At 37.7% G+C, this 57671-nt stretch carries 52 protein-coding genes and 2 tRNA genes (1 of these 54 running past the window's edge); 26 read left to right on the forward strand and 28 right to left on the reverse strand.

The genetic code is table 11. The features are described from left to right. Positions 1–597 precede the first annotated feature (597 nt). Positions 598–759 (reverse strand): bacteriocin-like protein, encoded by a 162-nt coding sequence (locus ACTJJF_RS17460; RefSeq protein ID WP_165602572.1) that lies wholly within the window; start codon positions 757–759, stop codon positions 598–600. Positions 760–985: 226 nt separating this feature from the next. Between ACTJJF_RS17460 and ACTJJF_RS17465 the strand changes: the two genes are divergently transcribed. After that, positions 986–1261 (forward strand): hypothetical protein, encoded by a 276-nt coding sequence (locus ACTJJF_RS17465; RefSeq protein WP_440700477.1) that lies wholly within the window; start codon positions 986–988, stop codon positions 1259–1261. Positions 1262–1311: 50 nt separating this feature from the next. Here the strand turns inward: ACTJJF_RS17465 and ACTJJF_RS17470 are convergent, their stop codons facing one another. Further along, positions 1312–2262 carry an isopenicillin N synthase family dioxygenase gene (locus ACTJJF_RS17470; RefSeq protein WP_312299325.1) on the reverse strand — a complete coding sequence of 317 codons (951 nt, stop codon included), beginning with the start codon at positions 2260–2262 and terminating at the stop codon, positions 1312–1314. A gap of 84 nt (positions 2263–2346) precedes the next feature. Here ACTJJF_RS17470 and menD point away from each other — a divergent pair, with 84 nt between their 5' ends. Next, positions 2347–4023, forward strand: coding sequence for a 2-succinyl-5-enolpyruvyl-6-hydroxy-3-cyclohexene-1-carboxylic-acid synthase (gene menD, locus ACTJJF_RS17475; protein WP_440700478.1), 1677 nt, complete (start codon positions 2347–2349; stop codon positions 4021–4023). Here menD and ACTJJF_RS17480 read toward each other — a convergent pair. Continuing rightward, positions 4020–4646 (reverse strand): aminotransferase class IV, encoded by a 627-nt coding sequence (locus ACTJJF_RS17480; protein ID WP_312299321.1) that lies wholly within the window; start codon positions 4644–4646, stop codon positions 4020–4022. The genes menD and ACTJJF_RS17480 overlap by 4 nt on opposite strands. Then, on the reverse strand, positions 4630–5607 hold the full coding sequence (locus tag ACTJJF_RS17485; protein WP_440700479.1) for an aminodeoxychorismate synthase component I: 978 nt from the start codon (positions 5605–5607) through the stop codon (positions 4630–4632). The genes ACTJJF_RS17480 and ACTJJF_RS17485 overlap by 17 nt, the downstream gene beginning before the upstream one ends. 47 nt (positions 5608–5654) lie before the next feature. Between ACTJJF_RS17485 and ACTJJF_RS17490 the strand changes: the two genes are divergently transcribed. The 4 genes from ACTJJF_RS17490 to ACTJJF_RS17505 all read left to right on the forward strand — a co-directional run bounded on the left by ACTJJF_RS17490 (position 5655) and on the right by ACTJJF_RS17505 (position 8524). After that, positions 5655–6377 carry a hypothetical protein gene (locus ACTJJF_RS17490; protein WP_440700480.1) on the forward strand — a complete coding sequence of 241 codons (723 nt, stop codon included), beginning with the start codon at positions 5655–5657 and terminating at the stop codon, positions 6375–6377. Between the two features lie 72 nt (positions 6378–6449). Further along, entirely contained in the window at positions 6450–7181 is a 732-nt protein-coding gene (locus tag ACTJJF_RS17495; protein ID WP_312299315.1) for a beta-carotene 15,15'-monooxygenase, read from the forward strand. A gap of 12 nt (positions 7182–7193) precedes the next feature. Beyond that, complete coding sequence (locus tag ACTJJF_RS17500; protein WP_440700481.1) at positions 7194–8273, forward strand: AI-2E family transporter; 1080 nt, start codon at positions 7194–7196, stop codon at positions 8271–8273. 20 nt (positions 8274–8293) lie between these two features. Further along, positions 8294–8524, forward strand: coding sequence for a DUF3820 family protein (locus ACTJJF_RS17505; RefSeq protein ID WP_312299335.1), 231 nt, complete (start codon positions 8294–8296; stop codon positions 8522–8524). 73 nt (positions 8525–8597) lie between these two features. On the opposite strand, the gene uvrB is transcribed toward ACTJJF_RS17505, so the two are convergent. From uvrB to ACTJJF_RS17520, 3 genes are all read right to left on the reverse strand, one after another. After that, the gene (gene uvrB, locus ACTJJF_RS17510; RefSeq protein WP_312299333.1) at positions 8598–10589 is read right to left on the reverse strand and encodes an excinuclease ABC subunit UvrB; all 1992 of its coding nucleotides are present in this window, start codon (positions 10587–10589) and stop codon (positions 8598–8600) included. Positions 10590–10814: 225 nt separating this feature from the next. Further along, positions 10815–12596 (reverse strand): M56 family metallopeptidase, encoded by a 1782-nt coding sequence (locus ACTJJF_RS17515; protein WP_440700482.1) that lies wholly within the window; start codon positions 12594–12596, stop codon positions 10815–10817. 2 nt (positions 12597–12598) lie between these two features. Continuing rightward, a complete protein-coding gene (locus ACTJJF_RS17520) occupies positions 12599–12970 on the reverse strand; it encodes a BlaI/MecI/CopY family transcriptional regulator (protein ID WP_312299310.1) in 372 nt (123 codons plus the stop codon). Between the two features lie 104 nt (positions 12971–13074). Here ACTJJF_RS17520 and ACTJJF_RS17525 point away from each other — a divergent pair, with 104 nt between their 5' ends. Further along, positions 13075–14292: a PQQ-dependent sugar dehydrogenase gene (locus ACTJJF_RS17525; RefSeq protein WP_440700618.1), complete on the forward strand. Its 1218-nt coding sequence runs from the start codon at positions 13075–13077 to the stop codon at positions 14290–14292. A gap of 150 nt (positions 14293–14442) precedes the next feature. Here ACTJJF_RS17525 and ACTJJF_RS17530 read toward each other — a convergent pair whose 3' ends face one another. The 8 genes from ACTJJF_RS17530 to ACTJJF_RS17565 form a co-directional block, all read right to left on the reverse strand. Then, positions 14443–16884 (reverse strand): TonB-dependent receptor plug domain-containing protein, encoded by a 2442-nt coding sequence (locus ACTJJF_RS17530; RefSeq protein WP_440700483.1) that lies wholly within the window; start codon positions 16882–16884, stop codon positions 14443–14445. Positions 16885–17046: 162 nt separating this feature from the next. After that, positions 17047–18204 carry a pyridoxal phosphate-dependent aminotransferase gene (locus tag ACTJJF_RS17535; RefSeq protein WP_440700484.1) on the reverse strand — a complete coding sequence of 386 codons (1158 nt, stop codon included), beginning with the start codon at positions 18202–18204 and terminating at the stop codon, positions 17047–17049. A gap of 4 nt (positions 18205–18208) precedes the next feature. Continuing rightward, on the reverse strand, positions 18209–19285 hold the full coding sequence (locus ACTJJF_RS17540) for an FAD-dependent monooxygenase (RefSeq protein WP_440700485.1): 1077 nt from the start codon (positions 19283–19285) through the stop codon (positions 18209–18211). A gap of 241 nt (positions 19286–19526) precedes the next feature. Continuing rightward, on the reverse strand, positions 19527–20903 hold the full coding sequence (locus tag ACTJJF_RS17545; RefSeq protein ID WP_440700486.1) for a tryptophanase: 1377 nt from the start codon (positions 20901–20903) through the stop codon (positions 19527–19529). An 87-nt stretch (positions 20904–20990) separates the two neighbouring features. After that, the gene (locus ACTJJF_RS17550) at positions 20991–21608 is read right to left on the reverse strand and encodes a DUF502 domain-containing protein (RefSeq protein WP_065400817.1); all 618 of its coding nucleotides are present in this window, start codon (positions 21606–21608) and stop codon (positions 20991–20993) included. A gap of 24 nt (positions 21609–21632) precedes the next feature. Further along, the gene (locus ACTJJF_RS17555) at positions 21633–22211 is read right to left on the reverse strand and encodes a tRNA-(ms[2]io[6]A)-hydroxylase (protein ID WP_312299296.1); all 579 of its coding nucleotides are present in this window, start codon (positions 22209–22211) and stop codon (positions 21633–21635) included. A 74-nt stretch (positions 22212–22285) separates the two neighbouring features. Beyond that, on the reverse strand, positions 22286–23374 hold the full coding sequence (locus ACTJJF_RS17560) for an acyltransferase family protein (protein ID WP_440700487.1): 1089 nt from the start codon (positions 23372–23374) through the stop codon (positions 22286–22288). Positions 23375–23493: 119 nt separating this feature from the next. Further along, the gene (locus ACTJJF_RS17565) at positions 23494–24381 is read right to left on the reverse strand and encodes a metalloprotease (RefSeq protein ID WP_440700488.1); all 888 of its coding nucleotides are present in this window, start codon (positions 24379–24381) and stop codon (positions 23494–23496) included. A 185-nt stretch (positions 24382–24566) separates the two neighbouring features. Here ACTJJF_RS17565 and rplU point away from each other — a divergent pair, with 185 nt between their 5' ends. From rplU to ACTJJF_RS17580, 3 genes are all read left to right on the forward strand, one after another. After that, positions 24567–25145, forward strand: a complete 579-nt coding sequence (gene rplU / locus ACTJJF_RS17570) for a 50S ribosomal protein L21 (RefSeq protein WP_076597840.1) — start codon at positions 24567–24569, stop codon at positions 25143–25145. A gap of 12 nt (positions 25146–25157) precedes the next feature. Further along, the gene (rpmA, locus tag ACTJJF_RS17575; protein ID WP_027372929.1) at positions 25158–25415 is read left to right on the forward strand and encodes a 50S ribosomal protein L27; all 258 of its coding nucleotides are present in this window, start codon (positions 25158–25160) and stop codon (positions 25413–25415) included. Between the two features lie 184 nt (positions 25416–25599). After that, positions 25600–25779, forward strand: a complete 180-nt coding sequence (locus ACTJJF_RS17580; RefSeq protein ID WP_312299285.1) for a bacteriocin-like protein — start codon at positions 25600–25602, stop codon at positions 25777–25779. Between the two features lie 65 nt (positions 25780–25844). On the opposite strand, the gene ACTJJF_RS17585 is transcribed toward ACTJJF_RS17580, so the two are convergent. Further along, positions 25845–28376 (reverse strand): DUF5686 family protein, encoded by a 2532-nt coding sequence (locus ACTJJF_RS17585; protein WP_440700489.1) that lies wholly within the window; start codon positions 28374–28376, stop codon positions 25845–25847. Between the two features lie 426 nt (positions 28377–28802). On the opposite strand from ACTJJF_RS17585, the gene ACTJJF_RS17590 reads away from it, so the two are divergent. Further along, positions 28803–29804, forward strand: a complete 1002-nt coding sequence (locus ACTJJF_RS17590) for a phosphotransferase (RefSeq protein ID WP_440700490.1) — start codon at positions 28803–28805, stop codon at positions 29802–29804. A gap of 83 nt (positions 29805–29887) precedes the next feature. On the opposite strand, the gene ACTJJF_RS17595 is transcribed toward ACTJJF_RS17590, so the two are convergent. From ACTJJF_RS17595 to ACTJJF_RS17615, 5 genes are all read right to left on the reverse strand, one after another. After that, positions 29888–29961: transfer RNA gene (locus ACTJJF_RS17595), tRNA-Asn, on the reverse strand. 222 nt (positions 29962–30183) lie between these two features. Then, positions 30184–33372, reverse strand: coding sequence for a S41 family peptidase (locus tag ACTJJF_RS17600; protein ID WP_440700491.1), 3189 nt, complete (start codon positions 33370–33372; stop codon positions 30184–30186). A gap of 253 nt (positions 33373–33625) precedes the next feature. Next, positions 33626–33699, reverse strand: a tRNA-Asn gene (locus tag ACTJJF_RS17605). A 79-nt stretch (positions 33700–33778) separates the two neighbouring features. Continuing rightward, a complete protein-coding gene (gene rseP / locus ACTJJF_RS17610) occupies positions 33779–35260 on the reverse strand; it encodes an RIP metalloprotease RseP (protein ID WP_440700492.1) in 1482 nt (493 codons plus the stop codon). Positions 35261–35366: 106 nt separating this feature from the next. Further along, complete coding sequence (locus ACTJJF_RS17615) at positions 35367–35807, reverse strand: DUF6646 family protein (protein ID WP_440700493.1); 441 nt, start codon at positions 35805–35807, stop codon at positions 35367–35369. Between the two features lie 201 nt (positions 35808–36008). Between ACTJJF_RS17615 and ACTJJF_RS17620 the strand changes: the two genes are divergently transcribed. Continuing rightward, positions 36009–36761: a nitrilase-related carbon-nitrogen hydrolase gene (locus ACTJJF_RS17620; RefSeq protein ID WP_440700494.1), complete on the forward strand. Its 753-nt coding sequence runs from the start codon at positions 36009–36011 to the stop codon at positions 36759–36761. Positions 36762–36807: 46 nt separating this feature from the next. On the opposite strand, the gene ACTJJF_RS17625 is transcribed toward ACTJJF_RS17620, so the two are convergent. From ACTJJF_RS17625 to ACTJJF_RS17635, 3 genes are read right to left on the reverse strand one after another with little or no spacing between them, the layout of a single operon-like run. Beyond that, the gene (locus tag ACTJJF_RS17625) at positions 36808–37107 is read right to left on the reverse strand and encodes a thioredoxin family protein (protein WP_065400826.1); all 300 of its coding nucleotides are present in this window, start codon (positions 37105–37107) and stop codon (positions 36808–36810) included. 13 nt (positions 37108–37120) lie between these two features. Continuing rightward, a complete protein-coding gene (locus tag ACTJJF_RS17630; protein WP_440700495.1) occupies positions 37121–37498 on the reverse strand; it encodes a rhodanese-like domain-containing protein in 378 nt (125 codons plus the stop codon). A gap of 4 nt (positions 37499–37502) precedes the next feature. After that, entirely contained in the window at positions 37503–38912 is a 1410-nt protein-coding gene (locus ACTJJF_RS17635; protein ID WP_312299109.1) for an MBL fold metallo-hydrolase, read from the reverse strand. 351 nt (positions 38913–39263) lie between these two features. Between ACTJJF_RS17635 and ACTJJF_RS17640 the strand changes: the two genes are divergently transcribed. The 13 genes from ACTJJF_RS17640 to ACTJJF_RS17700 all read left to right on the forward strand — a co-directional run bounded on the left by ACTJJF_RS17640 (position 39264) and on the right by ACTJJF_RS17700 (position 54945). Then, positions 39264–40790, forward strand: a complete 1527-nt coding sequence (locus tag ACTJJF_RS17640) for a helicase HerA-like domain-containing protein (protein ID WP_440700496.1) — start codon at positions 39264–39266, stop codon at positions 40788–40790. Between the two features lie 158 nt (positions 40791–40948). After that, a complete protein-coding gene (locus ACTJJF_RS17645) occupies positions 40949–42172 on the forward strand; it encodes a 3'-5' exonuclease (RefSeq protein ID WP_440700497.1) in 1224 nt (407 codons plus the stop codon). Positions 42173–42433: 261 nt separating this feature from the next. Beyond that, positions 42434–43636 (forward strand): diaminopimelate decarboxylase, encoded by a 1203-nt coding sequence (lysA, locus tag ACTJJF_RS17650; RefSeq protein ID WP_174715424.1) that lies wholly within the window; start codon positions 42434–42436, stop codon positions 43634–43636. Positions 43637–43888: 252 nt separating this feature from the next. Beyond that, positions 43889–45622 carry a thiamine pyrophosphate-dependent enzyme gene (locus tag ACTJJF_RS17655; protein WP_440700498.1) on the forward strand — a complete coding sequence of 578 codons (1734 nt, stop codon included), beginning with the start codon at positions 43889–43891 and terminating at the stop codon, positions 45620–45622. Between the two features lie 137 nt (positions 45623–45759). Beyond that, positions 45760–46239 carry a hypothetical protein gene (locus ACTJJF_RS17660; protein ID WP_212649882.1) on the forward strand — a complete coding sequence of 160 codons (480 nt, stop codon included), beginning with the start codon at positions 45760–45762 and terminating at the stop codon, positions 46237–46239. 15 nt (positions 46240–46254) lie between these two features. Next, positions 46255–46674 (forward strand): hypothetical protein, encoded by a 420-nt coding sequence (locus tag ACTJJF_RS17665; protein ID WP_440700499.1) that lies wholly within the window; start codon positions 46255–46257, stop codon positions 46672–46674. 190 nt (positions 46675–46864) lie between these two features. Beyond that, positions 46865–48301, forward strand: a complete 1437-nt coding sequence (gene miaB / locus ACTJJF_RS17670) for a tRNA (N6-isopentenyl adenosine(37)-C2)-methylthiotransferase MiaB (protein WP_440700500.1) — start codon at positions 46865–46867, stop codon at positions 48299–48301. A gap of 59 nt (positions 48302–48360) precedes the next feature. Beyond that, positions 48361–48828 carry a hypothetical protein gene (locus ACTJJF_RS17675; protein WP_440700501.1) on the forward strand — a complete coding sequence of 156 codons (468 nt, stop codon included), beginning with the start codon at positions 48361–48363 and terminating at the stop codon, positions 48826–48828. Continuing rightward, complete coding sequence (locus ACTJJF_RS17680; RefSeq protein WP_312299088.1) at positions 48800–49597, forward strand: tetratricopeptide repeat protein; 798 nt, start codon at positions 48800–48802, stop codon at positions 49595–49597. Before ACTJJF_RS17675 ends, ACTJJF_RS17680 begins: the two co-directional genes overlap by 29 nt. Before the next feature lie 36 nt (positions 49598–49633). Beyond that, complete coding sequence (locus ACTJJF_RS17685; protein WP_312299086.1) at positions 49634–50923, forward strand: sigma-54 interaction domain-containing protein; 1290 nt, start codon at positions 49634–49636, stop codon at positions 50921–50923. 55 nt (positions 50924–50978) lie between these two features. Beyond that, positions 50979–51530, forward strand: coding sequence for an LptE family protein (locus tag ACTJJF_RS17690; RefSeq protein WP_440700502.1), 552 nt, complete (start codon positions 50979–50981; stop codon positions 51528–51530). 1 nt (position 51531) lies between these two features. Then, a complete protein-coding gene (locus ACTJJF_RS17695; RefSeq protein ID WP_440700503.1) occupies positions 51532–53838 on the forward strand; it encodes a hypothetical protein in 2307 nt (768 codons plus the stop codon). Further along, complete coding sequence (locus tag ACTJJF_RS17700; protein ID WP_440700504.1) at positions 53839–54945, forward strand: tetratricopeptide repeat protein; 1107 nt, start codon at positions 53839–53841, stop codon at positions 54943–54945. Here the strand turns inward: ACTJJF_RS17700 and ACTJJF_RS17705 are convergent. From ACTJJF_RS17705 to ACTJJF_RS17720, 4 genes are all read right to left on the reverse strand, one after another. Then, positions 54942–55541, reverse strand: a complete 600-nt coding sequence (locus ACTJJF_RS17705; RefSeq protein ID WP_312299073.1) for a DUF4126 domain-containing protein — start codon at positions 55539–55541, stop codon at positions 54942–54944. The two genes, ACTJJF_RS17700 and ACTJJF_RS17705, sit on opposite strands and share 4 nt — an antisense overlap. Before the next feature lie 227 nt (positions 55542–55768). After that, positions 55769–56140: a ribonuclease P protein component gene (gene rnpA / locus ACTJJF_RS17710; protein ID WP_440700505.1), complete on the reverse strand. Its 372-nt coding sequence runs from the start codon at positions 56138–56140 to the stop codon at positions 55769–55771. Further along, positions 56140–56865 carry a tRNA threonylcarbamoyladenosine dehydratase gene (locus ACTJJF_RS17715; protein ID WP_440700506.1) on the reverse strand — a complete coding sequence of 242 codons (726 nt, stop codon included), beginning with the start codon at positions 56863–56865 and terminating at the stop codon, positions 56140–56142. Before ACTJJF_RS17715 ends, rnpA begins: the two co-directional genes overlap by 1 nt. Then, entirely contained in the window at positions 56858–57484 is a 627-nt protein-coding gene (locus ACTJJF_RS17720; protein WP_440700507.1) for a TatD family hydrolase, read from the reverse strand. Before ACTJJF_RS17720 ends, ACTJJF_RS17715 begins: the two co-directional genes overlap by 8 nt. A gap of 96 nt (positions 57485–57580) precedes the next feature. On the opposite strand from ACTJJF_RS17720, the gene ACTJJF_RS17725 reads away from it, so the two are divergent. Then, on the forward strand, positions 57581–57671 hold the beginning of the coding sequence (locus ACTJJF_RS17725) for a TetR/AcrR family transcriptional regulator (protein ID WP_312299060.1). Its footprint extends 539 nt past the window's final position; only the first 91 of its 630 coding nucleotides appear in the window; its start codon is at positions 57581–57583; its stop codon lies beyond the right edge, outside the window.

Consider the following 57671-nt stretch of genomic DNA (forward strand, 5'->3'; position numbering starts at 1 on the left):
TTTGGCTAAAGCCTATGGAATTTATTCTTTTGGATGAGAACGGGCTAAAGCCCGTCCCTATTGAATGAGGTGTGGTTTACTCATTTTCCAGAGTAATATGCTGTTTTTTATAATCTACCACAGATACCAAAGGTTTTTAACAGATAAAAATGCTTTCAATATTTATGCCCTATCATTAGGGATATAATTCCAGACTGCTAATTACTCATTGCTCATTACTAGTCACCCATCTCTAGCCCCGATAGTAACGGTTACCTCGCAGCATGGGTTGGAGAAGCAGCTGGTTTTAAGGATGGGAGCGCAATGGAGTGAGGAGTATGAGTGGATAGCGGGATAAAGCTCCTGAAAATATGAATAACACTTTGCGTGAGAGAACTTTCTTGGCTTTATTTAAGCTGTCAAAAATCCTTTTTCTTTTATTATGAAGGAGTATTGTTTGTAGAATTATAAAAAGTAATAGAAATAGGCTTACTTGGGCTTAAGAGAAATTCTTGCAGAATAGAATGAATACTTCTCATTTCAAGGTAATATCTGACAGCAAAAGAAAAACCGCTTCAAAAGAAACGGCTCACTTGTATGGCATTTTGATTTTCAATCTTACATATCACTGCTGGTTTCCGGACATTTGAAGTCATCACTACAGCCTGCACAGATGATTGTTCCATTGCAATAATACATGCAGAAGTCTCCTCCCGGAAGATCAGTTCCTCCCGAAATACTTTTTAATTGGTCTTTTTTTAGTTTTTTTAAATTTTTCATATCGTTTTAATTGAAATTTTGATAGTATAGTAAAATTAAATAAAATATTCTAAACAAAACACTATGTGGTACATAAAAATAAGATGATTACTTATAATATGATAAATAATTTCATTAAAAATTATTTTGTGTTTAAATATTTGATTAATAGATGAATAAATATTAACTTTAAGTAGGCGGTATCCGAAAAGCTTACAGAGTAGGAAATATCAAAAAACAAAAAACTATGAAAAATCTGAAAAAACTTTCAAGAGAAGAAAGGAAAGTAATTATTGCCGGAATAGATTTTCCATCCTATTGTATTGAAGGAGGAGGGCCTGGAGAAGGCGGCTGTTCACCAGGTAACATTTGTTCAGGAGGGAAATGTGTACCTTACGGCGGAGATCCCGGAGGTGGTGGCAACCTAGGTGGTGGAGGAGGAGATACCTATACCTGTATCTGTCCATGGGGAACTTTTACTCAACCTACTCCGTGTCCGGAGTTTTATTGTATAACAGGGTAAATTGTGAATAAAAAAATAGTCAGTAATTCAATTACTGACTATTATTATTATTATTTCTTAATCAAGCCTAATTCTATAAGTCTTTCATGTAAGAATTCCCCTGCGGTGGTATCCTCATATAATTTTGGATTATTTTCGTCCACACAATTGTCAAGAGCATTTAAAGACATTGCACTGACAGGGTGCATAAAGAACGGGATTGAATACCTTGAAGTACTCCACAGTTCTCTTGGCGGGTTTACCACTCTGTGGATGGTAGATTTCAATTTATTGTTGGTATGTCTTGAAAGCATATCTCCAACATTGATCATCAGCTCATCCGGTTCTGCAATCGCATCGATCCATTCTCCGTTGTGGTTCTGAACCTGAAGACCTTTCCCTTGGGCTCCCATAAGAAGAGTAATAAGGTTAATATCTCCGTGTGCTGCTGCTCTTACCGCATCATCCGGCTCTTCGGTGATCGGTGGGTAGTGAATAGGTCTTAAAATAGAGTTTCCTTCAGCGATTTTGTCGTCAAAATAAAACTCATCCAAACCAAGGTGAAGTGCTAAGGCTCTTAACACATACTGCCCTGTTTTTTCAAGCATCTGGAATGCTTCTTTACCTACTTCGTTGAATTTTGGAAGTTCATCAACGATGACGTTGTCAGGATACTCAGTTTTGTACTTTGAATCATCAGACAGATATTGTCCGAAGTGCCAAAATTCTTTTAAGTCTCCTTTTTTGAAACCTTTAGCAGTTTCTTTACCGAATCCTACATAACCTCTCTGGCCCCCAATTCCTGGAATCTCATACTTTTGTTTCGTTTCCACGGGTTGGTCAAAAAAGTTTTTTACCTCTCCATATAAATCCTCTACCAGGTTGTCATCAAGAAAGTGGCCTTTTAAGGCAACAAAACCAATTTCTTCATAAGCTTTTCCGATTTCATTTACAAATTTCTGTTTGCGTTCCGGGTTGTCCGAAAGGAAATCACGCAGGTCTACACTAGGTATTTTGTCCATTTTTAGAAATTTACGAATAGCAAAATTACATTTTTTTTGAATTAAATGATTTTAAAATCATTATTTATAAGTTAAATTTGCTGTATGAAAAAATATTCTTCCAAGAGAAGTATCCAAATACTTGCACATCTTCTTCAGCAGTACGGAATTGCAGACATCGTAATTTCTCCGGGATCAAGGAATGCTCCTTTGGCGATTCACTTTTCAGAAGTGGATAGTTTCAACTGTTACAGTATTGTAGACGAAAGAAGTGCTGCTTTCGTAGCAATGGGAATGGCCAAAAGTGAGAAAAAACCTGTGGCTGTTACCTGCACAAGCGGCTCTGCGGTAGTGAATTATTATCCTGCAATAACGGAAGCTTTTTACCAGAATATTCCTCTTCTCATATTGACGGCTGACAGACCAACGGATTTTGTAGATATTTTCGATGGGCAGACGATCAGGCAGAAGGATGTTTTTCATCAGCATTCCTATGGTGATTTCCAATTGCTGGAAGACAGCAAAGAGAATGCGGAAGATATTAATTTTGATATTATTAAAAAGGCAATAGAGCTGTGCTTTGAAAAGCAGGGGCCTGTGCATATTAATATTCCTTTGGAGGAACCTTTATATGAATTGGTTTCAGAACTTCCAACCTTCCCTACGGTTGAAAAGACCATTAAACATAAAGATTATGAAATTCCGGCTAATCTGATTGCAGACTGGCACACCTCTCAAAGGATCATGCTTTTGGTAGGAACCAGAGATTACAGTCCGGAACTGGAAAATCAACTGACGCAGCTTGTAAAAAACCATTCTGTAGTGGTTTTGAGCGAAGCAAATTCCAATTTATACCATGAGAAGTTCTTCAGACATATAGACCGGTATATTTTCAATTTTACAGAGGAAGATTATAAGACCTATGCTCCTGATCTTCTGATCACAGTAGGGCAGAATGTAGTTTCAAAGAAGGTGAAGCAGTTTCTGAGAAGTGCAAGGCCCAAGCAGCACTGGCATCTGGATGAAGTATGGCAGCCGGATACGTATTTCGCCCTTACAGAAAAAATTGAAGTGAAACCTGAAGTTTTCTTTTCAAAACTCTTAAAATATATCAATCTGGAACCAAGACCTTATTATAATCTTTGGGATGTCTTAAGGGATAAAAAGGATGCCAGACATGAGCAGTTTTTAAATACAGTTGAATTTTCCGATTTTTATTTCTTCAACAAAGCTTCACAAACAATTCCTGAAAATTATAATATCCATTTCAGCAATTCTTCGGGAATCAGATACGCACAGCTGTTTGATTTCGGCAAAAGAAAGATGTACTGTAACAGGGGAACGAGCGGAATTGACGGTTCAACATCCACAGCAATGGGGTTTGCTATCAAAAATGAAAACCCTACTTTACTGATAACTGGAGACCTGAGTTTCTTTTATGACATCAATGGTCTCTGGAACCAATATATCCCGCCATTTGTAAGGATTATGATCTTTAATAACGGGGAAGGAAACATCTTTAAAATCATTCCGGGACCTGGAAATGCCAATCCGAATACACTGGATGAATTCATTGCTACAAAACACCGTAAAAATGCAGAGCACCTGGCCAAGCATTTCGGGTTCTCTTATATCAAAGTAGAAGATGAGCTTACATTAGACAGGGTGCTGGAGAATTTCTTCAAACCTGATGCACAGCCAAAAATCCTGGAAGTAAATACTTACGGGAAGAACAGTGCAGATATACAGAAAGCTTACTTTAATTTTATGAAAGAAAACTAAAGGTCCAGATATTCTTCATTGCCTGGCAGATTGATAATTCTGTCGATAGGATAAATAAACATATCATCAAAGTCGTTTAAGGCATTAATGAGCTGGAAATGGGAAAACTGCTTTATATTCTGTAAAGTGATTTCCGTTTCTTTTATCTTTTTCTGCTTTAGAAGATGCTGTCTCTGTACACCATTGAGCAGATAAGTGGCAGGCGTATACCAATCTTTACCTTTTAAAAATAAAAGATTCGAAAATGAGGTATCGGTAATATGGTTATTCTTAACAATGATGATCTCTTCTGCCTTAGATTTCATCTTCATTTTATCCAGTTCTTTACGGTCTTCAAACTTGAAGGAATAATCGAAACTGTTATTTTCCATCAGCTTAAAATCCTGTATTTCAGGGATAGCGTAGGGAATCATCTGAGTCCGGACTCTTTTATCCAGATCATATGAAATTCTTAATTTGAAAAGTCCGTCTTCGTCATGCTGCAGATTTTTATAAATTTTGGCCAGATCAATAGAGTCTTCCTTCCCGAAGTGGGAAAAGGTTTGATTCACACGTTTCTGATGTAGATCCAATAGAAAAATCTCCTGATCTTCTACTTTAATGCTTTCAATGAATTGGGACATAGATTTTATTTTTCATTTCCTGATATTCGTCTTCTAATTTACTCATGTGCGTTATACCGCCTCCGCTTTTGAAATAGAGCTGATCGCCATCTTTTTCAATAAAGCGTATCATTACACAGCTGTCGACATTCTGCCCGTCGAACCAGCCACAAACTCCTGTATAATATCCTCTCTCATATCCTTCCGCTTCCAGGATAATTTCCAGTGTTTTGGGTTTGGGAGCTCCTAAAATAGAGCCTGCCGGAAGAAGCTTTTGCATAATACTTCCTATTTTACCCTCAAATTCAGGCTTTAGTTTCCCGGAAATTTCAGAACTCATTGCATACAGATCCTTTTGATGGGTTTTAATGAAATCAATGCGTTGGAACTGTTCTACCTTTACTTCATCTGCAACCATACTCAGATCATTCCGGAGCAGATCTACCACGGTGTAATGTTCTGCTTTTTCTTTCTTATCATTCTTCAGTAATTCAGCTGCATTTTCAAGAGTGGCATCAATCGTTCCTTTCATCGGATAGGTCAGAATTTTACCGTCAATGATCTTCACAAAAGTTTCAGGAGAAAAAAATACAAAAAAATCTTTATAAAAAACTTTGTATTTCGCATTTGAGTGATGAAAAATTTCTTCCAGTGTTAAATTCGTTTCTATTGGTGTCTTTCTGGTATAGTTTACCAGGTATGAATTTCCAATGCGAATATTTTTCTGAACTTTATCAAAACCTGATTGAAAGCTTTCCAGCGTTTCGGGAAATGATTTCCATTCTACTTTTTTATTTAAGGTGTGTTTCTTTTTATTCGTTGAAAATTGCTGAAAATCAATCATTAAACCTGATTTTTCAATTTCATTTTCCTTATAAACTTCTACATTCTCTGAAAGAAAGTCGATAACAAAAAAATAGGGAACCTTCTGGAGAGAAAGTTCGTCCATTTCCATAAATTTTTGATGATTCACTGAAAACATTCCGCAAAAATAATTATTGATGTTTACTTTTGCATAAAATTTTTATGATGCAGAGCAAATATCCTCAGAAACCGGGAATAGATTTTATATTGAAGCAGGCTTTTTTTTATTGGAATAAAACACTGGTTTATCAGTTGATGTTTTCAATGATCTTTTTTGGAATCTTCTTTACCTCGCTGTTTTTCTTCGGAGAGAAATATGGTATCTGGGAACAGAATCAGGTGTTGACCGAAGCCCTTAAAGAAGGTGCAAAAGCCTATATGGAAAAAATGGCAGAACTAAGTGCGACTGAAAGTTATCAGATGTTTACAATGGCAATCTGGGCAACAACTGCATTTCTGTATCCACTGAATATTGGGATGCTGCAGATCTTCAGAAAGCTTGATCTTAATGAAAAGCCTGAGTTAGGAGACTTGTTTGTGGGATATAGCGGACTTAACTTTTTTAAGTATCTGGGATATTTCCTTTTCTGGTTCTTTATTTACAGATTTACTGTTCCTACCGTAATATTGGCCATACTATGGGTGGCAATGACCATTTTTGTGGCTCCTTTAATGTTTTTTACCAATAAAAGGATTTTCGAAGCAATTTCTTTGAATTTTAAAGCTTTGAAGATGTATTTTGTAGAAATAATGGTCTGTGTGATTGTTGCCGTTTTGTTTAAGTATTTGGGATTCACCCTGTTTTTCATAGGAGGTCTTTTTACTTTTCCTTTCTGGAATGCTATGATCTATTCACTATACAAAACAGTTTTTTCTGAGAAAGGTTAAATTTCAACGATGTTTAATATGTTTTTTTGCTAAAAAAAGTTAATTTTGGTAAAATCATTAAATATTTAAACTATGTCTGAATTTAACGAATTTGATCAGCAGGGGTCTGTGCCCAACAGGGAGACCGGATCAATTATTTCTCATGCCTTCGAAATGTATAAGGGGGTTTTTGGTTACGGAGTGGTGGCCATGATCATTTATATGGTTGGAGGTTATCTTATCCAGTTGGTTACAGGTTTCAATTCTACTGCCATGATGGAGGATATGCAGTCTTCAGGAGGAGATTTCAACTACTGGAGTGCACCTGGAGTTCCTTTATATATGACATTTTCAGGTCTTTTCGGGCTGTTGCTGTCTCCGTTGTATGTTGGGTTGATCTATATGGTTAATAAATACAACACGAAGAGCCCGATTGAGTTTTCTGATCTTTTCATTGGGTACCGTCAGAATTTTGTCAATATTTTACTGTACAGCTTCCTTTCAGGGTTAATCTCTGCAGTGGCAGCGATGCTGTGTTTTTTCCCTCTAATTTTTGTGTATCCTTTACTTTTGATAGGGTATCCTATTCTTTTGTTTGAAAATGCTTCGGCTACAGATGCCATTTCAAAATCATTCAATATTGCAAAAGAAAATTATGGAACATTCCTTTTAACAGGTATTCTGGGAATGCTTATATCTGTAGCAGGGGTCGTACTTTGCGGAATAGGAGTTATTCTGACAGCACCTTTCATGATGATTGTGATGTATTCTACCTATTGTGCATTCTTAGGGAAACCGAGACAAATTATGTATAATAAACAATAAAATAAATAACGGATGATGAACAAAGATAAACAGATAAGCAGTGTTGCGATCAAGCAAATATCTTTACTGGTTATTATTCTGGTACTGGCAGGATTAATCTGCTTTAATCTAGCGCTGTTCATTCCATCGGTTTTAGGTGCCATTACCATTTATGTGGTCTGCAGGAAATACAATTTCTATCTGCAGGAAGAAAAGAAATGGAAACCATCACTGGCCGCATTTGCTTTAATGTTTGCGAGTCTTATTGTTTTAATATTACCGGTTTATTTTATTGCTGATCTTATTATTGATAAGCTTGGAAATGCACAGGCTTATATGGCCAAATTCAATATATTCCTGGATAAAATTCACAATTATATTCAGGACAGAACAGGGTTTGATATTCTGAGCCAGGATAATATGAATAAACTGAAAGATTCCGTAGGGAAAATTTCAACTTCAGCACTCAGCGGGACGTTCAATACGCTTACGGTGATCATGTCCATGTATTTCATTCTTTATTTTATGCTGGAAAAGCCAAGGTTATTTGAAAGAATCCTGACTTCTTCCGCTCCTTTAAAGAGATCCAACATATCTTTGATCGGAGATAAGATGAGAAAGCTGATCATGGCCAACGCTATTGGAATTCCCGTAGTTGCAGTAGGCCAGGGGATAGTAGCCCTTATCGGCTATCTGATATTCGGTGCTCCGGGAGCAATTTTGCTTTTTGCCCTTACAGCAGTAGCTTCTGTTATTCCTGTAGTGGGAACCGCAATTATCTATGTTCCGGTATGCATCTTTATGATTGCTGAAGGTAATACAGCCCAGGGGCTTGGTCTTGCGATTTACTGTGTGGTTGTGGTGGGGCTTACGGATAACCTTCTTCGCTTTACCCTTTTGAAAAAGCTGGAAAATATCCACCCGCTGAATACCGTATTCGGAATCATTATGGGAATGAACCTTTTTGGCTTTATGGGACTTATTTTCGGGCCGATTCTGATTTCGCTTACCCTTCTTCTGATCCAGGTCTACAGAAATGAGTTTTCTGATGAAAATACCCCTCCGGATCTGGAATTACCCGGTGAGAATGATTTAGATGAAAAATTAATTTAATTATATAAAAAGTGGAGGGACTGAATCCGGAAATATTAAAGGAGATATGTGTTGTTAAAATGCCTTTCGGTAAGTATGAAGGTATAATTCTGGCTGATCTGCCAGTAAGTTATCTGGAATGGTTTCGCCGTAATGGCGGAATGCCCAAAGGAAAACTTGGAATGCAGCTTTCAACGGTTTATGAAATTAAATTAAACGGACTGATGGATCTGCTTACTCCCATCAGAGCATCTGTAAGAAACGGAATGTAAAACATACCATAAATTTAAAAGTTTCGGCGGCATCGAAGATGCCGCCGAAACTTTTTATCCTAATAAAAAATAATTACGCCTTCAAAGCAGCAATTTCATCCCTCAGCTTGGCAGCCTTAATAAAATCAAGGTTTTTAGCGGCGGCTTCCATTTCTTTCTGCTTTTGTGCAATCATTTTCTCGATATCTTCGCTGGCGTAGCTGGCTTTTGTTTCAGCAACCTTCTGAAGGATTTCCTTTTGGGTGTATTTTTCATCCGGGAAATCTTTGCTTCTTCCTACGAGACTTTCAGAAATCTTTTTATTTAAAGCCATAGGTTTCAGTCCATGCTCTTCATTATACTGCATCTGTTTGGCACGGCGATATTCTGTTTCATCCAGCGTTGCCTGCATTGATTTTGTAATCTTGTCCGCATACATAATGGCTTTTCCGTTGATATTCCTTGCAGCACGGCCTACAGTCTGGATCATTGACCTTCTGCTTCTCAGCATTCCTTCTTTATCGGCATCCAGAATAGCAACAAGTGAAACTTCCGGTAAATCTAACCCTTCTCTTAATAAATTCACTCCGATCAGAACGTCAAAAAGTCCCAGACGCAAATCCTGCATAATCTGAATTCGTTCCAGAGTTTCAACATCAGAGTGGATATACCTTGTTCTGATCCCGAATTTTGTGAAATATTTGGTAAGTTCTTCAGCCATTTTCTTAGTCAGGGTCGTTACCAGAACTCTTTCGTCAGCATCAGATCTTTTCTGAATTTCCTCCATCAAATCATCAATCTGATTTAAAGTAGGTCTTACTTCTATGATCGGGTCAAGAAGCCCTGTGGGTCTTATGATCTGTTCAATATAAGCTCCACCTGTTTTTTCCAGTTCATAATCTGCAGGTGTTGCAGAAACATAGATCACCTGATTCTGCATAGCTTCAAATTCCTCAAACTTTAGAGGTCTGTTATCCATTGCTGCCGGAAGCCTGAATCCGTATTCTACCAAAGATTCTTTTCTGCTTCGGTCTCCGCCGTACATGGCATGAACCTGAGGAACCGTTACATGGCTTTCATCAATGACCATTAAAAAGTCCTTAGGAAAATAATCGATCAGACAGAAAGGTCTTGTTCCCGGAAGTCTTCCGTCCAGATATCTTGAATAGTTCTCAATTCCTGAGCAGTACCCCAACTCTTTGATCATTTCAAGGTCAAGCTCCGTTCTTTCCTGAAGCCTTTTTGCTTCAAGCGGTTTTCCGACAGAGCTGAAGAAATCAACTTGTTTTACCATATCATCCTGAATATCTTTGATGGCCCCATTTAAGGTTTCCTTCGAAGTCACGAAAAGATTGGCCGGATATATCTGGATCTGGTCAAAATTAGAATCTACATTTCCGGTTACAGGATCAAAGCTTTGAATCTTTTCAATTTCATCACCGAAAAACTGAATTCTGATGGCGTTGTCAGCATAAGCAGGAAAAACGTCAATCACATCTCCCTTTACCCTGAATGTACCTCTCTGAAACTCGTTTAATGTTCTGGCATATAAGGCACTAACTAAAGAATGAAGAAGAGCTGTTCTTGTCACCTTTTCACCAATAGCAATAGAAATTAACGACTTATGAAATTCCGTAGGATTTCCGATACCATAAATACAGGAAACGGAAGCTACAATAAGAACATCCCTTCTTCCGGAAAGAAGACTTGCCGTTGCAGAAAGGCGTAATTTTTCAACCTCTTCATTGATGCTCAGATCTTTTTCAATATATGTTCCGGTAGTGGCAATGTATGCTTCGGGCTGGTAATAATCATAGTAGCTGACAAAATATTCTACCGCATTATCCGGGAAAAATTCTTTAAACTCCATGAAAAGCTGTGCTGCTAGTGTTTTATTGTGTGCCAGAACCAGGGTTGGACGCTGAACATTTTGCACAACATTCGCAACCGTAAATGTTTTCCCCGAGCCTGTTACCCCAAGAAGAGTCTGGTATTTTTCCCCGATCTCTATTCCTGCAGTTAATTTATCAATAGCCTGAGGCTGGTCTCCGGTAGGTTTATATTCTGAGTGAAGCTTAAAATCCATAGAAAAGAATGTATACAACAAAAATACGAAAGAAATTTCAGGCTGGATAATCTTTTGAAGATGAATATTTTGGTTCATGACAAGGAATCAGCTGTCATACGCTTAGATCGAATTCCTGCTGAGGATTCCTCTTACTAATGATAATACCACGGATATGCGAATAAAGAAAGGTTCGCATGTCCGTGGCAAAATAGAACTAACTTAGTAAAAACTTTTGAAAAGCTTTTAAGGCCGGGCAAAGGTCATGGTTGCCGGAACCTTTAAGACAGATGCTATTGCTTTTCCGTCTTTTATTGCAGGTTTCCAAGTTGTCTCATTGCTGATGGCAGTCATCGTCTTAAGGAATTCCTTATTAAAGATTTCATTATCTCCTGAAGTGGTCACATGAGTTGCTTTTCCTGCTTCATCAATGTGTACATAAGCCATGGCAGTTATTGTTGACCCTTTAAAATCTCCAAATGAGCTTACATCCATATGTTTTCCTATCTGGGCTCTAAGACCTTTCAGCCCGTCAGGATACTGTGCTTCCGTATAATCTTTATTCTGTGCTGGGTTGATATTTGTGTTTTTACCCTCATTGCTTTCCGGGGTTGTCTTCCTTGGAGAAATGGTATCCGAAACAGTCTTTGGTAATTCTTTCTTAAATCCCATTACCGTAGATGCTTTTTCTTTTTTCACCTGATCAAAATAAGAATGTGTCATTAAGCTCACCTGGTAAGGTTGTGGATTTTTTTCTGTTCTGGCATTCTTTCCGACTTTACTTATATTCACATTTGAAAAATCTGAAGTGTTGTAGTTTTTCAAAACATTGTTGTCAACTTTTTTTGAATCAATCCACACTGCATAATTGTTCTTATTTAAAAATGACTGCATTTCATTTTCTGTAAGCGTTCTTCTTTTGAATTCGGGAGCAGCGAAGAAAATGATTTTCTGCTCATTTCTTTGGGCATCGGTAAGCTGTGGATAAAGTTCTTCAAGTCTTTTTTTATCGCTTTCAGAGACCTTCTTTGAAAATTCGGCATATTTTCCCTGGCTTAAAAGAGCTGAGTATTTAGATAAAATATCCTTAAACTCCTTATAAGAATCCTGTCCTGTAACTTCAGGAAAGTTTTTTGCCGGATTGTCATCGACCGTTTCACTGGCGGGACTTCCCGCATAGGTTCTTTCTGAAAATATTGTGGCAGCAGCAATAAGGACAGCTATTCCGGTTGTTTTTTTCAGAAAACTGAATTTTGATTTTTTTGCTTTCATCATAATAAATCTTTTTTTGGTGTTATTGAAATTAAATGAGTGGGTCAGGCTTGGGTTTTGGTGGCTCAGAATCTCACTAAGAATTAAATTCTGATATTCTTTAATATTAATGTTTTCTTTTAGTACAGATTCATCTGCCAGGAATTCATGATTGCTGATAATTGCCTTTTTATACAAGAAAACGATGGGGTTAAACCATGTGAATATCTTGAAAAGGTCTGTAATGATCAGATCGATGCTGTGTTTCTGATCAAGGTGGCTTTTCTCATGCAGGAAAATTCTCGGATCAATCGTGCCATTTTTTATATAGCTTTCTCCCAGATAGATGGTGTTCCAAAAACTGAAGGGTGATACTTCATTTTTTGTCAGTACCATATTATAGTTCTGGTAAATACGCTTTTCTCCTTTTGTTTTGTTGATTTTAAAAAGACTTAAAATACTTCTAATCAGTAGGAAAAGTGTAATCAGAATGTAGACAGCCCCTATCACATTCATCCAGTTGAAACTCTCCTGTGGAGGTTGAATGAGTGTGATCTGCTGGGCAGCTTCTTCAATAATCATTGGCGGATTGGGTTCTGCTTTTGATTCCGGTTCCTGTAGGGTAATGGTTATAAAGGGAATGACATAAGAAAGAACCAGCGAAGACAGTAAGTAAAACCGGTTGAATCTGTACGTTTTCTCTTTCTCCAGAAAAAGATAATATACCGCAATGAAGATTGAAGAGCATACAATTATTTTAAAAATAATGGTAGACATCGCTATTCCTTTATCTGTTCATCTATAATATCACGAAGTTCTTTCAGCTGTTTCTGGCTTAGTTTGGCATTAGAAGTAAAAAAAGAGGCAAACTGGGTCACAGAGCTGTTGAAAAAACGGTCAATCATGGAAGTCATTTCTTCCTTGAAATATTCCCCCTTCTCTACTTTCGGATAGTATTCACGGGAATTTCCATACAATGTATAGCCTACAAGGTCTTTATTCTGCATTCTCTTCAGCAGTGTCGCAATAGTTGTGGCTGCAGGTTTAGGATCCGGGTATGCTTCAAGGATATCTTTCATGAAAATCTTTTTTTTCTCCCAAAGAATATCCATCAGAATTTTTTCAGAATCAGTTAATTTAATATCTTTCATTCTACAATGTTGTAATTTGTTCTACAAATGTAGAATAAAAAATTAAATACGCAAACTTTATGGCATTATTTTTCCATTCATTTCATGTCACCAATCCTAATATTATGAAAATCAATCAATTTTATATTCCAATCCTTAGTGTTTTTCTTACATTATCGTCATGCAAAAAGAATCATGTAAATGCACAGCAGACCGGAAATGATGGCAGTGTAGAGACTGAAAAACCTAATTCGCAATATAAGCCAGCATTTAAAGGGCAGACCAGAATTAAAGCGGTAAAGACAACAACTCCATATACTGTAGAGATTCTGAATAAAGATCTGGGAAGACCCTGGGGAATTATCAATCTACCGGACGGAAGCTTCCTTATCACCGATAAAAGAGGACATATGAATGTTGTTTCGAAAGATGGCAAACAGGTTTCAAAAGTGGAAGGCTTTCCTGAAGTAGATTCAAAAGGACAGGGCGGTATGCTGGATGTGGCACTGGATCCTGATTTTAAAGCTAACAATATTATTTATTTCAGTTTTTCAGAACCTTTCGGAAAGGGAAATTTAACTTCTGTAGCAAAGGGAAAGCTGTCGGGAGATCTTAAAAGTATTTCTGAAGTTAAAGTAATCTTCCGTGCAGAACCTTCTTATGACGGAGATAAGCACTACGGAAGCCGGCTCGCATTTGATAAAGATGGAAATTTATTTGTAAGCACCGGAGAAAGATCAGATAAAGTGACCCGGGCTTACGCTCAGAAAACCGATAATTATTTAGGTAAAATCCTCAAAATTACAAAAGACGGAAAGCCTGCTCCCGGAAATCCATTTATAGGAAAACAGGGCTATAAACCGGAAATTTATGCCTATGGAGTCCGTAATCCGCAGGGGATGGCTATTGATCCAAACGGAAACCTCTGGGATGTGGAAATGGGACCGAGAGGAGGAGATGAGATCAATCTAATCCAGCCCGGCAAAAACTATGGATGGGGTGACGTAACTTACGGTATTGAATATTCAGGAGATAAGGTAGGGCAGGGAATTACCCAAAAACAAGGAACAGAGCAGCCTGTATATTATTGGGACCCTGTTATTTCACCGAGCGGTGTTACCTTTTATACCGGAAACATAGAAGAATGGAAAGGAAATCTGCTGATCGGCTGCCTGAGTGGCGAGCATATTGCCAGAATCGTCATGAAAGATAATAAAGTAGTAGGAGAAGAACGCCTTCTTGCAGATCAGAAAGAGCGCTTCCGGGATGTATTGAATGGTATGGATGGTAATTTATATGCTGTAACGGACAGTGGTAAGCTTTATAAAATATCAAAGAAATAAATAAAAGAGAGACTGCCGGGAAAAGCGTAAGTATTTTACTTTCTGACAGTCTCTTTTTTGTAGGAATTCTAAAGTTGTAGAGCTTAAAATAGATTGAATTTCATCAGATGTAAAGCAACCATAACTTTTAACTTTTCTCTTTAAACTCCATCAAAATTTAAAATTCAGCCTTGCAAAAATCTGTCTTCCGGCAAACCCCATCTGTACCGGATCAAAGATTCCTCCCGATTCCGTATTTCCGGTAGTAACCTGAGTGGTCTGCAATGTCGGATATCTGTTAAATAAGTTTTTACTGCCCAGCGTCAGGTTAATATTCTTTGAAAATTCATATCCAAACGAAACATCGGTGGTCACCTTTGGATTGTAAACCTGTTCCACATCATCATAACCGATCAGTGTTACCTTATCAAACCTTACCAATTGAAGGTTTGCGTTGAATTTATTGATCTTGTAGTTCAGATTTAAATTAACTTTTGTCTTAGGAGCAGAAGCCAGTATAAAGCCTCTTTCTCTTGGGCTCAGATAGATATCTTCTTTCCCATTCAGACGTTCTGAAGTATTCACATTCGTGATCTCCATATCGTTATAATTTCCGGCCAAGGTTGCAGTCAGTTTCCCTGAACCGATGTTTTCATTATAGCTTAATATGATATCTACTCCTTTTGTACGGGTATCTATAGCATTGGAGAAAAACTGAGCCTGATCAATATAGGGATAATCTGTCTGAACATCAGTTGGCAGGTCATCTCTTGAAAAGTTCCCGGTAAGAACAATCCTGTTTTTTACGCTGATATAATACCCGTCAACTGTTGCCGTAAATTTACCTGTATTAAAAGTAAATCCTGCACTTCCGTTTACTGAGGTTTCCTGTTTCAGTTGAGCAATACCGACTCTGTTGGCCAGATCACTATCATTGGAAGCCAGTTGAATCGTAACCAGTTTGCCACCCTGGAAATTGGTAAACTGCTGTCCGTAATATTTCTGTGCCAGGGAAGGGGCTCTGAATCCTGTAGAAACAGATCCCCGGAAAGCAAATTGAGGCGTGAAGGCATAGCGGGTAGCAAATTTACCGTTCAGGGTACTTCCGAAATCATTATAATTCTCGAATCTTCCGGCTATGCTGATCATCCAGTTTTTAGTGACATCCAGTTCTGTATCAATATAGGCTGCGAAGTTATTTCTGCTTTTTCCAACATCAGTAGAATACCCGGGAAATCCCTGTGAACCTCCTGGTCTTACCGCCCCGCTTATAGGATTGGTTACCAGTAAACTTTCCGGCGTATCACGGGTTACAATATTTCCATTGACGTCATACATGGCATAAGAAGCTTCTTCTCCCTTAATGATATTGAATTTCTCATAACGGAATTCCGATCCGAAGGCAATATTTAATCCTTCCAATACCTTAAACTGTTTTGTGGCATTAAATCCGGTTGTGTTCTGTAATAAAGAATGTCCTCCTGCATCGAATCTGGTGGGAGATTTCACTCCTAAAGTAGCATTGATGGTATTGGTGATATCATAAGTAAACCTATTGTTCCCGAAGGCATTATAAAAATCAACTTCCCAGTCAGCTACTTTAAATTTTAAGCCGTTATCAAATGTAAAATCTGTAATACTCGTATCCTCGATCGGGTTAAAGCCTGTAGGATAAACTTCCGGAATATTTCCATCCGCATCGGGGGTTCTGGTCCATGCGTAGGCTTTGGTATTTCTGTGGGAAAACCCTTGTCGGGAATAAAATTTCAGGCCATCTGTTAAAGGAAGCTCAATATTCCCGAAGAAATATACATTTTGAGCTTTAGCATCTCCGAAACGTTGTCTGGGAGCGGGTGAAGGATCATTATAAATAGCAGGATTAGCATTCCTGATGGCATAGTCTTTATTGATAAACTCAGCGGTAAAATTTCCGAAACCTCCTTTGTTTCCTATTTTAGTTCCAAGATTTCCGCTAAAATCGAAAGTCGTTCCGTCAATTTTATGATCAGATACGATATCATTATTCCCCGGGCTTTTAAAAAGATTCATCCCTGAGAATAAATTTCCTTCGAAACCATGATCACGGTCGTTGAGAATAACATTGATCACTCCGGCGATAGCATCTGAACCGTACTGTGCTGAAGCTCCGTCACGGAGAACTTCCACCCTTTTTATGGCCCCTATAGGGATGGTATTCATATCATAGCCTGTATTTCCCCTTCCCTTGGTTCCGAAAAGGTTGATCAGGGAAGATTGATGGTATCTTTTTCCATTCAGAAGAAGAAGCGTCTGATCCGGACCTAAACCTCTTAAAGTGGCCGGATCTACTGCATCGGCACCATCTGATCCCGACTGTTTATTGGAATTGAAAGAGGGAGCAGCAAACTGCAGCAACTGGTTGACTTCAACCTGCCCTGTAGCCTGGCTTACCTGCTTAATGTCTATAATGTCAATAGGAACAGGGGTATTGGTAACCGTTCTTTTTTTATTCCGGCTCCCGGTAATGGCAACCTCATCTATTTTGGATTCTTTCACAAGGGTATCCTTTACCTGCTGGGCATATGATAGAGTGGTGGCGCTAAGAAAGATGATGCTGATGTATTTTATCTTCATATTGATAATTTTGAGTAGTGATTCACTCAAAATTATCAATATTTATTTTTAAATCAATATTAAAATTAATTATTTGTTATGAATGTCTTAATTTATTATTTAATTTTATAAATTAATGTAAAATAATTGTTAATATTTTAAAATTAACGAAAAATTTTAAGTTTAAAAGCTGTTTATGATTCTGTTAATCCCTTCTTCCAGAATTTCCTTTGATGTGGAAAAACAAATCCTGATATGGCCCTCTGCTCCTTTTCCAAACCATCTTTCCGAGCCGGGAACTATAGCCACTTTGCCTTGTTGAAGAACATGCTGGGCGAATTCATCACTTGACATCCCGTTTTTTATTTTTGGAAATAAAACAAAGGTTGCTTCCGGTAGACCCGGTTCAAGAATTTCAGAATGTTTTAAAAGGTTAAATGCATGATCCCGGTTCTGCTGAAGATGAGTCAAAAATTCTTGAAACCATGGTCCGGCTTTTTCCAGAGCAACACTTCCCGCAATCTGTGACAATGTGGAAACACCTTCTATGGTAGAATTGAAATTAGATTTCTCTGTAAAATCTTCAAGGATATCCTGATCATTACACAAGACAGCCCCGATCCTCAAGCCGGCAATTCCAAACGATTTTGAAAATCCATATACTGTAAAACTCTTTTTCCTGGCCTCTTCAGATACAGAAGAATAAGTATGAAAGTTCTTATGATCATAAACAATATCACTCCAGATCTCATCACTCATTACCCAAAGGTTATGGGCAGAGGCAATTTCAGAAATCCGCTTTAGTGTTTCCTTTGAATATACTTTTCCCAGTGGATTGTGCGGATTGCAAATGCTGATAAGTCTGGTTTTAGAATTGATTAAGGAAAGCATATTTTCAAAATCAATTTCTCCGGTGATGGTATCCACAGGGCAAAGCATCACTTTTCCTCCAACAGTTTCAACAGATTTTTTAAACAGAAAATCTACCGGATCAAGGATAATTGCTTCATCACCCGGCTGCAATACATAAGATGCAATCAGAAACATTCCCTGGGCAGCGCTGTTAACGGCAAGTACATTTTCAGGAGTAAAGCTGCCGTTTTTCTGCCTGTTGAAATGCTCAGCAACACTTTTCTTAAATTCCGGAAGTCCCGAAAACGGGCCATAGCTCAGATAGCCATCCTTAATATATTCAATAATTCCCTGTTCTATTTCAGGAGCAGTCCTGAAGTCCGGATCGGCGGCAGTCAGGGGGATGATCCCGTCTTCAAGGGTGGCCCATCTTCCGTTGTAGGCTTTTCTTTTTAAAGCTTCAAAATTGATATCGTTATTGGTAAACATTTTTTTATTTATAAGATATGGGTAAAATATTTTCTGAGTATTGACTGACAGGGAGCAGAAACTGGTTCAGTAAAGCCCTTCCATTGTTGATATGTATTTCTATTTCAGGTTTTCTTTCTGATTCATATCTGCTGAATGCTTTTGCATAATTTTCTTCTTCAACTAAATATTTAGTCAAAAAGAATGAATCCTTTAGTGCCGAGGTGACGCCCTGGCTTGTAAAAGGAATTAACGGATGAGCTGCATCACCTATGAATACAATGTTGTCTTTATAAAAAGGATTCAGTTCTTCCAGCTCATAAACACACCATAAATGAACGTTTTTATAATCCGATTTCCTGATAATAGCGGGGACTAAAGGGTGCCAGTTATCAAAAATTTCAAGCATATAATTCTTTAAATTCTCAGCGCTACATTCATTAATTCTGTATTTTTGGTTGTCAAACTGGGAATACCAGAGGATCGTATCTTCGGAAAGCTTGAGGATCCCAAAGGTAAGACCTCCTTTCTCATGATGAAATTTTATAAAATCATTTTCAACAGAATCAGCAAGCTCTCTGTTTTTAATAATATTCACGACTTCGTTTTCCTGTACCTGCCTCATTTTTTCATCCTGAAAAAGACTTTTCCTGATGCGGCTTTTAGAACCGTCTGAAATAATGGCAATATCTGCATCTATGTAGTTTCCGTCAGAATGTTTCAGTTTTCCTTTTTCTGTATTACGGGGAGTAACGGTTTCTTCATAAGTAATTTTTTCATGGGGGATATTTTGAGTCAGAAGATTGATCAGCGAGTGCCTTGAGGTGGCAAAAACATTGTGAAGATCTTTTTCTGCAAGCTTATTTCCTGTATGGGAATACTGTATATATTTTTTCAGGAAACGGCCATGTTCAAAAAGTTGTGAACGGTCTATGATCTGTGTAAGATATTCTATTCCCTCTTCGGGAATGAGAAAGCCATGGCCAGCCAGATCTTCTTTCTTTCTTCTTTCATAAATATGATAATCAATCTTGTGTTTTTCTAAGTAATTCGCCATGCTTAAGCCGGAGATGCCGGCGCCCACGACAGCAATTTTGTTCATTTTCGGAATAACGGATTTTTTCAGGTTAGTGTTTAAATGTTTTTGAACTGGTTTGTTAGATCGTACAAAATTAAATTAAAAACATTCATTATCTTGAAAAATAAATTAATTTGATTCTGAATTTATGAAAGATAAAATGAAAAGGATAAAATTTATTACATTTTAATATGTTGGTTTTCTGAGGAATGGATAAATTAGATAAAAGTGTATAAAAAAACCGGAAATTTTTCCGGTTTTATGTTTATGCTTTTTCAAGCTGTACTGTAAAATGTCGTAAGATTTCCGGTTCCCAGGTGATCCTGTATCCTTTTGCCACTTCCTCACGTCTTTCATAGACATTCTTGATCGCAGCAGCAATATAATCCATGTGATTGTTGGTATACGTTCTTCTCGGAATTGCCAGACGTACCAGTTCCAGCTTAGGATAACGGTTTTCTCTGGTTGCGGGATCTCTGTCTGCCAGTAAAGTTCCGATTTCCACTGTTCTGATTCCTGCTTCCTTATAAATTTCAAGACCTAAGGTCTGTGCCGGATATTCTTCACGGGAAACATTGGGAAGAAAATTTAAAGAATCAATGAAAACAGCATGTCCTCCGATAGGTTTCTGAACCGGGATTCCGTATTCGATAAGTTTGTTTCCAAGATATTCAACCTGAGAAATTCTGCTTTCCAGGTAAGCAAATTCGGTAGCTTCATCAAGTCCTACAGCCAATGCTGCCATATCTCTTCCGGCCATTCCTCCATACGTGATAAATCCTTCGTAAATAATGGTGAAATTGGATGCTTTTCTGAAAACCTCTTCATTATTCAGTGCAATGAATCCGCCGATGTTGACAAGACCGTCTTTTTTGGAACTCATGGTCATGCCGTCACCGTATGAGAAAATCTCTTTACAGATCTCTTTGATGCTTCTGTTTTCCTGCCCTTTCTCCCTTTTTTTGATGAAATAAGCATTCTCTGCAAATCTTGCTGAATCAAAGAATACAGGGATACCATATTGGTCGGAAAGCGCTTTTACCGCCTTCATGTTTTCAAGAGAAACAGGCTGTCCTCCTGAAGAGTTACATGTAATGGTAATTAAGCAGAAAGGAATATTTTCTTTTGGGTGGCTTTTATACACTTCCTCCAGCTTTTCAAGGTTGATATTTCCTTTGAAAGGGTGAAGATCATTAATATCAAAGGCTTCATCTATCGTACAGTCAATAGCATGCGCTTTTCTGAATTCTATATGTCCTTTTGTAGTATCAAAATGAGAGTTTCCCGGAACTACATCTCCTTCTTTTACCAATACCGAGAACAGAACGTTTTCTGCAGCTCTTCCCTGGTGGGTTGGTAATAAATATTTGAATCCGGTAATTCTTTCAACAGTGTTCTGTAATTGTTCAAAAGAGCGGGATCCTGCATAGCTTTCGTCTCCGGTCATCAATGCAGCCCACTGTTTGTCAGACATAGCTCCGGTTCCGGAATCTGTCAGAAGGTCGATGTATACCTGAGAGGATTTTAAATTGAAAAGATTATAATTAGCTTCTTTCAGCCATTGCTCTCTTTCTTCTTTTGTAGATTGGTAGATCTCTTCCACCATTTTAATGCGGAAAGGTTCTGCGTACGGTAAATTCATGTGTTAAAATATGTTTTAAATTGTTTGTAAAGAAAAATGCTTTGAAAATAATTTCAAATTCATCAATATATATTCAAGGGGGAAAAATTATTCCGGAGCCTTGAATATATTTTCATCAGAATGGAATCCGGCCACACCGCCGCTTACTGCAAACTTCATGGCAGAAGCTGCTGTCATTCCCACTACAGGTTTGATGTTTTTTTCTTCAGTAACAATTACCCATCCTGAAATAGCATAGGAATGGGGAAGGTATACCGCTACGTAATTATGCTTGTCAACGTCCGACATTTCTTTTTGAGTTAAAAAACCTATTCTCCAGATCTCCGGATTCTCATTGGTCTTTACCCATACAGGATCGTTGAATTTTTTCTTGTCACCTACGAATGAAGACATGACGTCTTTTGTAGGAGTGTAAATATGTTTTACTCCGGGAGTTTTTTCCAGTAAACTGTCCATGGTATCGAAAAAGAATCTTCCAACCACAAATTTATTTCCCAGATATCCTAAAATGGCAGTAAGCAAGATAATAGATACGAAAACAAGCCCCGGAACCTGCTTGGCAAGAGACGGGATAAGATTGTCTATGGCGCTGACGATATACCAGATCACGAAAATGGTAAGTCCGATCGGTCCGATAATAACCAGCCCCTGAAAGAAGTTTTTCAGGAATAGATTGGCAATACTTTCAAAGCTTGGTTTCTTCAATGTCTGTTGTTTACTGTTTATATTTTAGCCGTGAATGGTTTCTTTATTTCCATAGGATTTGATAATGTTGGCTTCATATTCCAGCCATTCTTCCCAGCGCTGATTTACCTTTTCAGGGTCTCCAAGCTGCCTGGCAAAACCTATGAATGTTGTATAATGATTAGCTTCTGAAATCATAAGTTCCCTGTAGAAAACTTTGAGCTCTTCATCTTTAATGTTTTCTGTAAGAACCTTAAACCTTTCACAGCTTCTGGCTTCAATCATCGCTGCAAAAAGCATTTTGTCTACGATGAGGTCTTCTCTGCTTCCCTGAATGATAAATTTTGCCAGCTCATTTACATAATCATCTTTTCTTGCCCTTCCAAAAGTAAAGCCTCTTTTTTTGATGATCTCATGAACCTGGTTAAAATGGTCAAGTTCCTCTTGTGCGATGGCAAGAAGCTCAGTGACAATTTCTGGATATTCCGGAAGCATGGTGATCAGCCCGATGGCATTGGTAGCAGCTTTTTGCTCACACCAGGCGTGATCCGTTAAAATTTCGCCGATGTTTCCTTCTGCAATATTTGCCCACCTTGGGTCAGTGGGAAGTTTCAACTTAAACATGTTATAAAATTTTTGTAAATTTAATCAAATTGCCGTAAGAAATGCGACTTTATTTCAATTTGATCTCTAAAGTATCAAGAAGCGGTCTTTCTTCTTAGGAATTCCAAAATATTCCAGCCCAAAGTATCAATCTTCTTCAATCCTGCTGAAATAATAAAAGCCAGAAGAATATTAATAGCATAAATCAGAATCATCAGAAGCCACCATGGCATATTTTCTTTAAGCGGAACCACAAGAAAATAGACTAAAGATGAGCTTATTCCCTGGGCAAAATAAAAGAAAATGGCATTTTTACCGATATAGGTAATAAAGTTGTCTTTAGTAATCTTCAATCTGTTGTAAAGCACAAACAATGTGACCAGCGAAAACTGAGCCCATATAATATAAGGGATTTGTGGCGGGAATTTATTTTTGTTGATCCTGTAAAATATTTCAGTACCGTAATACCAGAACATCCATACTAAAGCTCCTGCAACAAGTGCATATAGTACCGGGATCATCTTGTCTGAAATCTTTTTTCCACGCATTTTATGACCTGTTAAAAATACAGCAAGGTAAAATGCCACATAACCCACCTGCCCTGTCGGATAATACTCCGGGAAGATATAGAACAAAAGCGTTAAAGCAGTACAAAGCCCGATGAACCAATTGATATGCTTAGGGAAAAACTTTAAGATCAATACTCCGAAAACGGTGAGAATAAAATAAACCTTCAGGTACCAGAAACTTCCCATGACGACCGGGAATGTATCTGCATTGGTATATTGATGAAGATACCAGTTTCCGAGGTTCTGCCATTGGGGATAGATGGAAACACCGGTTGTAGCATATTTGGAGCCAAATGTTGAATAAAGACCCTGGAGCCATTCCATAGAAAAGAAGGTCAGTCCAAAGACTTTAAAAAAATAGTCTGAGAAGAATAGAAACGTTACAAAGATCATATAAGTGATCTGAAGCTTCAGTAACCTGTAAAACGTTTTCTCAATGTTGGCCCCTGAAGTTATACCGCTGAGGGCATAGAAAAGTGCTACGTCAAAAACGAGAGAGAAGACTCTTACTTCTGCAGGAATATAGAACTGGCCGGACCAAAAAGCCGTATGGATAAATATGATCGATAGTGTTGCCAGTCCTTTGGCGAAGTCGATGTAGAGATCTCTGTTCATTCTTATAGGATATGGTTCAAAAGTACTTAAACTTCCGTAATCTTTCAAGTCATCATAAAAGAGGCGGAACAAAATAGTCCGCCTCCTTTCTTAAAATATGCTAAAAATGAATGTTTACGTTATTTAAGCTGCTTAAATTCTTCTGCAGAAATTTCTCCGGACTGAATTTTTCTTAATTCGTCAATATATTGACTCATATAAGCATCAATTTCCGGATTTACAGTGTTCTTAGCCATCTTGTAAGTTCCGTTTAATACTCCCTGATAATAATAGAAGAAGTTATAATCGAAATTAGAAGCATTAAGATCATACTGTCCCAAAAGGAATCCTAAACGCACTGCTGATCTTCTCTGTGCAGGTGTTCCGTGATGGTTTACATTATTTGTCTGGTAATCTCCGATACTTTGAGCAAACTCATAAGCTGCAGCAATCTCTGAGAAGTTGGTTTTGTTGTAACCGTTTGGTCTTCTCAGGTAATATCCTGCAAAACCATCAGCTTCAAGCTCGTTAGGTCTGTAAGTTGACTCTGACACAGACGGAAGGTTGAAGATATATTGCAGCTGATGTCCATACTCGTGAGCCAGAATCATGGCATTGACAATATCACCCCCTTTTGCTTTTGCATCATAATAGATAGCATACCCGTAATAGATTTTTCCTGTAGAATAGGAAATGGCATTATAGGTAGCATTAAAATTGGAGGGATCATTTACAAATCGAAGCGTAGGATTGCTTCTTCCCCACAGTCCTGCAATTTTAGTCATTTGAGAATTCATAAAATTGGTGTCTGTGGAATTCTGAAGCCCGGTTAATAGTACTGAATTGGTACTCCAGTTGTTGTCTACGTAAGAGCAGATTTTCTCAAGATCTCCTGGCTGGTCAATTTTTGCACTAAGCGTTTCCTGTTGAGGCTGAACGGTTTCGTTCATAGAGTCATCATTACATGCTGTTAATGAACTTACAGCGATGGCGCCTGCTAAAAAGCAGAGATTAAAGTTTCTTTTCATATATTAAATTCAATTTGGTAAAACGAAGGTATGAAATAATCTCATAAGTGTGAATACATTATTTAAAAAAATTATTCAAAACATAGTGAATATGTTTTACTTGAAAAAAACATTGCTTTGATTGTAAGCTATTTAGATTTTTATTTGTATATTTGCACCTCGAAATAACTAAAAATTTATAAACAATGTTTGCAATTGTAGAAATAGCAGGGCTTCAATACAAAGTTGAGCAAGACCAGAAGTTGTTTGTAAACCGTTTAAAAGGAGATAAAGGAGGAAAAGTTTCTTTCGATAAAGTTCTTCTTACTGTAAACGGTGCAATCACTGTAGGCGCCCCAGCTGTAAACGGAATCACTGTAGAAGCAGAGATCCTTGACCACGTTAAAGCTGATAAAGTAATCGTTTTCAAAAAGAAAAGAAGAAAAGGTTACAAAGTGAAAAACGGTCACAGACAATCTTTAACTCAAATCGTAATCACTGGTATTACAGGTTTTGAAGGTGGAGCTAAAAAAGCTGCTGCTAAAAAAGAAACTGTGAAAGGTGAAGTTCTTTCTGACAACGCAACTGTTAACTTTGGTGAAGATCACGAGTTGAACTATCACTTAAAGAAAAACAACTTGTCTCAGTCTAAAGAGAACAGAGAAACTTTAATTACTTTAGGTAAAGCAGTTAAAGTTGAATTAGAAAAGAATATTCTTACTCATGAAGAAGTAGATGCTGCTATCATTAAGAATATTGATCAATTTAAAGCACTTAATAAATAATCCAGTAATAAAATGGCACACAAGAAAGGAGTCGGTAGTTCCAAGAACGGTAGAGAGTCTCACTCTAAAAGATTAGGTGTGAAGATTTTCGGAGGACAAGCAGCTATTGCCGGAAATATTATTGTTAGACAAAGAGGTACTCAGCACCACCCAGGTGATAACGTGGGAATCGGTAAAGACCACACTTTGTTTGCATTAGTAGATGGTAAAGTAGTTTTCAGAAAGAAAGCAAACAACAGATCTTTCGTATCTGTAGAACCAAACGCATAATCTTTAAGCGTTTTATAAAAATTAAAACCTCAGCACTGCTGAGGTTTTTTTTTTCATATATTAAAAATATAATAAATATCTCATAGAGGTGAAATATTGATATATTTGTTGATAACCTCATATAAAGATAATTGCGGTAGCCGAAAAGCATCGAGAGTAGGCAACAAATAAAAACAGAATAACTATGAAAAACCTGAGAAAAATGACTAAGAAACAGCTAAAATCAATTGAAGGTGGTAATGATTATATATGTCCGGACTTCATTGCTACAACATGTGCAGAATGGTGTACACTAAGCCCATGGCAGAAAGAGTATTGCTTACATATGGTAGAAGATCCTATGTCTTGTAACTGTTCTTATTAAAGCTTTAGAATAAGTTCGGGCGGCTTCTTCGAAGCCGCCCGAAATATTGTAGAATATCTTAACATTTAGAATCCCACCTGGAAACCGGCTTTAATACCAAATTTTGAGATATCAGGTCTGTCCAGATAATTTCCTCTCCAGTTGAAGTCGACCCTGAAAATTCTAAGATTTCCGATTCCTATATTTTCAATACCAAATCCGTATTCAAAATAGATCTGTTCACTTGGTGCAGAATATTTGAATCCTTCCACATTGATCGCTTTGGAAGCATCACTTAAAGTTCCGTAGGCGCCTCTTATAAATGCAACCTCTCTAAGCTTAAGCTTTTTAATTAAAGGAATATAAGAAAGAATCTTTCCATTGAAATGATGTTCCAGATGAAGAGTGGTATAAGTATCAGCAACAAATTCATAATAATTAAGCTGAGAAAAGGTATTAGGAACCAGACCATATGATAAATTGGCCGGAATAATATTCTGTAATGCTAAAGGCACGGTATTGAAATTTTTCCCAGCTTCAAAATTAACGACCATTTTTCCAAGACTACCGATCAGGAATGGTTTATACAGCATAAACTGCAGTTTGTCATAGTTGAAGTCTGCATTAAACAGTCCTTCTATTCCTCTGGTGTATCTTAAAACAATGGTTGGTGCAAGGTTTCTCGCCTGGTATCGGTCAATACCTGTTTGTGAGAATTTTGCTCCCGGCTTTGCAATTAAACTGATCGTAACATGAGAGTCATTCACGGTCTTTCTTAGATTTCCATCCTGATAATACAGAAGGTTGAATTTCTCAGGAATGGCAGATTTGATACTTTGCATCACTCCATCTACTCTTATCTGAAAGTTCTTCCAGGGTTCAATCGCTGCAAAAACACTTGTTTTGTTTACTGAACTTAAAGAAATGTTTTCTCCTCTAGCAAAAAAGGTGCTGGTAGACGAAGATTGTGGGGTGACACCATCACCGGATGTAAGTTGACCTCCAAGCTGAACAATATCTCTGCTGGTTCCTGCGCCGATCATAAAACGGTTAAGCTTATTGAACATATATCTTGCTTCCACTCCATATTTAAACTGTTGATCTTTGAACCCATACGCTGTGTAAAACTGCGCTCTCCAGGTATCATTCAATCCGAAATAGGTTCTTGCTCCTAATCTTATTCTGTCACCTTCTACTTCATTTCTTCCATAAATTGAGAAAATAGGACCAATATCTATTCCTTTAAAGGCATTATAATAACGTGAACCAAGTGTTTCAAACAGTTTTACCATCCGGTTGAATTTTGGGGTCTGTTGAAGCTGATCAAGCATATTATACACACCTTGTTCAGATTTGGAAAGTGTATCAGGTCTGGCTTTTGTCCAGTAAGCTTCATCTTTGTTGGTGAACTTATCTTCATATTCTTCTTCCGTTCTTTTGAACACTTTAGGATCAAGAGGCTTGTTGAACTGATAATCGGAATAATCTACTGATCTTTTGGCGATGATACTTTTTGCACCTTTCTTTTTTGAGAAAGGGCTCATTTCAAATTCGGTGATCAGTTTTTTAGGAAGAAATGTAGCATCATCAGGATTGTCGTATTCTACCTGAGTATACACACTGTTGACAAAGTTGACGTTGATCTTCTGTGTTGACTTTAATGTTGCTCCTAAAACCGCATAAGTATCGGTATCAATATAAAGGTTTCCCTGAAAAGCAAGAACATCTTTTCTTTTAGGCTGATATCTTATCTGGAAAGCTTTTTCGCCACGGATAGAAATGGTATCCACCAGATCATAGTCATAGGTGCTGAATCCGTCAGATCCTACCGGGCTCTGAAATCCTATATCAAAATAATTCAGAGTATTGTCATAAATGTTGATATCCCTGTATAAGTTTTTAGCAGAAACAGTAATTACCTGATTGTCCTGAAACCCTGACGTCTTTTGAGCAACCAATGTTCTTTTGCTATCTTTATCAGGCTTATTTTTACCGTAATTTTCATAAACGGCTTCGTTCAGAAAGATAGGAAGTCCAAGTCTTCCACTGGCAGTAGAATCGGCATAATCGAAGATAAAATCAAGCTTTTTGAAGATTTTTTTCTTCATAAAAGTACTGTCCAGATTGTTGAGATCGAATTGGGTCTTTTCATACTCCTTAAAAGAGTAAGTATCAAACTTTTCCAATCCGTTGTTTCTCTTGTGTCCCCATACTTTTTGCATGATGGCATAAGCGGGGTTTTCTTTTTTATTCTTGTATTTTGTTTTTCCGGCTTTCAGAACTACTTCCTCAATATTACTCACTTTGGCCTGTGAAAGCTGAACGAAAATATTCTCGGTATTTTCAGGGGTGATATCCAACGTTTCGGTAGTATAGCTTTTTCTGGAAAATTTTAGTTGATGGATAATGCTGTCCGACTGAACGCTAAAGCTGCCGGATGTCGTAGTGAGGGAAGGAACAGTATTATTGTTGATAAAAATATCAACATTACTGAGTTCTTTATTTGTTTTTTCATCAACAATCTTACCGCTGACACGGTTTTGAGCATAGACACAACCGGTAAGGATCAGGAGAAAAAATAAAAAAAAGTGTTTTTTGGAGTTATTGTTTAACATCATTCGTTTCTTCAGGCAATTAGCAAAACAAAAAGTATGCAGTTTATTTAAAAAAAACATAAAAAAATAAAATAATTTTATTCTAATATGTAAAACGGCAAATGTAGCGAAAATAATATAAGAGCCCGTTAAAATAAATCTGAAATTTCACGACTTAAAATATAAAGAATCAGAGGATTAAATAAAGGGTGAAATGTTAGTTCGTGTAATCATCATCAGACAAATATTTTGAGTGAAAATTAAAGAATATTTTTATATAAATTAATTAAACAAAAACTGAAACCATAAAATATCTGGAATAGAAAATGGGATCCTAGATATTTTTAGAAAACAGCTTATATTTACCGTTTTTTACTCAAATAGGAGGTAATCTGTGATCTGACCATCATTGTAGAAAGATGCTAACTAAAGAAAAACGAAGATAATTAAATGACAAAGAAATTTCCAGCTATAAACAGCACGCTTTCACCGGATGAGCTGAGTAAACTTATTCAACAAAAATATAAGCTAAGCGACAAAGCCGTATGTAGCATCTTCCGGCTTGCCATGAATCATTTATATATTGTTCAGGATGGTGAACAGAAATATGTTTTTCGGGTGTATACATACAATTGGCGAACAAAATTAGACATTGAAGAGGAATTAAGATTATTACTTCATTTAAAAGAAAACGGGAAATCGGTTGCCTATCCAATTGCTGACCAATCAGATGAATATTTACAAGAAATTGAGGCAGCGGAAGGAAAAAGGTTTGGGGTATTATTTTCATTTGCCAATGGAGCAAAAACGGCCGGATTTTCAGCTCAGACAAGTTTTTTAATCGGTCAGACATTAGCAAAAATACATCAATCGACTGAAAATTTTGAGCTTAAAAGAATCTCTTATGATGCTCAAAACTTACTTTCTGACCCTGTTTTAAAAATAAAAAAGTTCTTTAAGGAAAATAACAGCGAAGTTAAGTTCTTAGAACAATTATCTGCTTTTCTGGTTTTGAAAATGAATAAAATTGATCAACAGAAAATGAGAACTGGAAGTGTTCATCTGGATGTTTGGTTTGACAATTTACATATTGACAATGAAAAAGAGGTAACGTTTTTCGATTTTGATTTTTGTGGTAACGGTTATTTATCTTTTGATATTTCTTATTTCCTGTTTCAGTTACTTGCAACAAATTTGAACGAAGAAGAATATCAGGCAAAAGCTGACAGCTTTTTAAAAGGTTATGAAACTGTAACAGAAATTAATGATGAGGAAAAAAAGTTTTTGCCATTTGCCTGTTTAACCATTATGACCTATTATATAAGTGTTCAGTGCGATAGATTTGAATACTGGACAAATATTTTCCTGAATGAAGATCATTTGAAAAGGATGGTCGGAAATTTAAGACGTTGGATTGCTTATAACAAAATTGAAATAACAATAAACGGCTGACAGCAGCTTTGCAAGCGGAGCTTTCAGTGTTGCAGAAAATGAATAAAAATAAAAAAAGACCTACATTTCTGTAAGTCTTTTTGCTCCTCCTGCTGGGCTCGAACCAGCGACCCTCTGATTAACAGTCAGATGCTCTAACCAACTGAGCTAAGGAGGAATGTCCTTTGTTTTAAGTGGTGCAAATATAATATGAATATTCATTCGAAGCAAGTTTTATCCCTTATTTTAAAAGGTTTTTAACTAAATGTATTGAAATTCAATAAGAAATATTTTAATTCTTTTTATTCAGTTCTATGGATTTTCCTGTAAATATCAGGAATGATAGGAGATTAATATTCATGTAAAAAACAAAACCTGCATTTCTGCAGGTGTTTCTTTGTTATTTCTTTAAATCCTTCATAATTTCCTGAATCGCCCTTTCCAGCTGAGGGTCATTACCCTGTTGCCTGTCTAAAAAGGTATTTTTCACATAAATATCGGGTTTTACTCCTGTTTTTTCAAGATTTTGCCCGTCCAGGGTGTAGGTTCCCCATGCGGGAAGTCTGTAATAAGAGCCATCTACAAGCCCTTTCCCGGAAGTAAAGATGATCCATCGGTACGTATCCTGCCCAATAATTTTTCCTAATTTCAAAGCTTTAAATCCGGCTGCGGTCATCTCTGCGTCACTTAAAGAACCTTCATTGATCAGAAGGACGATAGGCTTTCCGGAAGGGGCAAAGTTAGGCTGGGCTGTCATTTTTCCTTCACGGTATTTCCATTGTAGATAAGGTTTCTGGGAAAGGAAATTTAAAACTTTATCATGTACGTTTCCTCCCGTATTATAACGTAGATCAAGAATTACAGCATCTTTCTGGATTTCCTGCTCTACCATATCCAACAGGAAGCGGTCCAGCTCATCGGTAGACATATTTTTCATGTATGAATAAGCAATACGATTGTTGCTTAGCTGGTTGACACGCTGGCGGTTGTTGAAGATCCAGTCATCATAAAGAAGACCTTTCAGTTCCGTATTGGAAACAGGGTGTACTTTCGTTGTTACATTTTTACCATTGCGACTGAAAGTGAGGATAAGCTCATCCTGCTTCTTAGGACTGGTGAAATAAGCCTCACGGTTTTCGTTGGGATCAATATTTTTCCCGTTTACAGAAACCAGCTGATCTCCGGGCTTAATATCTACACCGGAACGGAATGCCGGGGATTTCCTTACAATACTTTCTACGATATAAGGCTGGTCTTTTTTAAAGATAATTCCACTTTCGTTGGTTATATAATTCAGGTAGGTGCTTTCCTCCTTTCCGGATGAAGAAAATCCGATGTGCGAAGAATTAAGCTCACCTAAAAGATCATTCAGCAAAATTCGCAGGTCATTTCTGTTATTTACATACGGAAGATACTTTGCATATTGTTCCTTCTTGGCTTTCCAGTTTACCCCATGGAAGTTTTCATCGTAGAAATTTTCCTCTACCCCTGTCCATGCTTCATTGTACATCTGGGTAAATTCAGAAGCTAAATTCTTATCAAAATTATACTGAATATTCACTTTCTCAGGCTTTCCTGCTGCCAGAGTCATTTTATAAATATTCCCTTCAATTAAGGCAAAGAGATTTTTATTGTTTTTGGTGATATAATAAGCCGCTTTATCAAAAACCTTTTCAGATTTGGCCGGTTCAAAATCAGTGAAGACTTTTTTGAAAAGTTGTCTTTTTCCATTGTCCTGATTAGAATTAAAGAACAGGATTTCTTTCTTGTCATCAGCAAAAACTATAGGGTCATCCTGGTACCCATACCTGTCGGTAACCAGTTCAATTCTTTCCAGTGTGTTTTCAGGATTTACTTTAAGCTCTTTGATAGCGGGTTCTTTCTCTTCCTTTTTCTCCTCCTTATCAGTACTTTCTTCTGTTTTCTTTTTTTTCTCTTTGCTGTCCTTTTGGGTATCAGCAATTTTTTTATCTTTTTCCTCTTCGATAAACAATTTATCAAATCTTTCGGATTTATAAGGCTTATCAAACCAATCCAGAGCCATGCGGTAAATATTGGATTTCTGCATGCCTAAAGGATAAGACGGATTGATTCTGTCGCTGGCAAAATAAATGTATTTCCCGTTAGGAGACCAATATGGGTCCTCTTCAGAAACACCGGTGTTGGTAAGGTTGATCGTTTGTCCCTTTTTGATATTGTGAATGAAAATATCCAGTTCAAAATTTCTTTTTGCGGAGAACAATACATATTCGTTATTAGGAGAAAAATAAGGCTTTGAGTTCTGGAATGCCCAGATTTCATCCTTTACGATCGTGGTGGAACTGAAGCTGCTTAAATCCATTAATCTTACCTCATCTCTGCCGCTTAGATAGACAGCTTTTGAAAGATCTTTGTTAAGGGTGATGTTTCGGTTATTTCTCAAGTCATGAGTCAGCTGTTTTGGCTGGCCTTTTCCATCTGCAGAAGTACTGAACCAGTTCTGGTAGCCTTTATCGGTCTGGCTGTAAAGTAGAGTACGGTTGTCCTTCAGCCATTTTACTTCCATTACACGTTCCTTTCCGTCAGAAACCTGTTGGGCAAACTTTCCTTCAATATCAGAAACAAACAGAACACCACGGCTTACAAAGGCCATTTTTTTACCATCCGGAGAAACATCATAATAGGAAATATTGTTTTCTACATTGAAATTCTGGTCCTTTTCCAGGGTTTTATTGGTGTTCAGGCTGGTGTTCAGAAGTTTTGTGCTTTTACCGGCGACATCATAAACATAAAGCTGATAGTCTTTTTCAAATATTACCTTAGAACCGTTGGCGGAGACAAAAGGTTTTTTTATAGAAGTATCAAATTGAGTTAAAGCTGTCTTTGTACCATTTTCAATTTTATAAAGATTGTATTCATTATTATTTTCATCGGAAATAAAATAAATAACGCCGTTTTTATCTACACTTGGATTGAAGTCCTTTCCCTCATATTTTGTGTACTGCCTGAATGAATTATTCTTTGGATTATATCCCAAAATTTCAGGATTGTTTTCTCCTTTGTAACGTTTGCGGTGTACCTGATTGGCACTTTCCGAAGAACTTGTGAAAAGATATTCTCCGGCAGGAGTTTCAGCCAGTCCATTGGTATTATTAAAGTAATTATTGAAAAGCTTTTGCGGAGTTTTTCCTTCAATGGTTGTTTTAAAACTTCCGAAATTATTATTTCTGTTAGAAGTAAAATAAATCGTTTTGCTATCCCAGCCCCAGTTTTCCATTTCATCTTTTCCGGTATGGAAGGTAAGCTGCTTAATAGTTCCTCCGTCTGCAGGCATTACATAAACGTCATAATTGCCGTATTGATTAGAGCTGAATGCCAGCCATTTTCCGTCAGGAGAAAGACGAGGGTTGATTTCTTCGCCATCTAAAGCTGTGATTCTCGATGCATTCCCGTCATTGGAGTCTACTTTCCAGATGTCTCCGTCATAGGCAAAATAAGCAACCTTTCCATCAGGACTCAGTGAAGGGGTTGATAAAAAATATGATTTTTCCTGCGCTGATATCTGCATAAGGGCAAAGGCAGAGAATAATGAAATAAAGGTTTTTTTCATGGAATAATTTGATATTAATGCAATACTATAAAGCTAATTGGATTGCTTTTGGGGATATAAGTTATATGTGAAGTAGTAAAAAAGACAATTTTTTCTCTTTAACAATGAATTAATTGTCTGAAAGGCTGCTGTCACAGTAACTCAACGACTGCAAATATCTGATTTTTTTGAAAATATCAGTGGCTTTCCCGGTAAATTGTATATCTGAAAAACTGAAAATAAAAAAAGACCTACATTTCTGTAAGTCTTTTTGCTCCTCCTGCTGGGCTCGAACCAGCGACCCTCTGATTAACAGTCAGATGCTCTAACCAACTGAGCTAAGGAGGAATGTCCTTCGTTTTAAGTGGTGCAAATATAGGACGAATATTTATACCCTACAAATATTTTTAGAAAAATTTTCAAAAAATTACAGATTTCCTGTAATCGCCTTGAAAATATCACTTCCGAAAATCAACAGCATCAGCCCCAGAAGGAAAATAACTCCCACCATCTGAGCATTTTCCAATACTTTCTGAGGAACCGGTTTTCCTACAATCATTTCATATAATGTAAATATAACATGCCCGCCATCAAGTCCCGGAATAGGAATCAGGTTAAGGAATGCCAGCCATACAGAAAACATTGCTGTAAAGCTCCAGAACATTGTCCAGTTAATAGAAACAGCTCCGCTTTTTGATTTTTCAACAGGCATATTTTTGATGATCGCAAGAGGACCTCCCACTTTTTTGTATCCCTGTACTTTCTTATTGAATACAAGTTTGAACTGTTTAATCTGATACGTTAAACTTTCAATACTTCTTGTAAACCCTCTGCCGATAGATTCAGCAAATGTAAAATGCTTTGTAGCTGCATATTTTTCCAGTTGCTTATAAGACGCAATGCCTAAGGTTCCTTCCTTGGAAACTTCAAGGTTAAGCGGTTGTACAGCTCCGGATCTTAAAACATCTACATTCAGGGTTTTACCTGCATTTTTAGTAACGATACCCTGGAATTCATCATAATAACTGATCTTCTGTCCGTTTACAGAAACTACCTGATCCCCAACCTTTAGTCCTGCAGCAGCGGTTTTAGGATTCACAATCGTGTCTATTACCGATGCATATCTTGGCGTAAGGAATGCTCTGGGATTCTCATCTCTGAAAGCAAGCGCTTTTCCGTCATCATTGGTATTGAAGGTTACTTCTTTTCCGTTTCTTAAAACAGTGATCTTATCACTCAGTAATATATCCAGTGACAGCTTATCTAAGCTGTTCTGAACCTTCCCATCCACTTTTAATATCTTATCACCATCTTCGAAGCCCATTGCTTTTGCTACCTGTGTATAGTGCATAGGAGCATCTACTTTCGATGTATCAAATGAAGTTTCACCATTGAAATAAGAAAGACATCCATAGATAATCCACGCAAGGAAAAAGTTTACCGTAACTCCTCCCAGCATAATGATAAGCCTCTGCCATGCCGGTTTAGATCTGAATTCCCATGGTTCTGCCGGTTTTTTCATCTGAGCAGTATCCATACTTTCGTCTACCATTCCGGCAATTTTAACATATCCTCCGAAAGGAAGCCATCCGATACCATACTTGGTCTGTTCAGGATGTTTTCTCCAGTCGTTATCCGGAAGTTTTGATATATCGATAGGCACTTCTTCTTTCTTTCCGTTTACCTCTATCACTTCAGAGTCAGGTAAATTCTTTGATAAAAATTTATACTGCCACTTTCCGTTGATTTTCTTCATAGAAAATATGGAGAAGTAAGGATCAAAAAACAGAAAAAATTTCTCTGCTCTGGTCTTAAACCATATTGCCGGCAAAAAATGTCCAAGCTCATGAAGAAGCACTAGTATAGAGATACTCAGAATGAACTGAAAGAGTTTGATTGCTATTTCCATTAATAAATTTTAGATTTTAATTTGCAAAGGTAACAATTATCAAAACTATGCCAAATAAAAAAGCCTCCCGAAACGAGAAGCTTTGTCATATTTAAAGACGTTTTGATTATAAATTGAACGAAACCCCAAGACTTCCGTTATTACCTACCTCTGCAAAAACACCTATTTTCTCTGTGAAGAAGTAACGGGCTCCGATGTGGGCCCCTATTCCGAAGTCTTTTCCAAGAACTCCAAGATCTACACCAGGGTAAATGTCCCATTTTGCCGGAAGATTGAGCGCATCCTGCAAATGAAAATTAAGTCTTCCAAAAACAAAAACACGATTATCCTTATCATTGTCTTTATAATTGTCAAAATAACCGTTGATACCGGCTCCTACTGAGATAAGCTTGTTGATACCGTAATCATAAGTTCCTGTGATACCCGTTCCATAGCCCCAGGCACTCAGTCCCAGCTGTACTTTATGATCTCCCTTTCCGTTGTAGGCCTGAGCATTGGCCATTGTACCGAAAAAGAATATCATCACCATAAAAACCAATTTCTTCATAAATTTTTTAATTTTTAATGATTTTAATAAAAATTATCTGCATCAAAAATGAAACCGAAAGGAGGACGGTCCCCATACTTTAATAATTTTTAAGAAATTTAACCGCTATACCCTGAATCTGATTGTACAGGCTTTTTCTCTGATAAATATAAAAACCGTATTTTTATAATTGAATATTGAAGTAACACTAAAAAGAGAAAAATGAAAACTGCAGGACTTAATTTAGATATCATCTGGAAAAATAAGACTGAAAATTTTAAAATTATAGAAAAAGAATTTCAGAATGTAGAAGCAGACCTGTTTCTTCTTCCTGAAATGTTTTCAACAGGCTTTTGTATGGATGCGTCTGAAGTCTCAGACAGAAACGAAGAATCTCTGGCGTTTTTGAAAAAATTTTCAAAAGAGAAAAATGCTGCTGTCTGCGGAAGTGTCCCGGTAGAAGAAAACGGAAGCTTTTTCAACAGAATGTATTTTGTACAACCGGATGCTGAACCCGTTTTTTATGACAAGAGACATCTGTTTTCGTTCTCGGGAGAAGATAAAGTGTATACACCGGGAAAAAAAAGGGTAATCGTTGAATATAAAGGCATGAGATTTCTGCTTCAGGTTTGTTATGATCTCAGATTTCCGGTTTTTGCGAGAAATAACGATGACTATGATGCAGTGTTGTATGTAGCCAACTGGCCTGAAAAAAGAGTAGGGGCCTGGGAACATCTTCTGAAAGCAAGAGCAATCGAAAACCTTTCTTTTGTTTTTGGCCTAAACAGGATAGGAACTGATGGAAACAATCTGTTCTATCAGGAAAGCTCTCATTGTTTCTTTGCGGATGGAAAAGAGATTTCTGTAAAAGAGAATAATATTGTATCTGCAGAACTGAATAAGGATGAGTTAAAGGATTTCAGAAACCATTTCCAGTTTTTGAATGACAGGGATCAATTTTCAATCGAATTATAAAAAAACCAAGGCTGAGATCATTCTCAGCCTTGGTTTTGTATTTTATTTAAATGTATTGCTGTAAAAGCTGCGTCAGTGTATTGACATCATGTACGCCGCTTTCCTTCCATAACAGTTCTCCATTTTTGAAAACAGCCAGAGTGGGTACTCCACGAACGCCATATTGAGCGGCTAAGGCAGGATATTGATCCACATCTACTTTTATGATTCTGGCTCCTTCGCCAATGTTTTCTTTCACTGTATTTAAAACCGACGACTGTACTTTGCAAGGTTGGCACCATGTTGCGAAAAAGTCAATAAGTACCGGCCTGTCGGAATTGATGATTTCCTGAAATTTTTGGGACATAGTTTTGGTTTTATTAGTTTGCTTTTTTGTTTGTTTCATCCTGGATCGCCTTTACATTCTTCCAGGTTGTACCATCATAAGCTTCCACACCATTTTTCTTCAGAATTTCCATTGCCTGGTCTGCCTGAATTCCTTTGTTGCAGAAAACAACAACTTTTTTACCTTTAAGATTCTCTATATTATTCTGAAGCTCTGCCAAAGGAATGTTGGTTGCATTCTTAGCGGTTCCGGCTGCATACTGTTCCGGGATTCTGACATCTACCAGCATTACATCAGAGCTGTTTACAACTTCCTTGATACTGGCTTTCGGAACATCTGCTACATGAGCTGTTGTGCAGGCACTTACTGTACATGCCAGAGCTACAATAAGTCCGTAGAATGGAATTTTCATAGGCTTATGATGTTTTCGACTGGCAGACAAAATCCGTTGTCGGAAACTTCTCTGTTTTCTTTATTCCGTTGAATCCTCCTTCTATTTCAGTAAAGTTTCTGATTCCGTGTGAATTAAGGATGCTTGCTGCAATCATACTTCTGTATCCGCCTGCACAATGAAGGAAGAAATGTTTGGAATCATCTATATTACGAACCCAGTCGTTGATGGCGTCCAATGGTTTATTATAAGCATTATCAATATGCTCCGCAGAATATTCAGTAAGCTTTCTTACATCAATTACTGTGGCATCTTCTGTAAACTGCTCTGCAAACTCAGCAGGAGAAATCCTTTTGACTTCGTCTGTTTCTTTACCTGCATTTTTCCATGCTTCAAAGCTGCCCTGTAAATAGCCTATCACATTATCAAAGCCTACACGGCTTAATCTGGTAATCACTTCCTCTTCAGTTCCTGCGTCAGCAACCAATAGCAAAGGATGTTTCACGTCTACGATCATAGCTCCCACCCATGGGGCAAAATCTCCCTTCAGCCCTATATTGATAGAATTCGGAACAAAGCCTTTATGGAAATCAGCAGCACCTCTGGTATCTAAGATCAGTGCCCCTGTTTCTTCTGCCAAAGCTTCAAAATCTTCCGGAGCAACAGGATTCAGCCCTTTGTTCATTACAACATCCAGGCTTTCGTAGCCCCCTTTGTTCAGGGCCACATTCATTCCGAAATACTTAGGCGGAGCAGTCAGTCCGTCCAGAACTTCTTTAATAAAAGAGGCTTTATCTGGCTGATTAAGTGCGTAATTGGTCTTTTTCTGGTTCCCTAGAATGTCCACTGTTTCTTTCTGCATATTTTTTCCACAGGCAGAGCCGGCACCGTGAGCCGGATAAACCGTAATGCTGTCATCAAGTGGCATGATTTTGTTTTGAAGGCTGTCATACAAAATACCTGCAAGGTCTTCCTGGGTAAGATTAGTTGCTTTTTGCGCAAGATCAGGTCTTCCCACATCTCCCAAAAACAAAGTGTCTCCTGTGAAAATTGCAGTTTCAACACCGTTTTCGTCAATTAAAAGATAAGTGGTACTTTCCATTGTATGTCCCGGAGTGTGCATTGCCTTTATTTTGATCTTTCCGATCTCAAAAATCTGATCATCTTCCGCAATGATTGCCTCAAATTCAGGTGCTGCAGTGGGGCCGTATACAATTGGAGCTCCGGTTTTCTTGCTTAGATCCAGATGCCCGGAAACGAAATCTGCATGAAAGTGAGTTTCAAAAATATATTTTAAAGTGACATTGTCTTTTTCCAGACGATCGAGGTAAGGTTTTACTTCTCTCAACGGATCAATAATTGCCGCTTCATTCTCTGATACAATATAATAGGCGCCCTGAGCCAGACAGCCCGTATATATTTGTTCAATTTTCATTGGGGTCTTTTTTTAATGAGTTAAAGATACAAAGTATTAGATAAATTCTAAATGAAATGTTAAATCCCATTGATAGTTTCTTTCAATACTATGTTAAACGTATGTTTAATGTTCTTTATTTTTTGAGCAAAAAGAATGCCTTACCTAATGCTGACGGGCAAATACTGTTTTTTATCATGTTGATGTTATAGAAATAAATCTACTATTAAAGATATCAATACACGTGGTTTAAAATTTGCTTAGGCTCGTACTGATGTGTTTTTTTGATGGATTATTAGCTATTCATCAGAAAAAATATCTTTATATATTTTACAAAAACTTTTATATTTATAAGTTTAAAAAAGTGATCAGATGGCAGACAAAGCACAATTTATTGAAGAATTAAATGCGAGATACACTCCAAAAGGTGAACATATTATATTAGGAAAAGGAATGCTGGATGGCGAAGTGGTTCCTGAGGTGAATGTAACGATTCCCCTGAAAACTATAAACCGTCACGGTCTTATTGCCGGAGCTACCGGAACAGGTAAAACCAAAACACTGCAGGTATTTGCAGAGCAGCTTTCCCATGCGGGAATTCCCTCGCTTGTTCTGGATATCAAAGGAGATTTCTCCGGAATTGCAGAACCCGGAAATATGAACGCAATCATTGAAGAACGGTATGCAAAAACACAGCTTCCTTATACCCCACAAGGATTTCCGGTAGAATTGATGACGATTTCCGGAGGAAAAGGAGTGAAACTGAGGGCTACTGTTACGGAATTCGGGCCGGTTTTACTGAGTAAAATTCTGGAACTGAATGATACCCAGCAAAGCATAATGTCCATTGTCTTTAAATATTGTGATGATAAAGGACTTCCGCTTATCGATCTGAAAGATCTTAAAAAAGTTTTACAATATGTAACGGATAATGCTCAGGGAAAAGCAGAGCTTGCGGCCAACTACGGATCTATTGCTCCGGCTTCTTTAGGAGCAATTTTACGGTCTATTGTTGCTTTGGAACAGCAGGGAGCGGCAGATTTCTTCGGAGAGCTGAGCTTTGATGTACAGGATCTGCTGGAAACAAGAGACGGAAAAGGAGTGGTCAATATTTTAAGAGTGGCAGAAATTCAGAATAAGCCACAATTGTTTTCAACATTCATGCTGTCACTTTTTGCCGAAATTTATATGACGTTCCCGGAAGAAGGAGACAGCGGGAAACCAAAACTTGTACTGTTTATTGACGAAGCCCACCTTATTTTTGATGAAGCTTCAAAAGCCCTTCTTTCACAGATTGAAACCATGGTAAAACTGATCCGTTCCAAAGGAGTCGGAATCTATTTTATCACACAGATTCCGGGAGATGTTCCTGAAAATGTATTATCACAGTTAGGATTGAAAATACAGCATGCCTTAAGAGGGTTTACAGCTAAAGATAAAAAAGAAATTTCCAAAGCAGTTGAAAACTATCCTACAACAGAATATTACAATGCTTCAAGTCTGATCCAGAGTCTCGGAATCGGGGAAGCATTTGTGACTGCCCTGGATGAAAAAGGGATTCCTACACCATTGGTACATACCTATCTGATTTCTCCGGAATCAAGAATGGATGTTCTGAATGAAGGGGAAATTACAGAACTTACAGCAAAATCTCCTATGGTAGCGAAATATGAGCAGGCTATTGACGGTGAATCTGCTTACGAAATGCTGACCAGCAGAATGGAACAGGCCGCTCAGAACCCTGCTCCCAACCAAAGGTCAAGACCGGTAAAAGAAGAACCGGGAATGTTTGAGCAGGTACTACAGAGTAAAGCAGGAAGAACTTTTACCAGTACATTAATGAGAGAAGGGGCAAAAGCTATTCTCGGAATGTTAGGTTTAGGAGGCCGAAGAAGATAATTTTGAGACACAATCCGGGATAACCTGCTGTGTTTTGATATATTTTTTGTTATTTTAGCAGGTTATCTTCGCTTAAGTAGTGTAGAATCGGATTGTATTGGGGGAATAAATGCCGATTTAAAATAAAAAATAAGAAAACAGCAGTTAACAGAAAGTAAATGTATTCAATTATAGACATAGAAAGTAATGGTGCAGGTTATAGAAATGAATGCATTATAGATATTGCCATCTACAGATATGATGGTCAGAAAATTACAGACCAGTTTATATCATTGGTGAATCCTGAAAGTGATATTACTCCTTTTGTGCAGAAACTGACCAGTATTACCCCGAAAATGGTCAAAACAGCTCCGAAATTTCATGAAATCGCCAAAAGAGTCATTGAAATTACTGAGAATACTACCCTGGTAGGACATAATATTGATTTCGATTACAGGATGCTGCGGCAATCATTTAGTCGGCTTGGTTATGAATTTAAAATCAATACTTTAGATACAATTCCGTTAGCTAAAAAATTAATTCCAGATGAAGTAAGTTATTCCCTTGGTAAATTGGTGAAGTCACTGGGGATTCCTCTGACTAACCATCACAGGGCTGAAGGAGATGCAAGGGCTACACTGGAACTTTTTAAACTTCTTATCTCAAAGGATACCGAAAATGAGATTATTCAGAAGCAGCACGAGGAGTCTAATGCGAAAACCTACGTCAATAAGATCAAAGAACTTACTCAGGATCTGCCCAATGAAAAAGGATTTGTCTATTTTCAGGATGAGGTGGGGAGAATTATGTTTTCCGACTATGTTCAGGATATTAATAAATTCTCAAAAAAAGTTTTCAATTCCAAATCAAAAAAATGGGACCAGATTCAGAAAGGGGTTGAGCAGATTAACTATGAACTTACGGGAACAGATATTATTGCCAAGCTGATCCTGAATTCTAAAAATATTAAAAAGAAAGAGATTTTACCATTCGGGCTTTACTTCAGGAACAATAAATATGTTGTTGAGAAAAATACACTCAATAAAACGGAGAAACCGGCCTTAAAATTCAGATCATTCACCCAGGGAACAAAAGCAGTTCAGTTTATAGGAGCCCTGGAAGAATATAATGATTTTGCTGTCCTGAGACAAAAGATTGAATTCAGAAAAAGAAATGAGCTTTGGCTGGGGCCTGGAAGAAAACTGGGTGAAAAATTATTCCTGATCATTGAAAACGGAAAAGTGATATCCTTCGGTTTTTATGAATTGTTTACCCAGATTCAGACTTTGAGTAAGCTGGCTAAGCTCAAAATTGATCTTCCCCTATTCTCTGCTGATCTGAACAATGAATTGCAGCTGGCGTTACTTCGTGGTGATTTTGAGACCTTACCGTTGCCAAAATAACAGGAAGATTATCCCTCACCAATTGAGTACTGAAAAAGCGGCTTTTCAAATCAATTTTCTTACAATAAAAAAATAAATAGTATTTTTGCAAAAAATAAATAGAAGCAATGCAAAATTTTAAACAAAATAAAACTGGTAAAAAGGGAGCTGTAAAGTTCTCTAAGGTTTGGAATATTTAAAAGACTTGTCTTGCATAAAAAATAATTAATGTGGCAGGCTCTTTTTCTAAGAATCTGCCTTTTTTTATGTTAAAATGAAATTATGAATTCAAAAGAATTATTAAAGATCGCCAATGAGTTTGGCACCCCCGTGTATGTTTACGATGCTGAGTCCATCAAAGTTCAATATGAGAAACTTACATCTTCTTTCCTGAAACACACAAAGTTTTTCTATGCAGCGAAGGCGTTGACGAATATCAATATCCTGAAGTATGTCAAGAACCTGGGGGCTTCTTTAGATTGTGTATCTATCAATGAGGTGAAACTTGGATTAAAAGCAGGATTTCCGAAAGAAAAAATACTTTTTACTCCCAACTGTGTTGACCTGGCTGAAATAGAAGAAGCAATGACTTTCGGAGTTCATATTAACATTGATAACATTTCTATTCTTGAGCAGTTCGGGAATAAATTCGGAAACTCTTACCCGATATTTGTGAGAATCAATCCGCATATTTTTGCAGGTGGAAATTATAAAATCTCAACAGGGCATATCGACAGTAAATTCGGGATCTCCATTCATCAGCTTCGCCACATCGAAAGGGTGATGAAGAGTACCAATCTTAATGTTGAAGGCCTTCACATGCATACAGGAAGTGAAATCAAAGATCCGGAGGTATTCCTTCAGGCCTTGGATATCATGCTGGAGCTGTCTGAGCATTTCCCTAACCTGAAGTATCTGGATATGGGAAGCGGATTCAAAATTCCTTATCAGGACAGTGAAGAAGAAACAGACGTCAGAACTTTAGGTAAGAAAGTAGAAAAAGTATTGGGAGAATTCTCTAAAACGACAGGAAGAAAATTTGAATTATGGTTTGAGCCTGGAAAATTCCTTGTAGGGAAAAGCGGTTACCTGCTGGTGAAAGCTAATGTGATCAAGCAGACTACAGCCACTGTTTTTGTTGGCGTAAATTCAGGATTTAATCACCTGATCCGTCCTATGTTCTATGATTCTTACCATATGATCGAAAACCTGTCCAATCCAAAAGGAGCGGAAAGAATTTATACCGTGGTCGGAAATATCTGTGAGACCGATACATTTGCATGGGACAGAAAACTGAATGAAGTAAGAGAAGGTGATATCCTTGCCTTCCATAATGCAGGAGCCTACGGTTTTGAAATGAGTTCCAATTTCAATTCAAGACTGAAGCCTGCAGAAGTTTTATTCCTGGATGGAAAAGCTCACCTGATCCGTAAAAGAGATGAGTTTGAAGATCTATTGAGAAATCAGATCGAAATCGTGATGTAAATTTAAGAGATAATCATATGAACAGCCGCCTTTTCAGGTGGCTGTTTTGTTTTATATCATACTTTTAGTAATAGGGTGGTTGGTAACTCAACCTAACAGGTTTTCAAAAACTGTTAGGTTTGACAGATCATAAAATTACAGATTTTTTAACATAGAAACGCTAGGGAAGGCTCATTTTAAATAGTTAAATTTGATAGGAATACAGCTTGAAGCTGTAGTTATTTCAGAAATATAACCACCAAATCTATTATTATGGCCAAAAATATAGCGGAGCAGATTGTTGAAATGCTCGAAAATGCCAATGTGAAAAGAATTTATGCCGTTACAGGAGACAGTCTCAACCATCTGAATATTGCTGTGAAGAATAGCAGTATCCAATGGATTCATGTTCGGCATGAGGAGGTAGGGGCTTATGCCGCCGCCGCCGAAGCGGAACTGGACGGTCTGGCGGTATGTGCAGGAAGCTGTGGTCCTGGGCACGTTCACTTGATTAACGGAGTGTATGAAGCACACCGTTCCCATGTTCCTATGCTGGTCATTGCTTCTACCATTCCCAGTGACGAAATGGGAATGGATTACTTTCAGGAAACCAATACCATAAAACTGTTCGACGATTGCAGCTATTACAATCAGATGATCACAAGACCGGAGCAGGTACAGCGTACCGTTCAGATGGCTCTTCAGCACGCCATTTCAAAAAAAGGAGTTGCTGTGATCGGGCTTCCGGGAGATGTTTCTGAGCTGGAAGCTGAAGAGGGATCAACCTCTGCCCAGATTTTTAAAACCAATCCGGTGATACGGCCTTCGGATGATGAACTGAAGAGCCTTGCAGATCTTATCAATGAAAATAAAAAGGTGACGCTGTACTGTGGAATTGGTGCCTCGGCAGCAAGCGCAGAAGTGATAGCATTATCTAAACATTTAAAAGCTCCTGTGGGCTATTCATTCCGTGGAAAAATGGACATTCAACCCAATAATCCGAATGAAGTAGGTCTTACGGGGCTGTTGGGTTTTCCTTCCGCCTATCATGCAATGCACGAAGCAGATGTGGTTGTTCTTCTCGGAACAGATTTTCCGTATCAGAAATTCATGCCGGTAAAAAATAAGATCGTACAAATTGATGAAAGCGCGGAAAGGCTGGGAAGAAGGGCGAAACTTGAAATGGGACTGGCAGGCGATGTCAGGGAAACCATCAAAGCACTCCTTCCTTTGCTCGAAGAGAAGACTGATGTTCACTTTCTTAATGAACAGCTGGCGTTTTATGAAAAGGTAAAAGAAAACCAGCTGGAATATGTTAAAGATTCGGGTAAGGAAAATGCCATTCAGCCGGAATATGTCGCCCATACACTGGATCGTCTTGCTGAAAAAGATGCCATATTTACTGTAGATACCGGAATGTGCTGCGTCTGGGGAGCCCGGTTCATTACAGGAACCGGTAAAAGGAAAATGCTGGGGTCATTTAATCACGGATCTATGGCCAATGCGATGCCAATGGCCATCGGAGCAGCACTGTCACATCCGGAAAAGCAGGTGATTGCGATGTGCGGAGATGGAGGGTTGTCTATGCTTCTGGGAGATATGGCTACTATTTTTCAGTATAAATTACCTGTGAAGCTGATTGTTTTCAATAACAGGACCCTCGGAATGGTAAAGCTGGAAATGGAAGTGGGAGGAATGCCGGATAACGAAACAGATATGATCAATCCTGATTTTGCGATGGTAGCAAAGGTTATGGGATATCCGGGAAGAAACGTTCATTTACCCGAAGAAGTGGAAGGTGCTATAAAAGAATGTCTGCAGCATAACGGGCCTTATCTTTTGAATATTTTTACGAATCCTAATGCATTGGCTCTGCCTCCTAAAATTGAGTTTGATCAGGTAATGGGAATGACAAAATCCATGGCACAGCTCATGCTTGGCGGAAAGATGGATGAGGTCTTTGAAACAGTAAAAAGTAACTATAAACATATTAAAGGTCTTTTATAAACAAGGGGTAAAGATCCAATAAGATTGTTTTTTTAGGTACCGGCTCAACTTCACACTTTTGTGTGAAGTTTTTCTTTTCGGGAAATCCTTTAAATATTTAACTTTGCTTAATATTGAACCTATAAATAGCATATATTATGAAAACGATATTTTTATTCCTGGCTCTTTGTATCGCAAATTTTTCATTTGCACAGGATCAGGAAGAAAGGAACGACACTTTTATTGCTGAAAACAATAAAAATATTTTAAAAATAGACATTAAGGAACCGTTTATGCAGGTTGCTGTTAAATGTAATGACTTTAAGCCGGCAGCATATGAAGGCGGCGTAGAAGCTTACAAAACGATACTGAACAAATATATGTATGCCTATCTGAATTCAGATTTTTATGCATTGGCGGGAGACTTTACATTCACGCTGTTCCTTGATGCTAAAGGAAAAGTGGTGGATGTGAAAGGAATGCCTAAAGTGGCCAATAGCGAAGTCTTCTTCGATGACATGCAGTATGTGGTAAGAAGAATCAAGAAAAACTGGACTCCCGCATCATGTGGAGGAAGTCCCGTACCTTCGCAGATCAAAGTGAAAATGAACTTCTCTTCTGTATCAGTAGAGATGTAAAACTAAACTATAACCATGAAAAAACTTCTTTTAATTTTACCTTTATTGCTGTTAAGCGGTAAAGGATTTTCGCAGCAAGCTGCTGCTGAGTACCAATATCAGAATAGCTCCGATTTTCAGAAAGCAGAATTTCCGGGTGGAGAAGAGGCTTTCAGAAAAGAGTTCCTGAATATGGTCTATGCTTATGTAGATGTTGCTTTATATGCAATTCAGGGCGAAGTCACTTTTATATTTAATATCAATTCAAAAGGGAAAATTGATAAGTTGGATGTACTTCCTAAGTTCAGAAACAATGAAATGTTTGTAGATGATATGAAGTATGCCCTTAAAAAGGTAAAAGGAAAATGGAGCCCGGCTACCAAAAGCGGTGTTCCGGTTGATTCCAAAGCTATTATGAAAATCAGGTTTAGTAATGATACCTATGATCATGATTAAAAAAATACTTCAGTTGATCGATTTAACTTAACTAAAATAGTTTTTTACAATTCAATATTAATTCTTCAAAAAGAAAGTGTTGAGTTTATCATTTTGTTAAAATAATCTCCTGCCATTCTGTCACAATATTTTGTATCTTTGCAGACTCATTTGTTCGTAATTTCAAATTACGAACCCTAAATTGATTATCGTGCAGGAAAAATATATAGACGAAACAAAACAGGGCGAAGCTTTTGCCATTGCAGAAAGACCTGAGAATTCTAAAAAACTGTTTTTAGAAAGCTATGGCTGTCAGATGAATTTCTCTGACTCTGAGATTGTTGCATCCATTCTTAACGAACAGGGATATAATACAACAATGAAGGCCGAAGAAGCCGATCTTATCCTGTTAAATACCTGCTCCATTCGTGAGAAAGCTGAGCAGACCGTAAGAATGCGTCTTTCCCAGTTTAAAAACCTGAAAAAAGAAAAACCGAATATGACGGTGGGGGTTCTTGGATGTATGGCGGAAAGATTAAAAACAAAATTCCTGGAAGAAGAGCAATTGGTAGACCTTGTAGTGGGTCCTGATGCCTACAGAGATCTGCCGAACCTTCTGAAAGAAACGGATGATGGAAGAGATGCGATCAATGTAATCCTTTCCAAAGAAGAGACTTATGCCGACATTAATCCTGTACGTTTAGGAGGAAACGGAGTAACCGCCTTTGTCACCATTACAAGAGGTTGTGATAACATGTGTACTTTCTGTGTTGTTCCGTTTACCAGAGGAAGAGAGAGAAGCCGTGATCCGCATTCAATTATTGATGAATGTAAAGATCTGGCCAATAACGGATATAAAGAAATCACTCTTTTGGGACAAAACGTAGACTCTTACCTGTGGTATGGAGGCGGACCTAAAAAAGATTTTGCAAAAGCTTCTGAAATGCAGAAAGCTACTGCCGTGAATTTTGCACAGTTGCTTGACCTGGTTGCCAAAGCAGTTCCTGAAATGAGAATCAGATTCTCAACATCCAACCCTCAGGATATGAGTCTTGATGTCTTCAGAATGATGGCAAAACACGATAATATCTGTAAATATGTACACTTGCCTGTACAAAGCGGAAGCAATAATATGCTTGAAGCGATGAACAGACAGCATACCCGTGAAGAATATCTGGATCTGATCAAAAAAGCCAAGGAAATTGTTCCGGAAGTAGCTTTTTCTCAGGACATGATCGTTGGATTCTGTAACGAATCAGAACAAGACCACCAGGATACCTTAAGCTTGATGAGAGAAGTAGAGTATGACTACGGTTATATGTTTGCTTATTCAGAAAGACCGGGAACTCCGGCTCACAAAAAAATGGAAGACAATATTCCTGCTGATGTGAAGCAGAGACGTCTTGCAGAGGTGATTGCCCTGCAGGGTGAACTTTCCAGGAATAGAATGAAATCTTATGTAGGGAGAGTACATCAGATTCTGATCGAAGGAACATCTAAAAAGAACGAAAACCAGTGGAAGGGAAGAAATTCTCAAAATGCCGTATGTGTATTCGATAAACTTGAAGGGCAGAAAATAGGTGACATTGTGGACGTTTTTGTTCATGACAACACTCAGGGCACACTTTTAGGGAGAATAGCTGAATAATTGTAAGCTTTATGATACGGGCGGTTTACTTTTTTGTTGCGTTCTTTTCTTTTATACTGATGTCCTGTCAGGCTGAGAAAGGCAGTGGCAAATACCCAGTAACCGTTGGGAATATTGAGTTTGATGAAAAACTGGATGATCCCGTTTTCAGAAAATGTTATCCTGAAAAGCAGATTGATGTCCAATATTATCAGGGAACAAAAGAATTTGACTATAAAGGAGAGAAGATTGCCATTATAGAAAAACTGACCAATGAAAAAATATCTTCCGAAAGTAAAATAAACGGCTATATTACCGTTAGATTTTTAGTAAATTGTGAAGGAAAAACAGGGCTTTTCAGGATTCAGCAAATGAATGCCGATCTGAAAGAAGCTGTTTTAGATAAAGAACTGGGCGATAAGCTTCTGCGTTTTACAAAATCGCTGGACGGCTGGATGCCCAAAGAGATAAAAGGTTTAAAAATAGGCTATTATCAGTATTTAACCTATAAAATTGAAAATGGAAAAGTTTCAGAGGTATTACCTTAGCTTTTTGCTGCTTATCGTTTACACCAATACTATTGCACAGGTCAACTGTAATGCAGTAGAGGGGGAGAACTGCAAGAAAGCTTGTGAGTTATACAACTGGGCTTCAGATTTACAAGGTTCCCGGGAATCACAGGAAGGCTTTGATAAAGCAATTGAACTCTGTCCGGAATTCTCCAATGCCTATATGGAGAAAGCCGTTCCCTACCTTAAAAACGGGGATTTTTCTACCTGGAAGATTCTGATTGATAAGGCCGTTGCCTTAGATCCTAAAATGCATCTCGGATACAGGGGCTGGTGCAAGTTCCAGTTTCTGCGGGATTATAGCGGTGCTATTCAGGATCTGGAAACCCTTAAGCAATATTATCCTGAAGACTTGGGTAGATCCTTAAACGGAGATTACCATCTGGAAGTCGTAAAAGCAATGTCTTACAGTGCTTTAGGACAGAAAGAAAAAGCCACAGGAATTATTGAAAAGCTTCTGGCTACAAGAGGCTATGTGAAAGGGCTGTTTGATCACTATCAGCTTGGGGTGACCTATTTTGAGCAGGGAAATCATGATAAAGCCCTCGAAAATTTTGAAAAACAAAGCAAAGAATATGACTTTGCTGAGAACATATACTTTAAAAGTAAAGTTTCTAAGATCAGGAACAAAGATTATTTGGATTTGAAAATGTTAGCATTAAAAACTTATGATGAAGGAAAAATCATGAAGGATGTTTATACGCATCATTTTAACAAAATCTACAGAAAGCAGATTGCAGAGCTGTAGAAGATTAACATTAAATCAATAATCAAAAATTTACTTATGAGCAACGAGTTACAAAACATAAAAAACCGTTTCGGAATTATCGGGAATTTTCCGGCACTCAACAGGGCATTGGAAAAATCCATTCAGGTTGCCCCTACGGATATCTCCGTCTTAGTTATTGGAGAAAGTGGGGTGGGAAAAGAATTTATTCCGAAAATCATTCATTCAGAATCCAGAAGAAAACATCAGCCTTATATTGTTGTAAACTGTGGAGCAATTCCGGAAGGAACAATAGATTCCGAATTATTCGGGCATGAAAAAGGAGCCTTTACAGGAGCTACAGCAACAAGGAAAGGATATTTTGAAGTTGCAGACGGCGGAACCATTTTCCTTGATGAAGTGGGAGAATTACCTTTACAGACACAGGTTCGTCTTTTAAGAGTTCTGGAAAGCGGGGAATTTATGAAAGTAGGATCCTCACAGGTACAGAAGACCAATGTGAGAATCGTAGCGGCTACCAATGTCAACATGATGAAGGCAATTCATGACGGAAGATTCCGCGAGGATCTTTACTACCGTCTCAATACCGTTCAGATTGATATGCCGCCTTTAAGAGAGAGAAAAGGAGACATCCATTTATTATTCAGAAAATTTGCGATAGATTTCGCAGAAAAATACAGAATGCCTGAGCTGGAGCTTGAGCCCAGTGCAGTTCATTACATTGAAAACTATTCTTTCCCTGGAAACGTCCGTCAACTGAGAAACCTGGTAGAGCAGATGACCGTTGTGGAAAGAAACAGAAATATTACGGCAGAAAAACTTGCCGAGTATATCCCGATGGAAACCCACCTTCCTATGGTGGTGAATACACCCAACACTCCGAAGCAGAGCGATTTTGGAAGTGAAAGGGAAATCATGTATAAAATTCTCTTTGATATGAGAAGCGATATTAATGATTTAAAATCCTTAACTTCGGAATTGATCAAGAACAGGGGAGCGGGCGATCTGAGTAATCATGAAAAAAACCTGATCAACAGGATTTATACCCCGGAAAGCCAGCCACAGGTAAATTCAGGATCTTTGCTGTATTTTGAAAATAATAATGATACGCCGGCAGTTCAAAACCCTACGATCATTTCGACACCTGAAGACAGCTACGAAGATATAGAGGATATTGAGGTGGAAGAAAACAGACCGGAATCCCTTTCTCTTCAGAATAATGAGAAAGATCTGATCATAAAAGCTTTAGAGAAGCATAAAGGTCGTAGAAACAGGGCTGCAGATGAGTTGGGGATTTCGCAGAGAACTTTATACAGAAAAATAAAACAGTATAATCTGGAAGATTAATATTCTGACCTTTAAAAGTCCGGAAATTAATTAAGATGAAATAAATAAGATAAAAATGAGGAGTAAGATCAAAAATATTAATCTCAGACAAACTATTCTTACAGGAGTTCTTTTTGCACTGCTGGGAACTTTACATTCATGCTATTCCTTTAGCGGGTCATCCCTGAAAGGCGAGCAAACCGTTCAGATCAATGAATTCCCCAATAATGCTCCACTTGTAAACCCAACATTATCCCAACAGTTCTCTACTGATATTCAGAACAGATTTTTGCAGAGAACAACGTTGAAGGGAACTAAGGAGAATCCTGATATGCTGATAGAAGGTGAGATCACAGATTATTCCATCACTCCTACTACGATCAGCTCCAATACGCAGACCAATTCTGCCGGGGGAGTTATTCAGCAGGCTCAGAACAAACTTACCATTACGGTGAAAGTGCATTATGAAAATAAGATACGCCCTGATGCCAGTTTTGACAGAACCTATACTGATGAAGCAGCTTTCAACAGCAATCTATCACAGAATGATATCGAAACGTCACAGGTGAAAATTGTTACTGAAAGGATAATTAATAAAATATTTAACGACATTGTAGCGAATTGGTAAGATGAATCCAAGAGTTTTAGAATTAATAAAAAATCCGAAAAATATTCAGTCAGAAGACCTTGGTCTTTTGAAAGAAGAGATTCACGCTTTTCCTTATATTCAAAATATCAGGGCGCTTCACCTGTATGGAGTGCACTTGTATGAAAAAGAAAACTATCAGAAAGAACTTTCTGTCACGGCGGCCTATACCACAGATAAAAAGATTCTTTACCAGCTGATCAACGGAAAGATCAGGCAGGAAACCAAAAAGGAACCTGCTGTGGAAGCCCAACCTTCCAAAACAGTTGAAAAACCAGCTCAGTTTGCATATAAAAGCAAAGCATTCCCTATAAAAAGAGATGAAGATATTTCTTCTGAAGAGAAGGCTAAAGATGAGACAGCTGCCTGCATATTACCAATATCACATGACGTGAAACCTGTCTTTGTAAACGGAGAACGAAACAGAATTTTGTTTGAAGGAGAAGAAAACTTCCTGGATGAAGAAAACTCTGAAACCATAGATATTGAATCTACCTTGGAATCAGGAATACTGGTAACCCAAAAAGCAGGGTCGGAGCCAGAACCTGTTCAACAAAATGAACCGCAGCAAATTCAGGCTGAAGCTAGAGAAAATTTTAGTCCGGAAACGGTCATCAATGAAGATGAAATTTTATCTGAGTCCGAAACAGCAAAAGTAGAAGACGAAGAAAATGTTAGCTTTCAGGAAGTAGAACCTATCCTGCCGGAGGTGGATATTGAAGAGAATGCAGAAGAAAATATTCATACAGAAAACTCAGTTAATGAAGATGAGGTTTCGCCCGAATCCGGTGAAGAAAAAGCAGAGAATGTAATCCTTCACGAGACGGAATCGGCACTGCCTGAAGTAAATGCTGAAAAAAATGCAGGAGAAGATTTTACTCCGGAAATCGTTATTAATGAAGACGAAATTTCATCGGAACCGGAAAAAACAAAAGTAGAAGAGACAGAAAATACCAGCTTCCAGGAGGTAGAATCTATACTTCCTGAAGTAACAATTGAAGACAATACGGGTGAAGAACTTTCAGATGCTGAATCCATTATTGAAAATAAAGAAATTTCCGCTTCGGAAACAACACTACAAGCAGAAGAATCTGATGCAGAAATAAGCTTTCACGGGACTGATACTTTCCTGCCGGATATTAAAATACAGACTTCCAGCGACGAAATTTCCCAATCTGCTGAAATTTCTCAGCCTGTTCCTGGTATAAATAAACATGAAGAGGAAATGAGACGTCTGATCGAAGAGGTCGAGAAAAAGATGAAGGAAACGAAGTCTGCTCCTCAGAAAGAAGAAGTAACAGAAGAAACAGAATCAGCGCCGGATCATGAAATCAGCTTTGCGGAAACCCAGAGCTTCCATTTCTGGTCAAACAGTGAGGAGTCTCCGGCTTCGGAAGAATTAAAAGCAGAAGGAGCGATACAGGAAGAACATTCTGAAGTTCAAGGTCTGAAACCTGAACCGGTAGTAGCTGAAGAGCCGAAAGAAGAAATTATACCTGAAGAGATTCCGGAAACTCAGACTACAACCTGGAAACCAATGAGTGTTGAGTCTAATATGCCTGATTCATTAATCAGTAAAACGGTTGGAAATCAGTCTTCTGTAGCAGAGGTGCCAACGCAGGAAGTTTCCGTTACTGATGAAAAGCCTGTAATATCAACTGAAGCCCAAGAATCTGAAATATCAGAAGAAGTTTCTGCAGAAGAAATACCTGATGTGGAAGAAGTTGCGGAAACTGCAGATAAGCCTAAAAAAACAGACGATCTTACAGAAAGTGAAATACCTGTAAAAGATGAAGAAGTTCCAGTAATGAATGTCTCATTCTTTGGTACAGATATTTCAAGTCTGAGCGTTGAAGAAAAACAAAAGGAAAATAAGAAAGAATCTGCGGAAGAAAAATCCCAGGCGGTTACGATGAAAAATTCTTCTCAACCTTCGGCTGACAGTAACGTTCCCGGGTTTATCAATACATGGCAAAGCTGGCTGAAGATCGACAGGACAGAAGAAATTGAAAAGGAAAAAGAAGTCATTAAAGAAAAAGCGATTGAAAATTTCATTGAAAACAATCCTAAAATCAGTCAGTTAAAAGAAGAAAGTACCTATGTGGTAAAAGAAAAAAACGATGACATTTCCCATTTGATGACCGAAACGCTGGCTAACCTTTATTTTGAGCAGAAATTATATAGTAAAGCCGTTAAAGCATTTGAAATCTTAAAGAAAAAATATCCTGAAAAAGCAGACTATTTCAATGCAAAAATCAAGGATGTCAATGATAGCAAAAGCGGTAAATAGATGAGAATATACCTGACATATCTTTTACTGTTGGGTTTTTTATCTTTTTCATCAGCCCAGATAAAGCTTGATGAAGAATTTCCGGTTAATACATTTAAATATGAAACCACAATTTCTGTAAAGCATTTAAGTGAAGAAACCTCAATCAACAGATTGCATGAAATGCCTCAGGCAAAACTGTTGATAAATAATGGGTGGAAGTCAGTGGGATCATCTTTTAATTCGCTTCCCGGCATAGTAGGATCGGCATCCTTTGAAAAAATTAATACTAAAGATAAATATTGCAGCTTTTCCGGTTCCGTATTGGTAAACTATAGCAACGGAAGTTTTGAAGTAGAAATTGAAGCACAGTTTTTTGATAAATTTTTATCTGGTGGAAAACCCGGTTCTCAAAAGGATGCAGATTGTCTGAAATATTATCAGGAGACGATGAAGGAATTTATTCCTCTGATTACAGAATATCTCTCCGGAAAACCCGCCGTTCGGGAAAATCTTAATGAAATGCTTGATAAAGCGGCCAATCTAACCGTTGAAGGAAAGAGTTTGGATGCTTTAAAGATGTATAATAAAGTCTTAGCCACAGACCCGGACAATTCATTAGCTCTTTTCAATAAAGCCCAGATTTTATTCTCCTTAAAAAAATATACAGAAACCCTTAATGTCATTCTGAGAGCAGAAAAGAGAAAAGATATATCAGATTTTGACATCAGTACATATAAAAGCTTGAAAATTCAGGTGTTAATTCTCACAAAACAGAATGACAGAGCAATAGCAGAAATCAACAAAGCACTACAGTATGCTGAAAGTATTACCCCGGAAAAAGCTTTTGAAACAGATGAAGATGATAATGGAGAGCCATTTCTAAAACCTTCGGAAAAAACAGGATTGCTGTTAAAATGCGTCGGATATCTTCAGATGCTCAATAGAAATAGAGAAGCCCTTATTGCCCTGAAAAAATATGAAGCACTGATTCCTGAGCAAAACAAAAAACTTTTCAATCTGTTATTCAACTACTATTGCCAGCTGAAATCTCCTGAAAATGCTGAAAGAATTCGTCTGCTGATTTCCAGGGATGATCCCGGAACAGACCTGAAGTGTAAAAACTAATGTTCTGTACTTTTTTTCCGTAGTTTCCTCCATGCTTTCCGTCCGTAGACAATAACCAGGATAAGTAAAATAATGGCTGCAATCGCTGCTATTACGGGTGCTGCCATTGCAAGAACAGTCATCATACCTGCACCGGCTGTTTCAGTGGTTCCCACTACAGAATTTCCAAGACCTCCTGTGGTTGCGGTAGAAGCGGCCCGTATTCCTGCAAAACCTGAACTGATGGTAGCCGCAGTTCCCCCGCCTGCAATTAATGCTAAAGCCCACTGAGGAAAAGTACCCAGATCTGCAAACTGACTTGCAAAAAGGATAGAACCCGCCACAGTAGCCATAGGAATAGAAACCGTATCCAGTAAATGATCTATAAAAGGAATATAATAGGCAAGAATTTCAGCCACTGTTGCAATTCCTGTCGTTATAAGAGCAGGAAGGCCAGAAAGCCACTCAAAATGCTCATTCATTGGAATCCAATGGAAATAAGAAGCAAGACTTACGATAAACATGGGTAGAAAGACCCGGAAGCCAGTTGCAGCAGCTAATCCGATGCCGATAAATGCACTCAGTACATAAGAGAGATAGGGAATATTGTCTAACATTTTAATTTTCAGATTTATTGTTTTCCCTAAAAGTACAAAAAGTATATGAGATCAGAGTAGATTTACAATGTATAGTTCTTAATTTCAAGAGAGTATATTTTTCTGAAAAATAAAAAACTTAAAATCGGTAAAACCAATGTAAAATAACTTTGATTGTTGTTTTTCAATCATTTACATGGGTGTTTGAGGTGCGCATTACAGATTGATCCTTGTGATTGTTGTAAGGTTTATTTTTTCTGGCTTTCACAAAGTTTGATAAACTGCGCTTCCACATCCTGAAACTTGGGAGGTATCTCTGAAGAGACCCAAAACATCATAGCAAGAGTCTTTTTTCCAAAAGCTTCATGAAATAAATCCTTATTCAGACGATAACACTCTCTTAGCAGCCTTTTAATACGGTTTCTGTGTACCGCTCTTTTAAAATATCTTTTAGAAACGGAAACCCCGAACTTAGTAGCCTCTACGGGAGTATTAGGTTTATCCTTCAGAATAATGATTCTCAGATTTCCGGAAGTTCTCCATTTACCCTTATCAAAAAGTAAACTGATCTCTGTATTTTTTTTAAGCTTTTCCGCTCTGGGATATTTGGAATTCTGCATTAATCTTTTTTCACTAAATAATTGATCACTTCGGCAGCAGCATACAACCCGAAAATAGCAGGTATAAAGCTGATCGTACCGTAAAATGATTTTTTGAAGTTGCTCCCGTCAGTCATTTTCAGACTCTCCTCCTTTTGAATTTCATTAGAAAATACACATCGGAAACCTTTGTTGATATTTTCCTTTTTCAGCCTTTTTCGGACCTGTTTGGCAAGGAAACAGTTGTGGGTTTTGCTGATGTCTCTTACCATCACCATGCTCGGGTCGGTTTTTCCCCCGGCACCCATTGAACTTACAATTTTTATTTTTCTTCTTCTGGCAGATTTTATCAGGCAAATCTTTGGAGTTACACTGTCGATACAGTCAAGAACATAATCAAACTTTCCGGAATCAAGAACTTCATCCATCCTTTCAGGATTCAGGAATTCATTGATTTTGATGACGTTCAGCTGGGGATTGATGTCCAGCAGTCTTTCTGCGACTACTTCTACCTTATGTTGTCCAACCGTAGAGTGCAAGGCCGGAAGCTGTCTGTTAATATTAGTAATATCCACCGTATCGCCATCCACAATCGTCATATTACCTACTCCGGCTCTGGCAAGGAACTCAGCGGCAAAAGAACCTACTCCGCCCAAGCCTACTACAAGCACATTAGCTTTGATCAGCTTTTCCAATCCATCTTCCTTTATCAGAAGTTCCGTTCTCTCCAGCCAGTATTTATCCATTTTTTATCGTGTGTAAATTGTCTAAAATTTGTTCGTTCAGTTGTTCCAAAGTAATTCCCTTTATTTCCGAAACTTTTACATAGAGTTCTTCTATGCTAAAATCTTCATTGTCAGTTTCTAAAAAGAATTGATTCAGGGGTGTGTTTTTTAAAATATCCTGCAAAGATAAATTATACAAAACAGCTTTTCCAAAACTCAGGTAAAAATTATTGGCTAAAAGATCTGATGCAATTCGCTGTTTCTTGTTAAAACCATGGATAATCATTGGCTGGCTGGCCATTTTTCTAAAAGAAATGACTTCGTAGAATTTTCTGACACAATGTACGATGATGGGTTTTTTTACCTCATTCGCTATATTGATCTGTCTTAAAAAAACTTCTTCCTGAATTTTCTGATCCACAGGAACCAGAGAGTCCAACCCACACTCACCCACAGCAAAGCAGTTGTTAAACATCATACTTTGCATCCACGAAAACTGTTTTTCCAGATTATCTGTCGCAATATCTTTGGGGTGAATTCCTATAGAATACGGAAAATCCGGCGGAATTCCTTCGATATCGAGATTGTAAATTCCGTTTCTGATGTATTTCTTATGGTGATGAAAATCAAAAAATTCCATTTTCAAAAATAATGTTTTCCCGAATTAATGTAAAATTATTAAACGATCGTTTATAAATCTGTTAAAAATTTCTTAACTTTACTCAAACTGCACTTTATGAAAAAAAAATTTACAGAAAAACAGATTCACATATTAGATATTGCGGAAGAGCTGATCGCAAAAAAAGGATATGAGGGAACTTCTGTAA

Origin of the sequence: Chryseobacterium sp. 22458, from assembly GCF_052044975.1 — a bacterium.
Taxonomy (GTDB): Bacteria; Bacteroidota; Bacteroidia; order Flavobacteriales; family Weeksellaceae; genus Chryseobacterium.

What these genes read in the sequence shown, in the direction of transcription:
- ACTJJF_RS17540 (WP_440700485.1), bottom strand. Translation starts at nt 19,285, where the DNA reads ATGAACAAAATTGCTGTCGTGGGCGCCGGCATCTCCGGCTTAAGCATG.
- lysA (WP_174715424.1), top strand. Translation starts at nt 42,434, where the DNA reads ATGAATTCAAAAGAATTATTAAAGATCGCCAATGAGTTTGGCACCCCC.
- uvrB (WP_312299333.1), bottom strand. Translation starts at nt 10,589, where the DNA reads ATGGATTTTAAGCTTCACTCAGAATATAAACCTACCGGAGACCAGCCT.
- ACTJJF_RS17625 (WP_065400826.1), bottom strand. Translation starts at nt 37,107, where the DNA reads ATGTCCCAAAAATTTCAGGAAATCATCAATTCCGACAGGCCGGTACTT.
- ACTJJF_RS17655 (WP_440700498.1), top strand. Translation starts at nt 43,889, where the DNA reads ATGGCCAAAAATATAGCGGAGCAGATTGTTGAAATGCTCGAAAATGCC.
- ACTJJF_RS17465 (WP_440700477.1), top strand. Translation starts at nt 986, where the DNA reads ATGAAAAATCTGAAAAAACTTTCAAGAGAAGAAAGGAAAGTAATTATT.
- ACTJJF_RS17535 (WP_440700484.1), bottom strand. Translation starts at nt 18,204, where the DNA reads ATGTTTACCAATAACGATATCAATTTTGAAGCTTTAAAAAGAAAAGCC.
- ACTJJF_RS17720 (WP_440700507.1), bottom strand. Translation starts at nt 57,484, where the DNA reads ATGGAATTTTTTGATTTTCATCACCATAAGAAATACATCAGAAACGGA.
- ACTJJF_RS17640 (WP_440700496.1), top strand. Translation starts at nt 39,264, where the DNA reads ATGGCAGACAAAGCACAATTTATTGAAGAATTAAATGCGAGATACACT.
- ACTJJF_RS17525 (WP_440700618.1), top strand. Translation starts at nt 13,075, where the DNA reads ATGAAAATCAATCAATTTTATATTCCAATCCTTAGTGTTTTTCTTACA.
- ACTJJF_RS17660 (WP_212649882.1), top strand. Translation starts at nt 45,760, where the DNA reads ATGAAAACGATATTTTTATTCCTGGCTCTTTGTATCGCAAATTTTTCA.
- rpmA (WP_027372929.1), top strand. Translation starts at nt 25,158, where the DNA reads ATGGCACACAAGAAAGGAGTCGGTAGTTCCAAGAACGGTAGAGAGTCT.
- ACTJJF_RS17630 (WP_440700495.1), bottom strand. Translation starts at nt 37,498, where the DNA reads ATGAAAATTCCATTCTACGGACTTATTGTAGCTCTGGCATGTACAGTA.
- ACTJJF_RS17690 (WP_440700502.1), top strand. Translation starts at nt 50,979, where the DNA reads ATGAGGAGTAAGATCAAAAATATTAATCTCAGACAAACTATTCTTACA.
- ACTJJF_RS17480 (WP_312299321.1), bottom strand. Translation starts at nt 4,646, where the DNA reads ATGTCCCAATTCATTGAAAGCATTAAAGTAGAAGATCAGGAGATTTTT.
- ACTJJF_RS17555 (WP_312299296.1), bottom strand. Translation starts at nt 22,211, where the DNA reads ATGTTTAAGTTGAAACTTCCCACTGACCCAAGGTGGGCAAATATTGCA.
- ACTJJF_RS17580 (WP_312299285.1), top strand. Translation starts at nt 25,600, where the DNA reads ATGAAAAACCTGAGAAAAATGACTAAGAAACAGCTAAAATCAATTGAA.
- ACTJJF_RS17620 (WP_440700494.1), top strand. Translation starts at nt 36,009, where the DNA reads ATGAAAACTGCAGGACTTAATTTAGATATCATCTGGAAAAATAAGACT.
- ACTJJF_RS17495 (WP_312299315.1), top strand. Translation starts at nt 6,450, where the DNA reads ATGTCTGAATTTAACGAATTTGATCAGCAGGGGTCTGTGCCCAACAGG.
- ACTJJF_RS17680 (WP_312299088.1), top strand. Translation starts at nt 48,800, where the DNA reads ATGGAAAAGTTTCAGAGGTATTACCTTAGCTTTTTGCTGCTTATCGTT.
- ACTJJF_RS17585 (WP_440700489.1), bottom strand. Translation starts at nt 28,376, where the DNA reads ATGATGTTAAACAATAACTCCAAAAAACACTTTTTTTTATTTTTTCTC.
- ACTJJF_RS17490 (WP_440700480.1), top strand. Translation starts at nt 5,655, where the DNA reads ATGCAGAGCAAATATCCTCAGAAACCGGGAATAGATTTTATATTGAAG.
- menD (WP_440700478.1), top strand. Translation starts at nt 2,347, where the DNA reads ATGAAAAAATATTCTTCCAAGAGAAGTATCCAAATACTTGCACATCTT.
- ACTJJF_RS17635 (WP_312299109.1), bottom strand. Translation starts at nt 38,912, where the DNA reads ATGAAAATTGAACAAATATATACGGGCTGTCTGGCTCAGGGCGCCTAT.
- ACTJJF_RS17645 (WP_440700497.1), top strand. Translation starts at nt 40,949, where the DNA reads ATGTATTCAATTATAGACATAGAAAGTAATGGTGCAGGTTATAGAAAT.
- ACTJJF_RS17460 (WP_165602572.1), bottom strand. Translation starts at nt 759, where the DNA reads ATGAAAAATTTAAAAAAACTAAAAAAAGACCAATTAAAAAGTATTTCG.
- ACTJJF_RS17695 (WP_440700503.1), top strand. Translation starts at nt 51,532, where the DNA reads ATGAATCCAAGAGTTTTAGAATTAATAAAAAATCCGAAAAATATTCAG.
- ACTJJF_RS17700 (WP_440700504.1), top strand. Translation starts at nt 53,839, where the DNA reads ATGAGAATATACCTGACATATCTTTTACTGTTGGGTTTTTTATCTTTT.
- ACTJJF_RS17615 (WP_440700493.1), bottom strand. Translation starts at nt 35,807, where the DNA reads ATGAAGAAATTGGTTTTTATGGTGATGATATTCTTTTTCGGTACAATG.
- ACTJJF_RS17715 (WP_440700506.1), bottom strand. Translation starts at nt 56,865, where the DNA reads ATGGATAAATACTGGCTGGAGAGAACGGAACTTCTGATAAAGGAAGAT.
- ACTJJF_RS17590 (WP_440700490.1), top strand. Translation starts at nt 28,803, where the DNA reads ATGACAAAGAAATTTCCAGCTATAAACAGCACGCTTTCACCGGATGAG.
- rplU (WP_076597840.1), top strand. Translation starts at nt 24,567, where the DNA reads ATGTTTGCAATTGTAGAAATAGCAGGGCTTCAATACAAAGTTGAGCAA.
- ACTJJF_RS17500 (WP_440700481.1), top strand. Translation starts at nt 7,194, where the DNA reads ATGATGAACAAAGATAAACAGATAAGCAGTGTTGCGATCAAGCAAATA.
- ACTJJF_RS17675 (WP_440700501.1), top strand. Translation starts at nt 48,361, where the DNA reads ATGTCCTGTCAGGCTGAGAAAGGCAGTGGCAAATACCCAGTAACCGTT.
- ACTJJF_RS17560 (WP_440700487.1), bottom strand. Translation starts at nt 23,374, where the DNA reads ATGAACAGAGATCTCTACATCGACTTCGCCAAAGGACTGGCAACACTA.
- rseP (WP_440700492.1), bottom strand. Translation starts at nt 35,260, where the DNA reads ATGGAAATAGCAATCAAACTCTTTCAGTTCATTCTGAGTATCTCTATA.
- ACTJJF_RS17515 (WP_440700482.1), bottom strand. Translation starts at nt 12,596, where the DNA reads ATGTCTACCATTATTTTTAAAATAATTGTATGCTCTTCAATCTTCATT.
- ACTJJF_RS17470 (WP_312299325.1), bottom strand. Translation starts at nt 2,262, where the DNA reads ATGGACAAAATACCTAGTGTAGACCTGCGTGATTTCCTTTCGGACAAC.
- ACTJJF_RS17530 (WP_440700483.1), bottom strand. Translation starts at nt 16,884, where the DNA reads ATGAAGATAAAATACATCAGCATCATCTTTCTTAGCGCCACCACTCTA.
- ACTJJF_RS17705 (WP_312299073.1), bottom strand. Translation starts at nt 55,541, where the DNA reads ATGTTAGACAATATTCCCTATCTCTCTTATGTACTGAGTGCATTTATC.
- ACTJJF_RS17665 (WP_440700499.1), top strand. Translation starts at nt 46,255, where the DNA reads ATGAAAAAACTTCTTTTAATTTTACCTTTATTGCTGTTAAGCGGTAAA.
- ACTJJF_RS17565 (WP_440700488.1), bottom strand. Translation starts at nt 24,381, where the DNA reads ATGAAAAGAAACTTTAATCTCTGCTTTTTAGCAGGCGCCATCGCTGTA.
- ACTJJF_RS17485 (WP_440700479.1), bottom strand. Translation starts at nt 5,607, where the DNA reads ATGTTTTCAGTGAATCATCAAAAATTTATGGAAATGGACGAACTTTCT.
- ACTJJF_RS17600 (WP_440700491.1), bottom strand. Translation starts at nt 33,372, where the DNA reads ATGAAAAAAACCTTTATTTCATTATTCTCTGCCTTTGCCCTTATGCAG.
- ACTJJF_RS17685 (WP_312299086.1), top strand. Translation starts at nt 49,634, where the DNA reads ATGAGCAACGAGTTACAAAACATAAAAAACCGTTTCGGAATTATCGGG.
- ACTJJF_RS17520 (WP_312299310.1), bottom strand. Translation starts at nt 12,970, where the DNA reads ATGAAAGATATTAAATTAACTGATTCTGAAAAAATTCTGATGGATATT.
- ACTJJF_RS17545 (WP_440700486.1), bottom strand. Translation starts at nt 20,903, where the DNA reads ATGAATTTACCGTACGCAGAACCTTTCCGCATTAAAATGGTGGAAGAG.
- rnpA (WP_440700505.1), bottom strand. Translation starts at nt 56,140, where the DNA reads ATGCAGAATTCCAAATATCCCAGAGCGGAAAAGCTTAAAAAAAATACA.